A 57,671-nucleotide genomic window follows, 5' to 3' on the forward strand; every position below is an offset into this window, starting at 1 on the left:
CTCCGTTCGACTTGCATGTGTTAGGCACGCCGCCAGCGTTCATCCTGAGCCAGGATCGAACTCTCACGTTTAAATAAGTTAGTTCAATTCCAGCCAGAACTAAAACGTTAGCTTTCGTTCTGTCCGTTATTACTTTTGGTTTGTTTCTTCTGAATAATTCTCTTAGAATTTTTCAGGGTTGCATTACTGTTTATTTGTCAAGGTGCTTTGTTGTCACTGCCTCAGCGACAGCTTATTTAGAATAGCACAGGAGATATATCATGTCAACTACTTTTTTTAATTGTTTATAAAAGTTTTTTGAATGTAGCTGAAAAGCAGGCTGCATGCGGCTATTGCCGGTTGCAAAATCTTAAATCCGGTGACATATTCAACAATATAAATTATAAGTGCTGCTTCAATTCCACCAAGAACAGCTCCGAGCAATCTGTCCAGCCCTCCGAGGATCGGTATCTCTTTTACCTTGCGAAGCGCATTTGCCAGGGCTGTCATCAGGCTGTAAACCGCAAACGCTACAACCAGATATCCGATCTTGGGTATAACTTCACCAAACCGGTTCCCCAAAACGCTTCCTGTAATACTCATCAGGTAATAAACCGCAAAATAAGAAGCGATTACAGCAATAAGGCCCGCTGCTTCCGCAAACAGGCCATTATTTGTTCCATATGATATTCTCCACAGAAAAAGACATCCAACCACTACCAGGATAACAATCTGGGATATTTCCAAATTCATCTGATTCACCTATTTAAGATTCATTGTCACTACACTGTCTGCTGTTACCAGTGTAAATTTGCTTCTGACATTTGTAGGGATCATTGTCCTTACAGGCACTTCAAACTTGTCATGATACTTGATATGCCCGCTCATATCCATAATAACGCACTCGTCTTCATTGTAGATAATGATCTGCTTGTTATTAAAGATGATCTCAGAACACTCCATGTTGAAATAGGTTGTAAGCACCTCAGTTCCCTTGTCGTTGTATACCTGAAGTCTGTAAGCTCCGTCATTGGTGCTGTTCGGAAAAACCAGTCCCATATAGGAGTCGCTGTAGTATACAGACTTGATCTCTTCCTCTCCGGTAAAGAAATCCGCCTGGCTGACAGGCTTCTGATCACCCGAATAAAACATTACTCTGTCATCTGAAACAGCAAAACACGAAGCAGTGTTCATGAATTGCACAAAAGGTACAACAATTCCGGGATACTCATATCCGCTGGCATAGTTATCTATAGAGTTCTGCCCTACAGATCCGAAGTTAAAAAACGCCACGCTGGTCTTGAGCGCTCCTTCATCAGGATAAAGATATGAAACACATACCAGTTCCGCATTCGGAGATATACTGATATCAATCGGATATCCGCTGTTCTTCATTGTGGTCTTAAAATTGGCAATGGTGTTGCCCTCGGCATCATATAAGTAGATCCAGGTAACATCTGTTCCATCAAGAACCACAGCCACTACGCCCTGGGACGATACACAAAAGTCTCTTATAGGAAGATTTGTATCAATCATTCCCATTGCTCCGGAAATATTGCTGACATAAATATTGTGGCCGTTGTAGTCGCCAACCGCCACCACCGTACCACAGGTCCTTGCTATGGGAGTCTGCATCTCATAGGTCTGGTTCCACAGAACCTGTCCGGCCGGATTGAGGCAGCTCACACCATCTTTACTGTACTGGATAACATGTCCGCCAAGCCCCAGAACCTTTGAATCAAGTCCGTTGGTTATAGGGGTCTCATTCTCCAGAAGAGCTTCAGAATACTCTTTGTCTCTCCAGCTGAGATAGATAAGCGCTACAAGCATTACTACAACAAAGGTAATGCCGACGGTCCTGAAAAGGACCGCCAGCTTATGATTTCTTATCTTTTCCTTATAAGAAGGTTCGTCGCCTGCTGACCTCTGACCATAATTCCCGTTATTAACTTTTTCTGCATATGAGGCAAAATCACGTACTTCAGCCAAATGCCAACCTCCAAACAATACCCTTTATTTCATTAAATAAACTGGTAAACAGTCTTTGTGTCATACTCTCTGTCCGGACCAAATACACAGTCAGGGAATCCGGCTTCATTAATTGAGTTAGGATAGAACTGTGTCTCAAGGCAGAAACCGTCTCTAGGCTTGTAAACAATGCCTCCCTTGCCATGAGGGTGGTTGAGGAAGTTACCTGCATAGAGCTGGAATCCGGGAAGATCTGTTGAGCACTTCATCGTGATTCCTGTTGCAGGAGCTGTCACTTCGCAGAATACCTTCATTGAGCCGTCAGCGCCGTCAATTGCGTAGTTGTGGTCGTATCCGCCTACAAACTTGAGCTGCTCATTGTCTGCATCTATATCCTTGCCAATTGTCTTAGCTACTCTGAAGTCGAAAGGTGTTCCCTCGACTGTTGCAATCTCACCTGTAGGGATTGCTGCAGAATCAATAACAGGTGTGTAATGAGCTGTATACATCTTCATGACATGATCAAGGCAGCTTCCGGATGCCTGTCCTGCAAGATTGAAATATGCATGATTTGTCATGTTGATAAGAGTCTTGGCATCACTGGTAGCATGATAGTGAAGCTCAAGAGCATTGTCGTCTGTAAGTGTATAAGTAAGTTCAAACACTCTGTTTCCGGAGAAACCAAGATCCCCGTCCTCAGCTTCAAGTGTGAACTTAACAAAGTTTGCACCTTCCTCTGCGTCCCATACACGCTTATGGAATCCGTTGTTCATATCGGTGTGAAGGTTGTTGGGACCATCGTTGATAGGAAGGATAAACTCTTTTCCATCGATAGAATACTTGGCATTTGCTATTCTGTTAGCTGTAGGGCCAACTGTTGCGCCAAGGAAGCAGTCGTTTACAAAGTACTCCTTGTAATCATCGTAGCCGAGAACCACATCTACTTTCTCGCCGTTCTTGTCCGGTACAAAAATATTTCTGATAGTACAACCATAGTTAAGAACGCATACTTCTACTCCGGACTGATTGGTCAAATGATACACATAGATAGGTGCACCACTTGGAGCCTCTCCCCAAAACTCTCTTTTTACTGCCATTTCTAACCTCCTTAATCGTACAATACGCCACGCCTCACAGCTCCGTTCTGCCTTCAAGAGCACGCAGAAGCGTAACTTCATCAATGTATTCCAAGTCGCCCCCGACAGGTACTCCGCTGGCTATTCTTGTAACCTTGATACCTGTGGGTTTGACAAGTTTACTGATATACATAGCTGTTGTCTCACCTTCAAGTGAGGAATTGGTGGCGATGATCACCTCATCAATATCCTCATTCTGAAGCCTTTTCATAAGCTCTGTCAGCCTTATATCTCCGGGGCCGATTCCAAGCATCGGCGAAATTGCTCCATGAAGTACATGATACACGCCTTCGTACTTGCCTGTCTTCTCATAAGCTGCGAGATCCCTCGCATTTTCCACAACCATGATGGTGTGATGGTCGCGATTCTGATTACTGCAGATAGGGCATATATCCTCATCGGTGAGAGTACAGCACACCTCACAATAGTGCACATTTTCTCTGGCATCCACAATAGAATCCGCCAGTCTCTTGACTCTGTCCTTGGGCAGATTTATCAGATAAAATGCCAGTCTCTGAGCGGACTTGCCTCCGATTCCCGGTAGGGCAGAAAGTTCTTCAATTAAACGGTTAATATGTCCGCTGTATAACTCCATTAAAATCCAAGGCCTCCGCCTAATCCACCTGTCATCTTGTTCATCATTGCGCCGCTTGCTTCATCAGCCTGCTTCATTGCTTCATTGACAGCAGCAACGATCATGTCCTGAAGCATCTCCACGTCATCGGGATCAACTGCATCAGGTGAAATTGTGATACTCTTTAAAGTCTTATTGCCCATAACTGTAGCTTCTACAGCTCCGCCGCCTGCCTTGGCAGTAAACTCCTTGGTCTCAAGCTCTTTCTGGCTCTCCTCCATCTGGCGCTGCATTCTCTGCGCCTGCTTCATAAGATTCTGCATGTTACCGGGCATTCCGCCACCGGGAAATCCGCCTCTTTTTGCCATTGTTAATTCTCCTCTTCTTCATCATCTTCTGTTACAACATCAAAATTAATATTTTGTAAGTTGACGTAATTCTCCTCGAAATTCTGGGTCGGCTCGAGGAATCTGGCTTCATACTCCACGTGCTTGCCAAGGATGCCATCCAGTGTGTCCTGGAATTCCTGTACAAACTCTCCGCTTGAATACTTGTCCGCCAGCTGTTTATTATCAAAAACCACCTGAAGTCTGTCGTCATTGCCAAGACTGAGCTTGGCTCTCTGCATATAAGTCTTCATGGGGTTACCCATTCTTGCCACGGCCTGAGGCCAATTCTTAACAAGTCTTTGTATATCTTCGGGAACAGCCCTGTCCAAAGTCTTCTTCTCTTTTACCAGAGGCGAAGCCATTGCTCCGGCGCCACCTGCAGCTGCCACCGCGATCTGCCCGGTCTGGATACCGCTCAGAACCTTGCTGTTCTTCTCGTCGTGTTCCTCTAATATTCTGATCCTCTCCTCGAAGGAATCCTGCTCATCCTTGTCCATCTGCGGCTTGCAGAGCTTGATAAGCGTAATCTCTATCAGGATCCTCTTCTGTGTCGCATACCTGATATTCGAACTCAGTTCGGAAAAGACCCTTATGAATCTTAAAATTGCGTCGCTGCTGACACCTGCTGCCTGCTCCTTAAGAGTCTTGAGGTTGTCAGTGGAAATATCAACCACATCCTCCATCTGATCGGAGGCCTGTACAAGCATAAGGTTTCGGAGATACCACACGAAGTCGTTAACAAACTGCGTGAGTTCCCTTCCCTGTATAACCACATCTGAGAGAATGGTAAGTGCTCTGTTGACGTCCTGTTCATACAGGGCGGAAAAGAGATTGCTGAACACCTCGGTGTCTACTGCTCCAAGGACGCCCAAAACCTTGTCATATGTGAGCTCTTCTCCGTAGTTAAAAGCTATGCACTGGTCAAGAAGGCTTAAGGAATCTCTCATGGATCCGTCAGCAGTCTTGGCGATGTATCTAAGAGCTCTTTCTTCAACTTTGATGCCTTCTGCATCAACAACCTGTTTAAGTCTTCCCTCGATGTCATCGATGGTAATCCTGTGGAAATCATATCTCTGGCACCTTGAAAGGATTGTGATGGGAATCTTGTGAACCTCAGTGGTCGCAAGGATAAACATCACATATTCCGGCGGCTCCTCTAGGGTTTTAAGAAGCGCATTAAAAGCACCGGCGGATAACATATGTACCTCGTCGATGATGTATACTTTCTTTTTGCCTCTGGTCGGGGAGTATGAGACTTCGTCGATGATCTCTCTGACATTATCAACGCCGTTATTGGAAGCAGCATCGATCTCGATTACGTTCATACTGTTGCCGGCCGCGATCTCTTTGCACATCTCGCACTCGCCACAGGGACTTCCGTCCACTGGGTGCTCACAGTTAACCGCCTTGGCCAAAATCTTTGCAACAGAAGTCTTACCTGTTCCACGAGTTCCGCAGAACAGGTAAGCATGTCCGACTCTGTCCGATCTGATCTGATTCTTGAGCGTTGTAATTATATGATCCTGGCCTTTGACATCTTCAAAGACCGGGGGTCTGAATTTCCTGTATAGTGCTACATAACCCATTGTAAAAAACTACTCCAACAAAACTTTATATCGCTCAATCCCCGAAGCATACTCCAAGCATCTTGGCTTCCTTGATGATGCTGGCGTCAGGTGAAACATATTTGAGCTTACCTGCGATCTCAGAAAGAGGAACCTTAACAATCTCTCTGTTCTTGTAAGCCACCATGAAGCCGTATTCCTTGTTGAGGATGAGCTGTCCTGCCTCCGCACCAAGCCTTGATGCAAATACACGATCATATGGATCCGGAGCTCCACCTCTCTGCATGTGTCCGGGAACCGTTACTCTTACTTCATGTCCTGTCTTTTTCTGAATTGCTTCTGCAATTTCATAGGATACTGACGGATACTTGTAATTGGCCATCTTCTCTTTGTATTCCTTCTTGGAGAGTTTGGCATCCTTCTTGGAAATAGCACCCTCAGCAACTGCTATGATAGTGAATCTGCTGCCTCTTGCATCTCTGGCCTCAATAGCCTCGCAGATCTTGCCGATGTCATAAGGAATCTCCGGAATAAGGATTACATCCGCACCGCCGGCCAGGCCTGCGTTCAGTGTAAGCCATCCAACCTTATGTCCCATTACTTCTATAATAAATACACGGCCATGGGAATCAGCTGTTGTATGAATATTATCAATAACATTGGTAGCAACATCAACTGCACTCTGGAAACCAAAGGTCATATCCGTGCCCCAAAGGTCATTATCAATTGTCTTGGGAAGAGATACCACATTTAGTCCCTCTTCCGAAAGGAGGTTTGCAGTCTTCTGTGAACCGTTGCCTCCGAGAACTACAAGGCAGTCAAGCTGAAGCTTGTAATAGTTCTGCTTCATAGCCTCTACCTTATCAAGTCCGTTTTCGTCAGGTTCCCTGATGGTCTTAAAAGGTGTTCTGGAGCTACCGAGAATAGTTCCGCCTTTAGTCAGGATACCTGAAAAATCCTTCGAGGTCAGCATTCTGAAATCGCTGTAGATGAGTCCTCTATAGCCGTTCTTGAAGCCATAGAACTCAACTTCCTCTCCGCTGTGCGCAATACACTTAACAACGCCGCGCATTGCTGCATTCAAAGCCTGACAGTCACCACCACTAGTCAACATACCAATTCTCATCATGTGAAAAAGGCCTCCTTTGAATATTCAAATTTGTAAATGCACACTACTAGTAATTATACATTAATACTATCACTACTGCCAAGTAATCCGGTTGACTACGGACTATTAAAAAAGTATAATAAAAAACGCTTCGGTGCATCATCCGAAGCGTTTGGAGACGTATCAAAGTGGTCGTAATGAGGCGCACTCGAAATGCGTTTGTCCTCCGGGGCACGCGGGTTCGAATCCCGCCGTCTCCGCTTATCAAAATAAAATCTCCCACAGCACGTGGGAGATTTTCATTTTCAGAATGAATATTTCAGCACCAGTTCGCTCAGTACTCTGTAAGTTCCTCTTGGAACCGAGAACTCTTTTCCGTTCTCCATCACAACCGAATCCTTGGTAATCTTGAGCACTCTCTTTAAATTGATCACGCTCTTGACGCCCATGGAGTAAAAATGCGGATAATCCAGATTCTCCTGAATAGTCTGCATTGTACTCCTTATAAGGAAATTGTCATCATGGGTAACGATTCTCTTATAATGATCCTCAGACTCTACATAAAGGATGTCATCAACCTTGATCTTGTGTACCTCTCCGCTTTCTCTGAAGGTAATGTAGTGGTCCTCCTCTTCCTGAGTACACACCCTGTCCATGGCTTCAAAGAAATCCTCCTGCAGGATCGGTTTCTCCAAATAGTGAACTGCATGGATCCTGAAGGCATCCTTGTAAAAGGCATTTGACGATGTCATGAAGATAATGTGAGCATTCTCATTGTTCTTCATTATCGTCTCAGCAAGCTCTATGCCATTGATCTTGTCGATATATATGTCCAGTAAAAAGATGTCGTAGACATTCTTTTCCATTGCTCCCAAAAGATCCAGAGACGTGTAGAAAATGTCCACGCTAAATTCAAGGCCGCCATGAGCCGCCCTGTACTTTTCCAAAAGCTCTGCCGCCTCAGCAGCAGAGCTTTTCTCATCATCGCATATCGCAAGTTTGTACATATAACCCCCGGATAGTTATCCTTTAAAATCTATGCTCTGCCCAATACTCTTTTCATATGGCGTCTGAACGGAATCCGCTCTCAGACTAAAGTTGTAATTCTCAATCTTCTTGACCAGTTCCTCAACGGAATCAGCCTGAAGGATGACATAATCATCGTCATCATCAGGTACCTTCTCCGATTTATCCGTGTGCCCGGCCCGGAGCTTTTCCATCTGCTCCTTTTTGGCTTCTTTCTTGGCCTCAGCCTTTTCAGCAGCCTTCTTCTCAGCTCTTTTGGCTGCAATCTTCTCAGTCATGTCCTGATTGGACTTGCTCATTACCGCAAAGAATGAAGCCGTTCCGTTGTCGTTGACTGTCATGCCGATTGTCTTAACACCAGGCTGATTGGCCATTACCGACTGAAGCTGCGGCATCTGTGACTGAGCCTTGGAAATAAGCCCTTCGTACTTGGCACGATAGTTCTCATCCGTTGCCATTCTCTCGATCTTCTCTTCATCGATCAAGACTACCATCCTGTTGGCGTTGCCATAGGAGCCGGCATTCTGCTTGGCAAATTCTTTCATGTCCTTGCTGACAAGAACAAAGTCCATGCCTGAATATTTCTTTTTCAGTTCTTCGTAGTACTTGGCACCGGCTTCACTGAGCTGGGGCTTTCCAACAGTCTTGCCGTAATGACCGGTCTTACCTGTCTCCTGAGTTTTCCCGGCTTCTTGCAGCGCTCCGCTGTTAGCAGCAGTGATTTCAGAAATGTTGCTCATGGTTCCCTCCTTTTCCCGAGTTTAAGTCTCGTTAGCATCCTTGCTATGATTTCACTTAGTCTACTTTATCTCCTGTAGTGGCATCGTATGTTGAAGTCTCCAGTACTTCTCCGGTCTCATACAAAACCTTTGAGAATATTATCTGCTTATTCTTCTGGTCATACTCTGTCTTATATGTATATCGGACATTTTCCTCAAGAACTTCACGTTCTCCGATCCACATTGGACAGAAAAATTCAAATCCGTCTCCCGACTGAACATCCAGCATCTTGTTGGACACATCAACGGATACACCTTCATCGGTTAAAAGAGTGTGCTCAAAGTCGCCATAATCACCGACCTCAACATCTTCTCTTCCTATGGTTGCAAGATACTCTTCTGCGTAGGATTTCTTCTGCTTCTCAAGCTCATTTCTGTCATCATCTTCTATGGTGATGCATCTGCTCCAGAGTGCTTCCGGGAAATTTTCTTTGATGGAATCAACAAAGCCGCTTCCATCCTCAGCTTCGACCATGGATACAAACTCGTATGTACCGTCTTCGCTTTTCTTAACAGTAACAACAGCCGGAATCACACCGGATCCTGCACACTCCACAAAGTTTCCGTCCTGAAACTCATATGCTCCGAAAGTCTCCAAGACGTAGCATTTGATCTCGCCGTTCTCATCAGGCTCTTCCTTGTCCATAAGAATATGTCCCTCGCCCTGAGTCTCGCCGGCCTTAAAAAGATTGTTACAACAGATGATTATTCCGTTCCCGATTGTCTCATCAAGGTCAGCAGTAATGAGCGGAAATGATGTTTCTTCTGCAGCTGCATCAGATGTTGCTTCTACAGACGCTTCTGCAGGCGCTTCCACAGTCGCCTCCTCAGTAGATGCCTCTATAGCTGCCGGAGGTTCTTCCTGCGGAACATCCTTTTTGCCGCAACCGGCCATCATGGTAGCTAGTAAAGTAGTCATTGTCAGTACTGCCAAAAGTCTGTTTTTCATAATATGTTACCTCCTCGTGGTACTTTAAATTATATAAAGAAATAACACTTATTTCCATAAATCTGATATAAAATACATCAGCGCAGCCCATGTATAGACGGAATAGAAATGCCCCTTGTCATCAACTCCGGCTTTTATAAGCTCTTTTGCCTTCTCCTTGGTCACAAATTCAAAGCCGTCAAAGAATTCCTGGCCCACAGCACCGGTCTGATCCAGCATATCGAGGTTATCAAGGCGCAGCTTGACACAGACAAGCCCATTGCTCTCATCAGTCATTCCCGGACTGCTAAAAAGAAGGTTGTTGATCACAAAGATCTCATCCCTCTTCTCATCAACAACAATTCCTGTCTCCTCAAAGATTTCTCTCTTTGCCGTCTCGATAAGAGGATTGTCTTTTTCCTGATCCTCAGGATCCATAAGGCCTGCAGGAACACTAAGAAGGAATCGTCCTGTCGGATATCTGTATTCATATGAGAAAAGAAGCATTGGCTCCTTGCCGGGAAGCTCGACGATAACCACACAGCTCACAGCATCCGGCGTCATCGCCTTAAACTCCTCCTCACCCATAGGCGCAACAAGTTTGTCTATAGGCCTTCTTGTAGCATCAAAATAGTGTTTCCCCTCCTCGTATTTGAGGTCAAAAACCCTGAGGAACTTTTTGTCCACTACGGTCTCAACACAATCCTTTGTAATCTTTGGCATTTTTCCTGTTTCCATAATTGTCCCCTTTTTGCACAAAAGCCCCATAGTTCAAAGAACCACGGGGCTTGTTTATACGTTTAATTACTTAACTGTAACCTTTGTGATATGAGGATTTGCTCCCTCGTACCAGTAGAGGAATCCCTCCATGTCTACAGTCTGTCCGACCTCGAGAGCCTGAACCGCCTTGTAAACCTCTGTGTCAGAACCGCAAAGGTATGATTCAACTGTAAATGTATAGGTCTGGCCACCAACAGAAGCATTGAAGTAAAGGTCATCACCCTCTGTTCCTGATCCGTCCCACTTGTAAAGGTAAGCAACTTCATTGCCGTCAGCATCCTTGGAAGGCTCGATTGTAAGGCCCTTGAAAGCTGCGAAAATGTTCTGCTTGTCAATGAGCTCGTCCTTGCCAAGAAGGCCTGTCACATCCTCAGCCTTAGCCACAAATGTGTCACCGCTCTCTACCTCATAAGTTGCATCAACGATCTCAACTTCTCCGGACCACTCTGACTTGTAACCTGTAACTTTGATCTTGGTTCCGGGAACAAGCTTGTTGTAGTCTTCCTCTGAGCAAGGAAGCTCATAGATGAAGTAACCGCCGTCGGCATCCTGTGTGTAGATGGTTGCCTTGTCTTCCCACCAGGACTGCTTAGCCTGAACATAAGTCTCAACAACTACCTCAGAATCAAGCTCAGCTGCTGCGTATTCAGCGTAGGTCATAACGCCCTCGCTCTTAGCTGACTTGCCGCTTCCTGAAGCCCCGCATGCTGCAGTCGACAGAGCGACTACCATAGTAAGTACTACTGCCAATGTCTTTTTCATAATTTTTCTCCTTTTGTGTGTGCTACTGTTTTAGCAAAATGATTATAGCACATTATTTTTTCTTCTTGTATTCCCTAAAGGCGACAAGTCCTATGAGGACCCATGCCAGTACAAGCACTGTTAAAAGAGCTTTCGATGCCCCGGGAAGCGGTCCGAGATCTCTTTTCTCTCCCGCCACATTCCCTGAACTCCTCTGATCAAGATGATACAGCGATCTGACTTCCTTGTACTGCGCTTCAATAAAGGCGTCATCCACTGTTTTTTTCCTGCGGACCGACTTGGTCACGTTTTCGATCAGCTGCCCCGCAGCATCTCTCACAGAAGCCGATCCGTTGAACACCGCTGTAACGAAGGTGTTCTTTGTGTTGTTCATAAGGAGCTTTACTGCTTCTATCTTCACATCATAGTGTTCCGAGTTGTCCGCTCCCTCTTTTGCCAGATAATCCTGATATTCCGGGCTGTTCTGCGCCTTGGTGGTTACCGGAATATATCCCTCTGTCTTGGAATAGGCAATCTGAACTTCATTTGTCAAAAGATACTGCGCAAAAATCCACGAAGCCAGAACCTGCTGAGGATCTCTTTTATTAAAAATACAGAGCGAAGGGCCCTGGGACATCATCTTTATGTCCGATGTGTCATACTGAGGAACCGCCATTACTTTTGTTTCAAATTCCACAACCTTATCGGGCGCTATATCAAGGAGAGGCGCCCTGCTGCCCATCCAGGTTGATCCGGCTGTCGAATCGATGGCAAATATGCACTGTCCGGCATTCAGGAAATTCGCCGGATACCCTGAAATTTTGAAGGTTGAAAAAGCCCCGGTGGTAGTGTGCTGCGCCACCGTTTCCAGGATTTCTTTTGTATCATCGTTAAAAAGCAGAATGTTGCCGTCACTGTCAGTATAATCCGCACCCTTTTGTCTGAGCATCGTGATCATCATATTGTCGGTGGATTTGTAGATCACGGGGATCATGACGTTCTGTCCGTTTACTTTATATGTGCCGTCAGGGTTCTTCTCCGTAGCAGCCTCAGCCACCTCCCACATAAAATCCCAGGTAAGGACTTCAGGAAGTTTGAACCCAAGCTCCTCCACATAAGTCTCGTTTACATAGCAGGCTTCAGTGGATCTCATATAAGGAAGTGCATAGCAGCTTTCGCCTATTCTTCCCTCGTTCAAAAATTCAGGAACGATCTCATCTTTTCTTGGCGAATCGAATTTGAGCTCACTTCCGCCAAGACCGTATTTCTCATCTTCAAAAAGATCATCAAGCGGCACCACAACATTGTTGCCCGTAAGATAAGTTGCGATATGATCCGGGTAAGTAATACAAACATCCGGGGTTGTTCCGGTGGAAATGTTGGTTATTACATCGTTGTAGATTTTGCCGTACTCTGTATAAAGCCTTAAGTTGACCGTGATGTTCGGGTAGAGCTTTTCAAAATCCTCGATAGCCTGGGAATATATCCTGCTCTGTACCACGTTTGTGTCGTTCTTGGCCCAGAATGTGATCTCTATATTTTTATTTTCATCAAAGCTCTCCGGAATGGCAAACGCCCCCTGAGCCTCAGCTCCATGGCATCCCGTCAGGAATGTCACGCTCATCAAAAGAGCCAGAGCCGCACATTTAATTCTTTTCATACTATTCCTCGCAATCAGGACTCAGCCTTTGGTTCCGCCGCGGGCCACGCCCTCCATTATCTTCTTTCTGAAGATCAAAAACAGCACTACCAGCGGCAGCGAGATCACAACTACAGCCGCCATCATGGCAGGTATATTCTCTCGTCCGAAGCCGTTTTCTCTAATCTCCTGGATACCGTTGGATACCAGGAAGAAATTCTTATCATCGGTGATGAGTCTTGGCCATACATAACTGTTCCAGCACTCAATGACTTTGAGTATAGTTATGGTCACAAGGGTCGGCTTTGAAATCGGGATCATGACCTTAAAGAGATACCTCATGTCCGAGGTCCCGTCAACCTTGGCTGCCTTGTAAAGCTCCTCAGGTATCAGTTCAAAATTCTCCTTGAGAAGATATATGTAGAAAACCGAAGTCACCGACGGCAGGATAAGACCAAGGTATGTATTTCTAAGGTCCAGGTTGGTTATTGTGACAAAGTTGGTTATGATGACCAGTTCGTTAGGTATCATCATGAGAGAGAGAAACATCGAAAAGACGATGTCTTTTCCTTTAAAGTCAAGTCTAGCAAAGGCAAAGGCCGCAAAAATGATGACTATCATCATAAGTCCTGTGGTAACAAGTGTGAATATCAATGTATTGAAGAAATACCTGGCAAGCGGCACGGCTGTGAAGGCCTGGATATAATTCTGAAGAGTCGGGCTGAGCGTGAAAAACTTTGGTACGTACTCTGAGTTATATGAGCTGTAGCTCTTTACCGAAGTCAGGATCATCCAGTAAAAAGGGAATAGCACCAGAATCCCCCAGATGGCAAGGAACAGATATCTGAGCACTTCTCTTACCGTTTTCTTTATTCTGCTTTCTCTTTCAATTGTCTGAATCTGAGTGTTATCCATTTATTCAAATCCTCAAAAAGCTCTTTTAACTATAGAATACAGTCTTGCGGCTGACCATGAGATTAATGGTGGTGATGGTAAATACTATGGCAAAGAGGATCAGCGCTGCTGCCGATGCATAAGACGGATAGCCTCCGCTGTTTCCGTACAGCATATCATACACATAACCCACTATCGTATTCATTCCCGCTGCGTTAAGATCCGTTCCGAAAAGAGCCACCTCATCGCTGTAGGCTTTGAACGCCCCGATGAATCCTGTGATCACAAGATAAAAAACCATAGGCGAGATCATAGGAAGTGTGATCTTATAAAAAACCCTGAAGGGTGGTGTGTCATCTACCTTGGCAGCTTTGTAGTACATGGGATTCACCGATGCCAGAGCACTTGTCAGGATCAGTATCTTGAAAGGCATTACGATCCAGATCGTGTAAAAGCACATAACAAACATCTTGGCCCAGTAGGGACCGTCAATGAAATCGACGCCCTTTCCGCCAAAGAGCTGTATCAGGATATTAACAAGGCCGTCGGAATACGGTGTCTTCTTGAAGAGAATCATGAAGACAAGGCCTACAGCCAGCGTATTGGTCACATAGGGAAGAAAATAGACGGTCTGAAAGAAATCTCTTAAAACCTTGATATTACTCAGTTCCAAAGAGATGAAAAGAGCGATTCCCGTAGAGAGCGGAACCGTGATGATAACAATGATAAAGGTATTCTTCAGGGCCTGGATAAAATACGGGTCATGAAGAACGTAGTCATAGTTGTAAAGCCCAACGCCAAAATAGCTCTGGGAAGCAAAATTATAGCCCTCTTCAAAAGAGTAGACGAAAACGTCCACAAGAGGATATACCATAAATACCAATAGAAAGGCCAGTGCAGGAAGCAGGCACAGCCACGCTGTCAGGTTCTTTTTCATGACTCTGTCCTGATCCTTTCCTCAATGATCTTATCAAACAACCTTACCTTTTGGGGCTTAAGCGAAAATCTCACGCAGCCTTCTACAGGAACAACTTCCTCCTCAGAAGGAATGATAGCCCTTATGTTTTCTCCAAGGAAATGCTCATTGGAAGCAATGACACTGGTGTCGCGTCCCATGACTTCCCTGTTGATAAATCTGCAGGCCAAGGGTCCGTTTTCATCCACAATAAATCCTTCCGGCCTTACAGCGACGTAAACATCCCCGTCTCCGGCACCTTTGGCATCCATAACGGCGACATCACCGATGTAGACTTTATCATCCCTGATGCAGCCTTCAAAAACATTTATCTGAGGTGTTCCAAGGAATTTGGCAACAAAAAGATTAATGGGCTCATCATAGATTTCCTGAGGCTTACCCATCTGCTGAAGAACACCGTCCTTCATAACAACAATGATATCGGATATGCTCATTGCCTCTTCCTGGTCATGAGTTACAAACACGGTTGTTATGCCGGTTTCAGTCTGAATGCGTTTGATCTCCTCCCTTGTCTGGAGACGCAGTCTCGCATCAAGGTTTGAGAGAGGCTCATCCAGAAGAAGCACCTTAGGCATCTTGACCAGAGCCCTGGCGATGGCTACTCTCTGCTGCTGTCCGCCGGACATCTCATTGGGCTTTCTGTCCAGAAGTTCATCAATCTGAACCAGCCTTGCAGCTTCCAGTACCTTTTCCTCCATTGCTTCCTTGGTGAGTTTATTCTCGCCGCGAAGGTTCTCAAGAGGGAATCTGATGTTCTCCCTCACTGTAAGATGAGGGTAGAGAGCATAGTTCTGGAACACCAGTCCTACACCTCTCTTCTCCGGTTCAAGCTCCGTAACATCAAGGTCCTCAAAATATATCTTGCCTTCTGTGGGCTTCTCAAGTCCGCAGATAAGATTGAGCGCTGTGCTCTTTCCGCAGCCGGATGGCCCCAGCAGCCCCACAAGCTTGCCATCCGGAATGGTAAAGTTAAAATCCGAGACAGCAATCACCTCATCCTTGATCTTCTTATTTCTGTTTGGAAACCTCTTGGTGAGGTGTTCTAAAACTATTTTCATACTTTCCCCTCAGATCTGGTGTCTTACCACCTTGTACTCATCGTTATCCTGATAGTACGGGCACTCCTTGGAATTGCCGGACATAAGTCTGTAATAATCATCCTCGTCCATGTTCACCATACAGGTGTAACACTCCCAGTCCTCATCATACACATAATTTGCGCAGGTATCGCAGATCATACAAAATCCTCTCTCATGGGATTAAAGATGTCCAGAAGCTTACCGGCCTCAAGGCATACGCATCCGTGAACCACATCATTCATCTTGAGCATTGTGTCGCCGGCTTCAACAATCTTTTTTACCCCGTCAATCTCAAACTCAAATTTGCCACTGACTATATATGTGATCTGAGTGTGCGGATGGTGGTGAAGCGCACCTACAGCGCCCTTCTCAAAAGTATTCTCAACACACATAAGATCCTTGCTGTATGCAAGAACACGTCTTACCACTCCATTACCCTGATCTTCTGCCTTAACATCCTTATAAAAAACCCATCTCTCATCTAACATTTTATTATCCTCCGTTTAAAAGTTCATAGCTGCGATGTAGTCCTCATCGAACCCATCCATTGTCGCCAGCTCGGTAAGCTGCGCCATATCTGTTATGAGATCCAGCTTGGCCGAAGCATCAGCTTCCGCCTCCCATCCCGAGAGCACGCAGGCTGTATACTCCGCAGCCCCCTTGAGTGCTGAATTTCCGATTGCTATTATCTTACCATCAAACTCCTTCGGAAACATATGTAATTCTTCTACATTTTCTTGTGATATTTTACTTCCAAATCCTCCGGAAATATACACTTTATCAGGAATTTTCCCATCCAGAAGAGTTTTCGCTCCGGTAAATATTGCCGCCTTTGCCAGCTGCACATTTCTGATGTCGCTCTGCGTAAGCCTTATCCTGCCGTCATCAGTTAGCGGAAATCCCTCATCGAAGTACTCCTCTGTCAAAAGACCTGTCTCATCTGCCAGGCCCGTTCTCACCAGTTCAGAAACAGTCTCCATGACACCTGTTCCACAGATGCCTATAGGTTCTGCTCCCCCGATGGTATCTATGATCACCCTGCGGTTTTGATCCGTGCCATTTATCCTGACGTGGCAGATAGCTCCCGGAACAGATGCTACTCCACAGCTTATCCCTCCTGCTTCAAATACAGGCCCCGCTGCGGTTGATGTCACCTTGAGGTTTTCTCCGTCGTAGAACGCCATCTCTCCGTTGGTTCCGAGATCCAGGAAAAAGAACTTTTCCTCCCTGTTAAGTTCAAGAGTAAATAGCCCGGCCACAATGTCAGCGCCCACAAATGCAGAGATTCCGGGAAGAAGCGTCAAGCCGATATCAGGAATATCATCAAGCATTATGTCAGATAACATCCACTCCTTATCAAGATATTCTGCAGTGTATGGATACCTGCCAAGACCTGCTGTATCTCTTTCTTCAAGAAGATACAACATGGTTGTGTTGCCGGTTACGGTTATGGCTTTGAGATCGGGTGACTTACCAAGGTAAGTTATGTTATGGGAAGTCGTCAGCTCTTTTATCAGATTCTCAATGTCTGTGACTACGGTATTGCGAAGAGCCTGCCTTATTCCTGCGTCTTCGGCTGCCGAAATTCTTGATATGACATCTGCCCCGTACTTTCTCTGTGAGTTGACGCAGCTCGATGTTCCGACTACTCGGTATCCGTCTGCAGTGTTTTGTATAAGGGCTGCTGCTATAGTGGTTGTGCCAAGGTCGATGGCGATGCCGTAGGCACCGGGCGTTCCGTCCGTGCCGGCCCCGTTTGTCTCTCTGTCTTCACCTTTTATTTCAGCTTCGACAATCATATCCTGTTCAGTGATATTGCCCCGAAGCTCGATTTCACAGTCCTCATACACCACGGTCCTGCAGAGTATCCTTATTCCTTCTTCTGTCTCTTCATCAGTAAGGAACATCTCCTCGTAGCTTCCGGGAATCGGAGCTCCCTTCAGGAACTTTATCCTGCACCTTCCGCACACGGCTCTGCCTCCGCAGGGAAGAGCATACTTCACCCCCGCCCTGTCCAGGACAGCTTTCAGCCTCTCTCCCTTGGCGGCAGCAATGGCCTGCACTTTTCCATATTCATTTATGGTAACCGTGATCTCTTTTGCCTTCATATACCATAAGTTTAGTGACTGAAGCCTTAGTTCGCAAGTTTTATGTGAGTCACCGGGGACGTTTCAGATCGACTCATTGCATACAACCCAGTCGCCGGCGGTGGATGAATTGTCACAAAACAATGGCATTTTCACCGCAAATGTGAGAAAATATAAGGTAACCGAGCACATTAATTCGGAATAAACAAAATGGTTTTCGAGTATGAAAGGAGATAGTTATGGGGCTTATTTCAGCAGCACTCTCAGCAGGTGGCAGCGTACTCTCTGATTCCTGGAGAGATTATTTCTATTGTGATTCACTCACTTCTGACGTGCTTCTAACAAAAGCAAGAAAGAAACAGGGAAAAGGCAATGAGAACATCATCTCTAACGGATCTATCGTTGCTGTTAATGAAGGACAGTGTATGATCCTGGTTGATCAGGGACAGATCACAGAAATCTGCGCTGAAGCAGGTGAGTTCGTTTACGATACTTCAACAGAGCCATCCCTTTTCTATGGCGATCTTGGAGAAAACATTGTAAATTCCTTCAAGCAGTTCTATAAGAGACTCAGCTTTGCAGGTGGCACAGCTAAGGATCAGCGTGTTTATTACATCAATACCAAGGACATCATCGGCAACAAGTACGGAACAGTTAATCCCGTTCCTTTCCGCGTAGTTGATACTAACGTAGGACTTGATATGGATATCGATATCCGTTGCCATGGCGAATACAGCTACAAGATTGTTGACCCTGTTCTTTTCTATAAGAACATAGTTGGCAATGTTTCAGACGAATTCAGAAGAGACAAGATCGAGTCTCAGTTAAAGAGTGAGCTCCTTACAGCTCTTCAGCCTACTTTTGCCAAGATTTCCGAGATGGGAATCCGTTACAGCGCACTTCCAGGACACACAACCGAGATTGCTGACGTTCTCAACGACGTTCTTTCCAAGAAGTGGACAGAGACTTACGGTATCAAGATTTCTTCCTTCGGTATCAGCTCAGTTAATGCTTCCGAAGAAGATGAGAAGACAATTAAAGAGCTCCAGAGAGCCGGTGCTCTTAAGAATCCCAATATGGCAGCTGCTACTCTTGCAAGCGCTCAGGCACAGGCAATGCAGGATGCAGCCAAGAATACTGCAACAGGTCCTATGATGGCTTTCGCAGGAATGAACATGGCACAGCAGGCAGGCGGAATGAACGCTCAGTCACTTTATGCAATGGGCGCTCAGCAGCAGGCTCAGGCAGCTCCTCAGATGGCAGCTCCTTCTGCAGGTTCATGGACATGCTCTTGCGGCAATGTTAACACAGGTAACTTCTGCCCTAACTGCGGCTCCAAGAAGCCCGATGCAGGCTGGACATGCTCCTGTGGCACTGTAAATACAGGCAACTTCTGCACACAGTGCGGTTCACCAAGACCTAACTAATAATATCAGAGGAAATCATGGCTTTACACGAATATGAATGCCCCGCCTGTGGCGGGGCAATGGAATTTAATCCGAAGACCCAGAAGATCAAGTGTCCCTTCTGTGATTCGGAATTTGATGTAAAGGACTATGTAGCCAATCACAACTCTGACTCAGCCGGAGAAGCAGCGGATGATTATATGACCAATCCCGCTGCCGGCGAAGAAGACAATTCTCAGCCCATGTACATCTACCGCTGCGGTTCCTGTAGTGGTGAGATTCTGGCCACAGAGTCTCTTGGCTCCATGAAATGTCCTTTCTGCAGTAACAACGTTGTTGTAAAAGAGAAATTTACAGGCAGGTTCACCCCCGATTACATCATTCCTTTTACCAAGACAAGAGAAGATGCCATCGAGGCTTATAAAGGTTATGTAAAATCCAAGAAACTCCTTCCGAAGGTGTTCTTTGATCAGAACCACATCGACGAGATCAAAGGAATCTATGTGCCCTTCTGGCTCTTTAATGCAACCCAGAACTACAGGGGATCTTTTGATGCTACCAAGGTAAGGACCTGGAGTGATTCAAATTATAACTATACCGAGACCAGCTACTTTGATGTCGTAAGAGTCGGATCGGAGCGCTTTGAGCGCGTTCCTGTCGACGGATCAAAAGAGATGCCCGACGACCTTATGGAATCACTTGAGCCATTTGATCAGTCCAAGATGGTTCCTTTTAACATGGGATATCTGGCCGGTTTTCTTGCCAACAAATACAATGTTGAAGCTTCAGAGAACAGAGACAGGGCTATAAACAGAATGCATAGTTCAACTGTTTCTGACTTCAGAAATACCATTACAGGTTACTCTTCGCTAAGAGCAAGGGAAGAACAGTGCACCACTTCAGATGAGTCCAACAAGTATGCCCTTTACCCGGTATACATCCTGAACACATCCTGGAACGGAAACAATTATCTCTTTGCCATGAACGGACAGAGCGGAAAATTTGTAGGAAATCTTCCTTTCTCCCTTTCCAGAGCGCTTGCATACTATTTCCCGATTGCCGGAGCAATTGCAGCCATAGCTTTTGTGCTGTTTAGCTTGTTTGCGTGAAGTAACCTTCAGGACAGCATATGAATAAAAAGAAACAATACAACATCATATTTTCAAGGATCATACTGGCAGTACTGCTTATCACTATGATCCTCCCCATAAGAGTTCTCGCATCCGACCGGCTCTGGGATAGCGACACCATGCCATCCACACGCCAGAAGCCAAGACTTTTGGACAACGCCGATCTCCTTACAGACTCAGAGGAGGAGCAGCTTCTTGCCAAGCTTGATGAGACCAGCCAGAAATGGCAATGCAACATTGTTCTTCTGACTGTTGACGATCACACTGGAGAAATTCAGGATTTTGCCGATAACTATTTTGACTACAATGGCTTTCAGGCAGATTATGGTGGAAGCGGTATTCTCTTCATGCTCAGCATGGCTGACAGAGAATGGGCGATCAGCACCAGTGGCAAAGCCATCGATGTTTTCACAGACTATGGTCAGGCCTATATGGTCAATGCCATGATGGATGACCTTGGATACGGTGATTACTTCGGTGCATTCAAAACTTATGTGAAGGAATGTGACAAGCTCTTAAATGAGGCTTCAAAGGGAACTCCTTATGATGTGAATTCCAAGCCGATTCGCACAGCTTCTGACTATATGAGCTACGCTCTGTACAGCGTCATCATCGGTCTTTTACTTGCACTTGCTCCAATCCTCAAAATGAAAGCGGATTTGAAGACAGTCAAGATGAACTCCGGTGCACGCAACTACTCAGCAGGCGGTCCCACAATCAGAGCCCGCGATGACAGATTCCTTCATAAGACGCTGCACAAAACACCAAGACCTAAGGATACTGATTCACACAGCTCCGGTCGCGGCGGTTCATTTGGCGGTGGAAGTTCAGTTCACGTTTCCGGTTCCGGAAGCTCACACGGAGGTAGTCACGGACACTTCTAAAAGCAGGAGGATTTAATCAGTGACATTAACTGTGAAGATCCGCACAGCTTTGTTGTCAGTTATAGCAGTTACTTTGGTCACCATATTTCTGCTAATACTGGGCACAAATAGGTTTGATACTCCACTACAGAGTACAATAGTTCAGCTGGATTCCGGCTGGACTATTTCTCGTGGAGATGAGATATGGCAACCCGAGGACATAACTCAGACCAGCATCGGTCATATGAACAGAGGCGATGTCCTGACAATCACAACAACTCTTCCCGACATCAATATCTATCCTGCTGCTATTGCTTTCAGGAGCATCCTTTCCACTGTAGAAGTATATCTTGATGGAAATCTTATCCATTCCTTCGGACAGGAATACGCTGCCAAAGGCAAAATGATCCCTAAGAATGAAAACTTTGTTCCTCTTCCCAGGGACTTTCAGGGAAAAGAGCTGACGATAAAGTTCACTTCCGGAGAAAAAGACGCCTTCTCCAGCCTTCCTCATATAACACTTGGTATTTACAATGATATAAAAATATCTATGGTACAACGTGATCGCCTTCCCACAGTGATCGGTGTATATCTCTGTCACATAGGCTTTATGCTTCTTGTTCTTTCACCATTTTTAGCTTTCTCTAAATATCGCGATTTCAGTATAATCTTCAGTGGTCTTACATCTCTGCTCATTGGTATCTATATCCTGAGTTTCAATAATATTTTCTGGTACCTTGCAGATAATCCGCCTTTTTATACTTTCGCCGAATATTTCACACTATATCTTATCCCCGCCGGAATCATGGGATTTATGGTAGTCACGAATCAGTCGGGTTCCAGACGTATCGGGATCGCACTGTTAACAATAGACCTTATCTTCGGGCTTGGTACATCGCTCCTTCACCTTGCAAACATCGTACACCTGTGCTACTTCGTTTCATGGCTGCATGTTATCGGTCTTGTGGAAGGTATCTTTGTTATAGCATCCCTCATTCTCACAGCCTGGAAAACATCCCGAAGTAATAATGACATTTCAAGAGCACGGATCATTTCAACCAGAATCCTTATCATCGGACTTGCTTTCTTTGTCTTATGTTCGATCATTGATATTGTTGCTTACAATGTCCTAAAGTTTGTCACCAGTGATGAGACCGATATCGAGATCACATTCACCACTTTGGGAGCTCTTGTGTTTGTCATGAGTCTACTCCTCAACTTCTTCTTCCACTGCATAGAGTTCATCAATGAATCCACTGTCAAGGTACAGCTGGAAGGTCTTGCTTACAGTGATGCACTTACAGGAATTGCAAACAGAGCACGCTGCGAACAGACCCTCGCAGAGCTTTCAGGCGATTACACCATAATCAGCATGGACCTTGATTACCTTAAATACACCAACGACAATTACGGCCACGACATGGGAGACAAGCTTCTTAGTGGTTTTTCAGAAGTACTTAAAAACAGCTTTACCGGTGCGCAGCTGATAGGTCGAATGGGCGGCGACGAGTTTATTGTCATTCTTCCTTTTGTTGATGATGAAAGAACTAAGAGAGATATTGCCTGCTTTAACGATCAGATGGAGCATAAAAATAACAATAGCACAAATCTTCGTTTCTCAGCTTCCTGGGGTTATGCTTCAAGCAGGGACAAAGAAATAAAAAGCGGATCATCAGCGCAGAAAGTTTACCTTCTGGCAGACCAGCATATGTATACCATGAAAAATCAGCACCACAGACAGACTCTTGGCAGGCTCTACGATGATCTCCTTGGAAAAATGATGGAAAAGGGAGGTACGAGTGATGTCTAAAAAATTCCTCCCTCCTGTAATCTGCTCACTGATAATACTCATCCTGATTTACCTGCTTATCAGCAACGGTATGGCTTTTACAGCAGAATATCCCATGGCTGAAATGGATGATGGCTGGACAATAACACTTAATGGCGGTGTTCATAAAGATGTAACTCTTACAAGATTCAGCGAAATAATAGACGGAACCCTTGAGCGCGGAGACAACATAGTAATGACTACAACTCTCCCCGATCTTGGTGATATTCCATTCCCGGTCATCCTGTTTAAGAGCAGATATACCACCCTGACAGTTTATGTCGATGACCAGTACTTTTTCGATTTTGGCTCCGAGATGTATGCCGAAAATAAATTCCTGGGTAAGTCCTATCATTTCATTACCCTTCCGCATGACTTTGCAGGAAGAAAGTTAAAGCTTGAAATGAGAGTAAGTGAAAATGACGCTTTCAGGAATCTTAACCCTCCTATAATCGGAAGTCAGCCTGATGTAGAGGGAGATTTTATCCACCGACACCTCCCGATAATTGCAACAGGTATGTTTCTGATGGTATTCGGACTATCATTCCTTTGCATCACAATGTTTTTTGTCAGTTCCGTACCTGACATAAGAGCGTTTCTTCTCGGCTCCCTGTTTTGCATAAATCTGGCGCTCTGGATCATGTCCTATTACAGCATCGTGTCGCCTTTTATTCGTTCAAAGAATGAGACGCAGCTGGAATACTTTACCATGTATCTCATAGTACCCTATTGTTATCTCTTCCTTTATCTTGTACAGAAGATAGAAAACAAGAGGCTTTATCTCACAGCTGCACTATTAACAACAGGCATAACAATTGCTCAATACACCCTTCACTATGTATTCGGTATCCACATGAAAGTCACACTGCCCATGTATCACATCGCAGGTGCCTTTGGATTCGGAGTTATCACCTATTACCTTATCAGGAACATTCGTAAAAAAGATATCTCTGAATCCGGTATGATCCAGATGCTTGGTATGTTTGTCTTCGGACTTGCACAATTTATACATCTCGGAATCTACTATTTAACCAAAAAACAATATATTCCAAATGCCAACTTTTTAAGCATGATGATCCTTGATGTCGGCTGCCTGTTCTTTGTTCTATGCCAGCTGGCCAATTATCTGGTGTTTATCACCAGTGCCTATGCCCAGAGGCAGGAATATGCATCCCTTACACACCTTGCCTATGCAGACGGACTTACGAATCTTCCCAACAGGGCACGGGCCGACAAGATACTGGAGGATCTGGAAAAAACAAATCTTGATTACTGTATTATTTCCATAGACATTAATGGATTAAAGACGGTAAACGATGAATTCGGACATCCTTCAGGAGATAAATACATAAAAGACTTTGCAAAGGTTCTTACCACTACTTTTGACGGAGTCGGATTCTGCGCCAGAATAGGCGGAGACGAATTCCTTGTTGTCCTGGAGGAATCAAGCGTAAAAGATGTTGATGCACTCCTTGGCAGGATGAACAGTGCTCTCAACGTAATGAATGCCCTGTATTCCGAATATCGCAGAAGTGTCGCCACCGGATATGCATTCAGACATGAATGCCCGGAAAACGCCACATCTCACGAGGTCTATCTGCTGGCTGACCAGCGGATGTATGAGCTGAAAAGGAAGATGCATGAAGAACTCGGAATACATAACAGGCTTTGATGGATCAAAAAAAGCTCCGTTGCAACGTGGCAACGGAGCTTTTAATATTTATATCTTCATAGCTATATCCCATGCTCCCCAGATAGCTGAGCGAATGTTTCCTACCTTCTGGCAATCGCCAAGGAGGTGTACATTCTTAGCTGCCTGAAGCAGCGGGATCGGATGATATCCAACCGACATGATTACATTGTCAGCGGGAAGTGTAACTGTTCTTCCATCCTTGAGGTTAACATCAACACTCTTTTCATTAATCTGCTTAACCCCTGCATTGAGATATACAGGAACCTTATTGGTCTTGAAGCAGTCACGGAGGTAACTTGTGTTGGCAAGACACATATTCTTAACTGCAATAAGGTCATCCTTCATCTCAACGATCTGAGGGTTCTTGCCCTTTCTGAACAGGTCAAGAGCAATCTCACAACCTGTAAGACCACCACCGATGATAACAACATCGTTGCCAACGGATTTCTTGCCAAGAAGGTAATCTGTGGCATCCATAGCATACTCTGCTGCTCCCGGAATCGGTATCTTGTTGGCTTCAGCTCCTGTTGCGATGATATATTCATCAGCTGACGGCAGTGAATCAGGTCTTACTTCATAGTTGAAGTGGATCTTTACACCGAGCTTTTTAAGCTGATGCTTCTGCCATGCGATGAGCTGTTTATCCTTCTCCTTGAACTCAGGCGCTGCAGCTGCGATAAATACGCCGCCAAGCTCCCCGGTCTTCTCATAGATCTCAGGCTCATGTCCGCGAAGAGCAAGGATTCTTGCAGCTTCCATACCGCCTACACCGCCGCCGATGATGGCAACCTTCTTGGGTGAAGCAGTAGGTTTAACTCTATACTTCTTGGACTGCATACTGCGTGGGTTAACCGCACACTTACACATTCCTGCAGACTCTGAAAGATCCTGGTCGTTGGCTGTTCCATTGTGCTTGGTCAGGTTAAAGCAAGCTGAATGACAGCAGATACATGGACGGATCTCTTCCTCCATGCCTCTCTTAAGCTTGGATACCCACTTGGGATCAGCAAGGAACTGCCTTCCGACAGCCATAGCATCAATTCCGCCATCCCTGATAGCAGCTGCTCCCACATCAGGCTCCATCTTACCTGCACATACAACAGGAATATCAACGAACTTCTTGATGTGCTCTACATCCGCAAGGTTACAGTTCTGTGGCATATACTGCGGCGGATGTGCCCAGTACCATGCGTCATAGGTTCCATTGTCACAGTTGAGCATGTCGTAGCCTGCATCCTGAAGGTACTTGGCAGCCTTCTCAGACTCTTCCATATCTCTTCCGATCTCTTCAAAGTCCTCACCCGGCATAGCTCCGTACTGGAACGCCTTGGTCATGGACCTTACAGAATACCTGAGAGAAACGGGGAAGTCATCCCCACATTTCTTCTTGATCTCTTTTACAATCTCTACTGCAAAACGATAACGGTTCTCAAAAGATCCGCCGTAGTCGTCAGTACGCTTGTTGGTGTACTTAAGTGTGAACTGGTCAAGGAGGTATCCCTCATGAACAGCGTGCACTTCAACACCATCAACTCCCGCTTCCTTACACAGCCTTGCTGTCTCTCCGAAAGCGTAGATGATGTCCTTGATTTCTTTTTCCGTGATGGCACGTGTTGTAACGTCGTCAGCCCAGCGGTTAGGAAGAACTGAAGGCGCAGCTGTAAGGTACTCAGCATCGATATAAGGCTTGGCAATTGTGTTAAGAGCCTTATTCTTGGCAAGCATTGCAAGCGGTGCTGTCAGGGCAAAAGACCTTCCGAATCCGGCAGTCATCTGCACGAACATCTTGGCTCCGGTAGCATGGAGTTCATCCATGAAATCAGCCAGTTCACTGAACTTGTGCTTGTTCTGATACAGCCACTTGCCGCCCAGCATGTCTTTTACCGGTGCGATTCCGGGAATGACAAGTCCGCAGTCGTGCTTGGCAATCTTCAAAAGAAGTCTTGCTGCCTCTTTGTCGAAATGGCTTCCGCCGGGTTCCATCCAGCCGAAGATACATGTGCCACCCATGGGCGCCAGCACAATCCTGTTCTTGATCTCAAGATTGCCAATCTTCCATGGGGTGAACAGTGATTCATATTCCTGTTTCATTTTGGCAATTCCTTTCACTTATTTTTTATTCTTTCCAAGATGCAGCTCGCGCATACCCTCGACCTCATCACAAACCGGCTTCATACTGCAGTGACCGCAGTCCGTTGGCAGTCCGTCCAGAATGTGAGTGAGTGTCTTGGTGATTGCATCGACTTTGTCCGCATTTGGTAAAAGAGCTTCAACCAGCTCCTTTTCTGTGATGAAAATAACCCTTACCTTCTTAACCTGTTCAAGCTCTTTGTACTTGGCAATATAAGCAGCTCCGACTCTTGCAAAGCTTATCCCCTGCTTAAGAGCACTTCTTGCAATCCTGACCTGTTCCTGATTGCTCTGGGAGGATACCCTTACCATGTACCCTTCCGGGAAAACATGGTATCTGACGAATTCAAGATTTCTTATGGCCTGAAAAGCCTTCTCCTGATCCTGATCCTCTCCCAGATCACCGGTCTCAAGGATAACTATCCTGGCAAAGGCTGTTCCACTGTTTATCTCAGAAATGTCTTTTCCGTAAACAACGACCTCGTCCTGAGATACCTTGCCTGAAGTCGTAACACAGGTATAGTTAACCGAGGGAAGCCCTGCTCCGCCAAGCTCAAGCGCAGCATCTCTCTGCATGATGAACTCGGTATTTTCAAGGCACTTCCAGGGAGATGTCTTTTCATAGGAAAAGACCTTTCCCTGCGCCTTACTCAGCTCCCCCAGGGTCACATCGATCAAATTGTCATATAACTTCATAAACCTGTCTCCAATCAGAACTTAATGTCCGCTTTCTTGCGGTCAAATATCTTGTTTACCTGTGTATAGGCCCAGGCCATGAGCTTCTGATCAAGGTTCCAGAAATATATAACAAAAAGTATTCCTGTGACAATGGTAAGAATCTTTATTATTTTGAAAATAATCTTTATAGTCTTACTCATCCTTAATAAGTCCTTTCACTTATTACTTGGCAAGGCCCTTCTGTCTTGCATACTCAGCAGCTCCAAGTGCTCCCATAAGCTGAGGATCGATTGAAAGATCAACAACCTTGAGTTTAAGTACCTGCTCAATAGCAGCCTTAAGTCCGGCATTCTTAGCGCATCCGCCTGTAAGAGTAATGGAATCTGTAGCGCCTGCCTTCTTGGACATTACAAAGCATCTCTTTGCAACAGCCATCTCGATACCTGCTGCGATCTCATCCATAGGCTTTCCTTCACCAACAAGTGTGATAACCTCAGACTCTGCGAAAACTGTACACTGAGCAGTGATAGGAATTACATTCTTGGCTGAGAGTGAGAGATTTGAGAACTGCTCAAGACTCATCTCAAATGAACGGGCCATAGCTTCGAAGAAACGTCCTGTTCCTGCAGCACACTTATCGTTCATGGCAAAGTTCTTAACTGTTCCGTCTGTGTCGATTGAAATACCCTTAACGTCCTGACCACCGATATCGATGATAGCCTTAACTGAAGGGTTTGTTACATGCACGCCCATAGCGTGGCATGAAATCTCAGAAATGTTCTCATCAGCAAAAGGAACCTTGTTACGTCCGTATCCTGTACCGATGAGGTACTCGAGGTCCTTGGAACTATTAAGTCCGTCAACCTGATCTATTACTTCCTTCATGGCAATCTCTGCAGACTCCTGAGCAATGATCTTGCTCTTTACAGTTGTTCCTGCAACCATCTTGCCTGTCTCATCAACAATTACAGCTTTTGTATATGTTGATCCTACGTCACATCCACCGAAATATTTCATTTTAAAAAATCCCTCCTAAAAAAATTAACTAATTTGTTGCAATCCACTTGGCTTTACCAGGTGGTGTCGTCTTCGAAATCCAGCAGTGACGGATCAACCGGTTCTGCTTTCATAACTGTTCTCATAAACTCATTAAACTCAGATCTCATATCCTTACGGGAAACGGTTCTTGGATCCATAAGATCGTGGCTGCACCAAAGAAGCTTAATGCCTCTCTCTCTTGCCTGATCCTCAAACAGTCCCTGAACAGTTGCCATGTTCTTGCAGGATACGTGCTGATACATAAGAACGAAGTCTACGTTCCATGCCTCGCACTGTCTCCAGAGCTCTGTAACAACGTGGTCGTAACCACCGTTGGTGTGCCTTCTCATTACCATTCTCTCATAGAGTCTTGAAAGATCCTTGAGAGCTTCTTCCTTGTCCTCTGTCTCAAGCGGCTTGGTGAAGTTCAGTGACTCCATCTCTACCAGGATATCTACACCCCAGCAGTTAGCTGCCCAGTTGGAGAAGTTTGCATAGTAGTGAGCAGGAATTGACCAAACGATTGCTCTGTACTTCATCTTGCCGCGCCAAGCTTCGTCTCTGTTCTCGTAAGCCTTGAGCATGAGCTTATCAACCTTCTTGAAGGTTGAGATGATCCTCGGGTCGAGTCCACCGTCCATCTCGTAGTTCCACTTACGGAACAGCTCGTAGCATGGTCCGATGAGCTGAGGATATGGAGTCTGGTTGATCTCCCATTTCTGAAGCTCATATTTGGTCTCTTCGTTAAATCTCTTCATGGCAGCAAAGTAAGCATCCCAGTTCCACTTTGCTCCTGTGTTATCCTCGATAAACTTGATGCAGCCCTTAATGTCTTTGACTGCAGCATCCATAATGGACTCGTCTTCATATCTGACCGGGAATGCCAGGTGATATGTAGGAAGATCCTTGAATCTGCGGCTTGTATAAGATGATGCCATAACCGATCCGTCACAAGGCATTGAGCTTGAAATAAAGCATGCTCCCATGTGAGGAAGCGCATCCACAACTACCGCTCCGCACTCTGATGAAGGAACCGGGCAGGTATCTGAAGGAAGTCCGTATGACTCAATGGCATCAATGTATGGCATACATGCCAGCTGGTCGATCTCAGAGAGAAGGAATACCGGCATCAGCTGATAAGGAATACCGATGAGGTCCGGGAATCCTGCCATGATCTGTGACATTGTCATCTCGTCGAAAAGAACTATCTTCTTGGAAAGGTCTGTGCTGTTACCAACCTTCTGATCTGCCTTCATAAGAAGAACCAGGTTCTCGGCTACATATCTGAATATTGCATAGATGAGCTCGTGATGCATCTTGAGAGCTCTTCCTCTAAGTCCCATGGTGTTCTTGTCCATAAAGGAGTGGCAACAGAAGTATGAGATCATCCATCTGTAATGTGTTGCTCCCATAAGAGCCGGTACCAGGTCTTTTGAGAAGGTTGCAAGAAGCATTCCCCACATTCTGGTCCACTCATAGAAGTCAACTCCGGTGTCCTTAACGCCTCTCCACTCACGCCTTACAGTGGCCATCTTGCCGTTGGCGTAGAGCTTACCCAGCTGTTTCTCTCCGTTAAGTACAAGGTCTTTTACCTCTTCGGGAGACATGTTCTTAAGGAGATTCACTTCATGGGTGATACGCTTTTTAAGTCCCTTGGCGTCCTTGCCTGCAGCTGCAGCAACGTCTTTCCAGTCGGTCTCTTTGACCAGCTCTCCGACAATACCGGCAATCTCCTTCATATTCTCAGCCTGGGCTTTCCAGTCGATGTGGTCTTTAAGTCTGAAATTCTTGGGGTCTATGTATTTCATACAACCACCTCCTGTTCCTGGGCATTCTTTCTGATGCGTTTGATCTCAAGCGCTTCAACAAACGCCTGGAAACGGGTTCGCAGCTGTCCCGAATTGTGTACATTGTAAGATCTGTCGATGGAGAGTGTCGGCCATCCGTACTCTTCTGTGAGGATATGGCTGGCAAGGGGTCTCTCAAATGCCCAGAAGTCACAGTACTTCATCTGTTCAAAGATGATTCCGTCAGCGCCGTATTCCCTGGCAAGTCTGTCAGCAGTATCTCTTCTCTGTCTGATCTTTTCCTCAGCCATGTATCTCGGGCACTCAGAAGTCATCATATAATGTCTTGCAATCTGCTTGACGATGTCTTCATCATCATTTAATTTGATCTCTTCTCTTCCGGGGAAGGATCCGTAGCAATATCTGTCGGCTACAACCATTGCTCCTGCCTCTTCCAGAAGCCTTGTAAGATCAAGGTCATCCACCTCTGATCCGACAATTGCAACTCTTGCTCTGAACCACGGCTTGGGATCAGGCTTTCTTGTCTTTATCTCCTCCAAAGTCTCCTTAAGGAGAGGAAGGATCTTGGCTGTCGGACAGCAGTAGCTCACAAGAGATATAACATGGAATTCATATCCTGTTATTGGTGGATTCTCCAGTTTTCTGAAGTTTCCTATCTCTGTAACAACTCTGCAGAGCTCATTGTGCTCCTCAACTGCTTTTCTGATTGCCTCGTCCGATACGTCGGTGCCGAGTTTTTCGTGCATAACATCGAGAACTCTCAGGCGCATCTGTGTTGCAACCTGATCTACGTTATAGCTCTCAACCTTGTAAGGAACGTCTGTATGAGTAACAAAGAAGTGTGGCTTCTTGTTACACTGAAGCACTTCCAGATGCTCATAACATCTGTTCATGGCTGAACATGCGTCAACACCGGCTACAGCATCCAGATACTCATAACCGCCTTCAATGCCTCTCTCCAAAAGAGCTCTGGCAAACTCGCAGGTATAGTTGGACATGTAATATGTAGATATGTCTATCGAACCTGTACGCGGCGCGCGCATACGTGTCGAGAAACAATTGTCTACATTCAGAAGCACTTCCGGCATGTGATAGCATGTATATCCGATCGCATACTGCCCTTCTGCCTGTGCCTGCTTGACCAGATCGTTGGCTGCATCATCCAATAAATTCTCGAATGTGATTAGATGTTTTAGGTCCTGCACGGCTACCTCCTTTCTATACCTTTAATAGATTTTAAAATTTTTAAGGGCCTCGTCGGCGCCCTTTAATATTCCGGTTTCCTGCGGAAGTTCAAATATGTTTTTGCCTTCCACATCATTCTCCGTCATGGCGTCATCCTGCGGAATGACGGATACAATTGGAACTCCTTCGATCTCATCTGTCTCAATCCTCTCAGGGAACAATGCCCTGTTTACTATGAGGCCGATCTCATCGTACATCACCAGCTCACCGGCAACATCCTTGATCGTTCCGATGATCTTAAGACCCTTCTGACTCTGATCCGATACGCATACAAGGTGTGTGACCTTCTCAAGGACTCTTCTGTTTATCTGCTCAATTCCTGCCTCGCCGTCAATCACCACATAATCAAAATCATCTACCAGCATCTCAATGACCTTCTTGAGATATGTGTTGATCGCGCAGTAGCATCCGGCCGCCTCCGGTCTTCCGATTGCCAGAAAAGCAAAGCCTCTTTGCTCTGCCATGGCATCATAGAGCCTGAACTTGGCCTCAGCCAGAATATCCTGAGTATCCTTAAGCTTACCGGTTACATCCTCTGCCACTCTCTTTCGTATCTGGTCAAGTGTCTCAGTGACTTCCACTCCAAGAGCGACAGAAAGACCCACCGCCGGATCTGCATCAATAGCCAGAATCTTGGCGTCGGGTCTTTTTTCAGTAAGGAGTCTAACAATAGCAGCAGAAAGAGACGTCTTGCCAACGCCGCCTTTGCCCGCTAATGCGATAACAACAGTATTATGTGCCATAAATCCCCCTCGTAGAGTAAATTACCCCTGCCTATATTATAAAGGATTGTCTAATTTCCACAAGTCTATTATGATAAACTTTCAACTTTTGGTGATATGTGATATTATAGCCTTATCATTATTAAAGTTTTTTTTAACAAAATGCCCAAGGGTATTTTGCTTTTTTATTCTACAAGAGGGGGAAACCAAATACATGAAAGATCTCGTGCATATCTTTGAGCTCGAAGACCTTTTGCAGGAAGCCAACAATCCGCTGGTTCGTCAGGGCAAAGCTGACGGTAAGCGCGCCCTTGGTTACACCTGCTACTTCATGCCGGAAGTTCTCTTAGATCTTCCGGGATGTTTTTCTGTGCGTCTTCGTGCACCTCGTAGTGGATCGCCTGACATGGCAACCTACTACATGACCAACCGTACCTGCATGTACGGGCGCTGCCTTTTAGAGAGGGCTTTAGAGGGCGGCTTCAACTTCCTTGATGCCGAAATGGCAACGGAAACCTGTACCGTTACCTGCAGATTCCAGGAGCATCTCCAGCTTATGGACATCATCAAGAATCCGGATTTCTTCTGTGAATTCACTGATGTTCCGTTCAAGAAAAACGAGAACTCCATTGATCACTACGAGAATCAGCTCAAATTCCATGTTCTTGATAAATTAAAAGAACACTTCGACATCGATACTTCTGATGAAGCTCTTTTAAAAGCAATCGAAGAGCACAATGAGGTATGCCGTCTCATTCAGGAGATCGGCAGCTACAGAAAGCTCGACGAGCCCACTATAACAGGCTGGGAGTTCTCTGTAATTCAGCTCGCAACTCTTGTATGTCCCAAGTACCTTATCATCGATAAGTTAAAAGACATCGCAGAGCAGCTTAAGACCAGAAAACCCGATGCCAAGAAGAACTACAGAGTTAAGGTTGTTCTTACAGGCTCAGAGGAGGACGATCCCGACTTCATCAAACTCATAGAGGAGTGCGGAGCTCTGGTGGTTGCTGACCGTTACTGCTACGGCTCACTCCCGGGAAGAGAAGAGATTGTGGTAAAAGAGGGCGAGACACCCCTTAGAGCAATCGCACGCCACTACCTTGAGACCAGTGAGTGCCCACGTTTCATGGACCAGCACGTTATGCGTGCGCGCAAACAATACCTGGCTGATATTGCCAAGGAGTACAAAGCAGACGGTATCATCATTTCACAGATGAAGTTCTGCGAGTACTGGAGTTATGAACGTACTATTGATACTCTTGTTATCCCAAGAGATTTCGGTTACCCGGTATGTTCTATCGAAAAAGAATATGTCAACAACGCTGTCGGTCAGTTAAGGACAAGATTCCAGGCGTTTGTTGAGAGCATAGAGCTCAAGAAAATACAGAAGGAGGGCTGAGATAAATGGCTATCGGATTTAAAGACATAAAAGCAAAATATCGTGAGCTCTTCGTCGTAGAAAAGAGCCCGGAAGAAAAGAATAAACCCAAAGACATAAAGAAAATGGCCAAGGATTTCTGGTATGGCAAGCCCCATGAAGAGAGGCGTCTTGGTGATCTCTATGTCGGCAACACAGGACTTTACAAGCACCGCGAGTGGCGTGGAGTAAAAGACACCATGTACTACTTCAACATGATCTGGCTTTACAACTACGCTCACATGGTAACAGATATCATGAAGTACGGTGGCGGCCCTCAGGGCGTTGTTACCTTCGCCAAGGGAACCATGAGATACCGCTGGATGGGCCAGACATATCTCACTGTTATGCACTGGTTCGACAGAGGTCTTGAGGGTGCAAGGGGCGAAGCCATGAAAGCTTCAGCCTGGCACTATCGTGGAATGGTAAGTGAGACCATCAGACAGTTTATGAGAATGTTTGAGGCTGACAAAAAGCTCAACGGCGGAGAAGAAAACGAAACCTGGAAAAACACCATTGCCCACAACGAAACACTTAGCGGAAATATCTTTTACGGATGGAGAGATCAGCTTGACGATGTAGCTCTTGAGATGATCCCCTACTTCGTTTCCGTACACGTAAACAACCATACTGTTCTTAACTATATCGATGCAGCGCAGTCAATTGGACTTCCTGCAGATCCATGTCCTATGTGTCAGGCAGAATACGGACTCTTCGTCCAGGATGATTATCCGGACTACAGCCCTGTAATGCTTACAACCAACGAGGCCTGCGACGGATCTGTCGCAACTTCCGTTCTTCAGGACTGGTTCTTAAATCGTCCTCTTTATGCGATGCCACAGCCTATGCGCTATGACGATCCTCTTGTTCAGAAGAACTGTCAGAAAGAGATCGAAGGTGCATGGAAGTTCGTAGAAGAGAACTTCGGCATCAAGATGGATTGGGATCAGTACGTTAAGCACGCACAGAGCTTCAACAAACTCACCGAGTTTGAGTGGGAGAAATGGGATGTTGCAGCCAACACTCCTTACTATCCTATCACCGGTGTTGCTCAGGCTCTTTACAGAATCTACTACTCACAGGATGGCGACAGACCGATCTGGCACGAGATGGATGCACATGTAAAACGCATCATGGACAAGTGTGTAAAGAACAAGATCGAGACATTCCCAAAGACCAGACATCGTGCAATCGCATGGAGCTGCGCACCTCTTTACTACTCACACTGGTGCACATGGGCTTACAACTGCTGGGGTATCAACTGCGTGATCAACATGGATTCACTTATGTTTGACCAGTACTTAAGAACCGATACATATGAACACGCTCTTGAGGATCTGTCATGGTTCAACGAGAAGGCACCTATGCGTGCCATGGCCGTTGGCGGACACGAGCACATCCTTTCCCTGTTTGATTACATGGAAAGATTCAACTGCGACATGGTCATCATGTACGACCAGCTTCAGTGTAAGGGAATGCAGGGAATCCACGGAGTATTCGAGGATGAGTTCCGCAAGCGTAACATCCACGCAATCTGGGTTCCACATGCTCTTCCGGATAAGAGAACCGTATCCCGCGCAGAGATCCGCGATATCATAAACGACTACATGACAACAGTTATGCGCGAGGAGCCACTGGATCCTTCACTTCTTGATTTCGATGACGGTGGCAGCTGGTAATTTAAAGGGAGAGTAATTATGAGTAAAATATTAAAATTTTTCTTCAAACTTCTCAGGATAGCAGTACTTATTTATGGCATCCTATTTGCTGTTTTCTACTATGACCTTGACGGCAAGTTCCTGTACTATATCTGGGAGCCTCTTATGATCAAACGTTATGACAACATGAAGCGTCCCGATGCTACAGCAATGCCTTACTCAATGAAAGAAAGTGTAGAAGACACAAGCATTTAAGCAAGTTAAAAGAGGCCGTCGCATTATAGCGACGACCTCTTATTTTTTAGTCTTATTCGCAATCGATCCTAATGACTCCTCCTGTCAGATCAACAAAGGTAAGCTTACCCTTAAAGCTCTTTTTCTCACCCATAAGATCCGTGCAGACGACGTTGTCGCCATCAAAGGTTATTGTACTTACATACTCCATGATTGCCTCATCCGGTTTGGAGTTCCTGTAAACTGTAGAAAGACACATATAAAACCTCCTGTTTCCGTTCCTTAATCGATAAGCTCAAGAGCTTCCTTAAGATTTTTATTTCCTTCGGAAAAGAGCTCTTTGGCTGCGGAAACTTTGGCTGCTGCCTCAGCATAGCCAAGACTTTCAAGCTTATCTGAGAGCTTTTTCAGCTCATCTGCATGGCTCGTGTTGTGCTTGTAGTTGTAGTCCAAAAGAGCTTTTACCTGCTCTTTGTTCTCCATGGGATGATCATGGTGGTGATGTTCATGATGCTCGTGATCGTGCTCTGCTGCGCCACCCTCATGGTCGTGAGAATATGTATGTGTATGCTGACTTCCGTCATGCTCATGTGTATATGTATGTGTATGTTCGCTCATTGATACTTCCCCTTACTCAACAGAATTGATCAGATCCAGAGTAGCCTTCTTGATATCGGCATTAACCTTAAGCGCATTCTCTCTTGAATCCTGATTTGAATAGAAATAGAACTTGATCTTGGGCTCTGTTCCGCTTGGTCTTATAGCAAACCACGAGCCGTTATCAAGGAACATTCTGATCGCATTCTGAGGCGGAATATCTTCATAGCCGTTGATGTAATCGATAACCTTGTCTACCTTGGCACCCGCAACCTCTGTAGGAATGTTCTCCCTGTAGTACTTCATCATACGCTGAATGCGCTGTGCTCCCGGAATTCCCTCAAGCACAATATTGGGCTCATCCTCCGCAAAGAATCCATACTTGGCATAAATCTCATTAAGAACATCCCAGAGAGTCTTGCCCTGTTTGCGGTAGTAAGCTGCTGCCTCGGCAACAAGCATTCCTGCTGAGATTCCGTCCTTGTCTCTGATGTCCTCACATACTGCGTATCCAACAGATTCCTCATATCCAAAGAGATACTGGTAGCCGTTCTCATGAAGGTAAGGGATCTTACCACAGATATTCTTAAAGCCTGTCAGAGTCTCAAACATCTCAACTCCATAAGCCTTAGCCATTATAGTTGAAAGAGTTGATGTAACAATGGACTTGACCATTGCTCCCTTAGCAGGCAGTGTTCCTGCACTCTTATGGCCCTCAAGGACATAGTTTACAAGAAGATAACCTGTCTGGTTTCCATTAAGTGGCACGTAATTGCCGTTGTCGTCTCTGATCTCTATGGCAAATCTGTCTGAATCGGGGTCAGTAGCCATGAGGAGCTCAGCGCCAAACTCTTTTCCATACTTCTCAGAAAGTGCAAAGGCCTTGGGATCCTCGGGATTGGGATAACCGACTGTTGTGAAATCAGGATCGGGATTCTCCTGCTCAGGAACGATCTTCCAGTTTGTGAAGCCCCTGTCTGTAAGCATCTGTCTGAACGGAATTGATCCGCATCCGTTAAGTGGTGTGTAAACAAGCGGAATTGAAAGATCCAGGTCATCACCTTCGTGAATAGCAAGGCTCTCAATCTTGTCCAGATACTCCCTGTCATATTCCTCTCCGAGAACTATGATCTTACCTGCCTTAACGCCCTCGTTGTAATCGGACTTCTTAATTCCTGTCCAGATATCAACAGCATTGATGCACTCTGTCATTCCGTCTGCAACCTCAGCAGAAACCTGGCATCCGTCATCCCAGTATGCCTTGTATCCGTTATAATCCTTGGGGTTGTGGGACGCAGTGATATTGATACCCGAAACTGTGTGAAGTCGTCTTATCATGAACGCCAGCTCAGGTGTAGGACGAAGGCTTGGGAAGGTATAAACCTTGATGCCGTTAGCCGCAAAGATACCTGCTGCCAGCTCAGAAAACTCCCTTGAAAAATGTCTTGGATCATGCGCGATGATAACACCGGCATCCATAGCCGCTTGTCCCTTAGATACGATATAGTCGGCTACACCCTGTGATGCCTTACCTACCGTAAAGAAATTCATGCGATTGGTTCCTGCACCAACCTTACCCCTAAGGCCCGCAGTACCGAATGAAAGATCCTGGTAAAATCTCTCTTCCTTTTCTTTTTCATCATTAGCGATGGCTACAAGCTCAGCTTTTAAGGGATCGCTGTCTGAAAGCTTATTCATCCACTCTTCATATCTTGACTGATAATCCATGCATTAACCCTCCATAAAATTACACTTATATTTAATATTTTCGCCCATTGTAAGGGGTTTTGCAACCCCCTGCCGGGGAGTCACACCCCTTCACAGTCAAACTCCGGAATGAAGCTCTCCAAAGCCGTCTCACCCTCCTGAACATAGCCGTTTACTATGCCGAGATTTGAAGCGTAGTCAACAAGGCTCCGATACTCAGCTTCCGTGATCTTCCTGTTGATCTCAGGAAATTTCTCCAGCCCCTCTCCCGGCGTGAACTGATTCATAAGGCTTATATAAATGCTGTCGCCATAGGTCTCATAAAGATACTTCGTGATCATCTTGGCCTGGATCAGCATTCCCGGCATAAGAAGATGCCTGACAATAACGCCATTTTTGATCAGCTTCTGCCCTTTATCATCCGTTTCAAATTCGCACTTTGGCTTCTGCCTTATCATCTCGGCAATCGCGGCCTTTGCAGCATCCGGATATCCCGGAGCATTGCTGTACTTAACCGCATCTTCTTCCCTGATATATTTAAAATCCGGAAGGTAAATATCTATGAGTCCGTCAAGCCGCTTCACACTATCAACGTTCAGATATGAAGATGTATTAAACAGAAACGGAATCTTTATCCCCTGATTTCTTGCTCTCTCAATCGCATCTGCAATCGTAGGAATAAACATATCCCCCGTCACAAGGTTTATATTGTTGGCCCCCCGTTCCTGCTGCTCAAAGAATATCTCTACAAGTCGCTCAGTGGTTATGTATTTACCGACTTCTCCACGGCTGATCTTCCTGTTCTGGCAAAAGACACATCCCATATTGCAACCGGAAAAGAAAACCGTACCTGACCCGGAAGTGCCGGAAATACAGGGCTCCTCCCACATATGGAGAGCAGCCCTTGATACGTGCAAAGTATTTAATTCCCTGCAATAGCCCCTTGTTGTGGTCCGATCCACCTTGCAGTTTCTGGGACATAACCTGCAGGATAAGTAGTCTTTATCAATGTCTTTCATAATGTAAATTATACAACATTACGACGCGCTGACAAACTGCGCAGAATAGAGCTCGTAGTACGCTCCCCTTCTAGCCATCAGGCTCTCGTGGTCGCCCCACTCAAGGATTCCGCCGTCATCAATAACGAATATCTTATCCGCATTTTTGATGGTGGAGAGTCTGTGTGCAACAACGAAGGATGTTCTCTTTTTAAGAAGCTCCTCGATACCCTGCTGAACCAGGATCTCCGTCCTTGTATCGATACTCGCCGTAGCTTCATCCAGTATGAGAATCTTGGGATCTGTCAAAAGAGTTCTCGCAAAAGCAACGAGCTGTCTCTGTCCGTTTGAAAGTCCGCCTCCGCGCTCGGTTATCACAGTGTCATACCCCTTCTCCATCTGTGAGATGAAGTCGTGAGCATGTACAGCCTTTGAAACCTCCAGCATCTCCTCATCTGTCGCATCGGGTCTTCCGTATTTAATGTTATCTCTTATGGTTCCGGAAAAGAGATAGTTGTCCTGAGTCATGATTCCGAGCTGATTTCTAAGTGATTGTATTGTCACTTTGCTGATATCATATCCGTCCACCAGAACCCTTCCGCTCTTGGTGTTGTAGAATCTGCTGATAAGACTGACAATTGTTGTCTTGCCGGCACCTGTAGGTCCAACAAGTGCAATGGTCTCTCCCTTTTTAGCCTTAAAGCTTACATCGTGGAGAATGTCCACATCTGGCTCATCGGGATAAGCAAAGGTCACATGATCAAACTCAACATTTCCCTCAATCTCAGGAAGGTCAATCGCCTTCTCACCATCCTTAACGAGAGGATCCATGTCCATGATCTCATATACTCTTTCAGCTGATGACAGATTAGTTATCAGCTTGTTGTAGTAATTGGCAAGATTCCTTATAGGACTAAAGAACATGCCAAGATAGAGAACAAATGCTGAAAGCGTACCTATTGACTCAGGCTGGACATTAAGCTTTGTCACTGCCAGGTAATACAACGTAGCGGTTCCCAGTCCTCCCGCAATCTCAATCGTAGGGCTGTAGATATCCGTGATCACAACTGCATTCCTGAATGCCTTTATAACCTCATTGACAAGTCCGTCGAATTCCTTAGATGACTCCTCCTGAGCATTGAAGCTCTGGATAATGGACACACCCTCAATGCCCTCGTGGATGTACGCTGTCATGTTGGAGTCTTTCTTTTTCCAAATCTGCCACCTCTTGTGAGCCAGTATCTCGCAAAAGTACAGTCCGAGCATGATTATCGGAACCGCAACTGCCGCAGACAACGACAGAACCGGGCTCTTTACGATCATTATAGCCAGTATCGCAACAAGCATAACCGCCTCAGGTGCCAGGGTCGTAATAGTGCTTGAGAGAACCTCTTTTAACGCATTGACGTCACCCGTGATCCTTGCCAGGATCTTACCTGATGGTCTCTGGTCAAAAAAGTCTACCCCGAGCTCCTGGATATGAACATAGAGTCTTCTTCTGATGTTCATGATCATGTCGTTGGAAATGACTGCCATGATGCGCCTCCAGATCCTGGTAGCAGCGTAATTTACAAAGGCCAGCACTATCATAAGGCCTGCCATTATAAACAGTCCCTTTGTATTCTTATCTATGATCTCATCATCAATTACTTTTTCAATCAGAAGAGGATAAGTGGTCTGAATGGCAACAGTGACCAGGATCAGTCCCGTTACCAGCACAATTTTCCCTTTATATTCCAGGAGATTCTTAAGAAGTCTTTTAAGGACGTCAAGCTTAAGACTCTCCTTTAAATCTTCATCCTCTCTGGTGCTGTTAATAGCCATATATGCACCTCCTTACTCATTTACGGCAAGAGCGTTCCGATAGTCTCCGTACTGGGCTTCATAGGTGCTGTAGTACAGCCCCCTCTTTCCGATAAGCTCAGTGTGGGTTCCTCTCTCTTTTACTCTTCCGTTCTCTAATACAATGATCTCATCTGCATCCTTAACCGAAGATATACGGTGACCGATGATGATCTTACTCATGTCTTTTTTCTTTAAAAGTTCCTGCTGGATTGCAGCTTCCGTTTCCATATCAAGCGCAGATGTAGAGTCATCAAGCACCAGAAGATCCGCCTTCTTGGCAAGAGCTCTCGCAATTGAAAGCCTCTGCTTCTGACCGCCGGAAAGGCCGATGCCCCTCTCTCCGATAACCGCCTCGTAGCTGTCGGTTATCTTCTCAACAAATTCCTTGGCGTGAGCGCTCTTTATGGCATTTCTAACCGTCACCTCATCCATGCTCTCCTTGAATCCAAGTCTGACATTCTCTGTTATAGTGTCGGAGAAAAGAAATACATCCTGGGTAACCACTGATGAGAAGGCCCTTACGTCAGACAGAGGCATCTTCTTAATGTCTTTTCCCTCGATGCGAATGCATCCGGCAGTAACGTCATAGAATCGCTCAAGGAGGTTGACTATGGTGCTCTTTCCCGCACCCGTTGCTCCCATGATGCCCAGTGTCTTTCCTTTTTCTATGGTAAAAGACACATCCTCCAAGATGGGTTTATCGTCGATTGCAAAGCTCACGTTCTCAAAGCTGATCTGTCCGGGAGCACTGACTGTATCCGACAGTTCTTTTCCCGAAGGATCGGTTATATCAGGCTTTGTGCCAAGAACCTTGGAAATCTTCTTGTATCCTGCAAGGCCTTGAGAAACCAGAGACAGCATCCATCCAAGATTCTCAATAGGCCATACGATGTTGATTGAATATGACACAAATGCCACAAGTGTTCCGTAGGTTATGCTTCCCTTAATCGCCGCATATCCGCCAATTGCAACCACTGCCACCTGCATTACCTTTGGGATAAGGCCGATGAGCGGATCGCTGTCAGCAAGGTCTGTTGCGAATTTCTTGTTGGCCTCGGCATAGTCATGGTTCTTTTCATCGAACTTCTTCATCTCTGTTCCTTCTGCCGAAAAAGCCTTAACTGTTCTTACACCTGAGATGTTCTCTTCAACCACCTTGGTAAGAGCTGCGTTTCTCTCGCTTATATCGTCGTAGTCCTTGCTAAGGGTCTTTTCAAGATGAAGTGCCACATATGCAAGAAGCGGCATAAATACAAGCGGTACAATGCTGAGCTTCCAGTTAAGCCTTACCATACATACAACAACACCGATGAAGTAAACCGTCGCCTCTGTCAGCAGCATTCCGACAAACCCTGTCAGATCCCAGACTGCTCCGGCATCATCCTTGACCCTTGCCATGAGCTCTCCGGTATTGGTCTTGTCAAAATATCCCTTGTGAAGCGTGAAGATATGCTTCATCATATCCTTCCTGAGGCCCGATGCCACTCGGCATCCCGACATGTCGCAGAGGAACTCTTTTACAAACTGAAAGAATGCCCTTCCCAGACCTGCTGCCACAAACAGAAGTATGTCTCTTCTGAATATGTCCATGTTTCTCCCCACGATGACATCGTCAACCATGGAAAGCGTTACGAATGGAAGCAGCACATCGATAGCTGTGCTGCATATAAGCGATATTCCGCCGATGGTGTATCTCCACCAGTTCCTGATCAAATACTTTTTCATAATTATCACATCCTTAATATAAAAATAGCGGTAGAGCCCGGAGACTCTACCGCTGAAAATTGCCATAAAAATAGCGTGGTCTCCATGCGGATACCACGCCCTAAAGTTCACAGGTAAATTCAATTACTGAGCAAACTCCTGCGAGGTAACCACAATTTTCTTATTCACTGCCTTATAATTTCTAGTCTTTAACATTGTTCTTACCTCCTTTCTTAGTTTGCTTTGTTACAAGTAATTATTACATTATGCTAAATGATAGCCTTTGTCAACACAATTATTCAAATTAACTGTCTTTTTTACTTGATAACCTTATTTTTACTAACATAGCCATCGGCTGATGCAGCCTTCTGAAACGCCTCAAAATTCTTATTGTTGTTCAGGTACATAGTATAAGCTCTTGGTCCTTCAAGGTTTACCCTGATCTTGTCTTCATCAATCTTATCAACAGTCATGGTCCAGTCTTCATCATGACATTCAAAATCAAACACAACGGTATCCTGCGCCGCAGGCTCTCCAAAGACTATTCTGCCTTTGGATTTTAAGATTATCGAATAAATTGCCGGAAGATTGTCAGCACTCATCTTTACAGTTCCGTCAGGGCCTTCAGCAATGCATATGTCTGACTCATTGCTGAGCACAAAGACATCTACCTTGAACTCTCTGATCTTCTTTGTTTCCATAAACAGAGCAGCTATTACAAAGATTGCAAATCCCAGTGCCAGCGCCACCAGCAAGGCTACTATCCATATTCTGTCCTTTGATACTTTGCTTTTCATACACTTTGCTCCCCTTTTCATCCTTGTTTGGAGCCACTTGGTCGGCTATTTCATAGTCTTCATCTCCAATTGAAAAACCCGATCCGGGTCCATCGTCATGCCGGATGTAAATTACTTCTGTATTGTTAAGTCTGGCTGTACCAATCAATTTAGTAATGTTATTGAGCACTATTATAACAAGATGAGTTTTCTTTCTACAAGTTGCAATTTGTTGTAGTTGTCTGACAATATGGATTTGCCGCGGGATTGCGCATGAATACTGCAATCCCACGATTCGTAGGATGACATTTCAGGGGCAGTATTGTTCAATTATGATGTCCGGTCACGGATATAAATTATTATGTTGAAAGGGAGAAATCATGAAACAGAAAATTCAAAAATTTTATCTTTTTTTACCCGCAATACTATTTATCGCAGCACGCTCTTCCAATTTCTATCTGAATGGTACAGTTGGTGTTATAATAGGTGTTGCTTTGGCGTTGGCAAACATTTTTGGCATTTTTATGTTCAGAAAAAAAATAGTATGCCCGACCATATCTTTGATATTATTTATACTCTTTTTCCTGATGGCCAAAAGCCAGAGCGAATTGTCATTTGCCGTGACAATGGTCCTGGGAATAACCATTGTTTTCTTTAAGAAGGCACAGGTAGTGGTCACAGCAGTTGCGTCGTTTTTATTCTTATTCTTCAGTCCACTGTTGTTTTTTACGCTCATGATCATAGGACCTGTACTGGACGGAAGCGACGAGATATATCCAGAGACTCACTATTACACCGATGACGGCCGTGAACTCTTTGTGTACTCAGCCGGCGCAATGGATGACTTCCACTACTGTGTCGGAAGAGGATTTGAAATAATAGATTTGGGGCAGACACTTAAGTTTTACTATCGGGATGTTCAAAGTGTCTACGAACATGAATACGAACAAGTGAAAGGTACTGCCAACTGCACTCTGGCAGATTGATGATATGGAAAAAGAAAAAATAGCCGACTTAATACGTAAGAAGAGAAAAGAAAAAGGAATGACCCAGGAAGCTCTGGCACAGAAGCTATTTGTCACTGAAAAAGCAATATCCAGATGGGAGACCGCTAAGGGTACTCCCGACATATCACTTCTGCTCCCCCTTGCAAACGAGCTTGGGCTTGATGTGTCGGAACTGCTTAGCGGAAAAGAAGCGCCTGTTATAGAGGTCATCCACTACGAAGAAGAAAAGAGAAAGCAGCCCAAAGGACTGCTTAGACTTATCTTTGGCATGTATGCACTATCTATTCTGATATTCCTGATTTATCTTAGGATAGAGTATGACCCTTCCGTTGCATCAAATTATTTCCTGAATCTGGGACTTATGGTATTCTCCTCTGTCCTGATAATCGCCGGGAATCGCATCTATGCCGATCACCTCGTTGAAAAGCTGGAGGACAAGGCCCGTGTCAAAAGACTCTCCGAGATTATAGTCTTTGTTTACTATGTCATCATGATGTTTAATATGACCGGATTTGCAAGATTCGGCGCTTTCAGCGGAGTCAACCTCATTCCCTTCAGGTCAATTATGAACACCTTCGCCACAAGGCAGCCTTACAGCATCATTGTCTTTGCACTCGGGAATTTTGTAATCTTCATGCCTCTGCAGTTCTTTATCATGGACCTTATGAAAATTGACAAAATGCCCCTGAATTTCATAGTCTGCCTTATTGTGATCATCCTGATCGAGGCTTCTCAGCTGATCTTTAAGGTGGGAGTATTTGACGTGGATGACATTATCCTGAATGTAGCGGGCATGATGGTGTTCTTTTTGCTAGCAAAAAAGATTTTGCCTACTCGTCCGGCTAAAGTGTGCCACATTAGGAGATGTTAGCATGTTTGAGATTACTTATTTGATGATGTTTATTCATTACAGTTCTTTGGATCGTGACAAGATGCATAGTGATTTTTAAATCCGGAAATTTTGATATAAAAAGAGAAGCAAAGCTTTTACTTGTATATACCTGTCTTGTTGTTATAGCCAGTTTTGTCTATTTTCCTCTCCATCGTATTGATGGACATATTGGTGTGCTTGAGTTTGATGGATCGCGGATCTTCCCTTTTAAACGAACTTGATTCCATTTACATTTGTAGTTGACAGATACGATGGATGGCAGATTAACATTATCGGAAATATTGCTATGTTTATACCTGTTGGAATTGTTTGGCCTGTTTGCTTCGATGAATTAAAAAAATAAACAAAGCAATTCCGGCAGGTGCCGGATTTACTTTGCTTATTGAGCTTTCGCAGTTATTATTTTATGACAGATGTTCTGACATCGATGATATCATTTTAAATACTGCAGGCATCTGTATTGGTGCTTTAATTTACTTCAAAGCAACGTCACCAAGAATAAAGAAACCCGCAAAGTCTTGAAAATACTAGGTTTGCGGGTTTTGATTTTATACCATGTCTTAGCTTATTCATTCCTCGCCTTGATCATCGCGTTTGTCATTTACAGTTTCAATGAGACCTGTAACTAAATCTTGCAATTGGGCTGCATTTTTATTCGTGATTACAGATTTTCCGATTCTCTTTTCCACTGCCAATCGTGCTTCTCCTGCAGCTTCTCCGCCTGCAACTGCAACCATTCGATTTTCCTCAAAAGATTCCGGTTGTTTTTGCTTAGAAATTTCTGTAGTGGTAGCCTCAGCCAACATATTAAGTACCAGCTCCAACGTTGACATGTTATCACGAAGATTTTCTTTCTTCAAACCTTTATAATTCTTATATTCTCTTGTTGTCATGCCGGACCAGGCTTTTGATATTTCATCTGTGAGGATAGCAAACTCTACCCCCTTTTTTACTCCACGGTTTTCCCATTCATCTGTTAGTTCTTTTCTTACCTGAATTGCCTGCAGACGCTGATTGATCCATTCTCGAGAATATCCTTTTTTAGCGTATGTCTCTAAAGCTCGTTCTATGCTCAACTCCGGGTCTATTACTTCTTCTATTCGTTCACGTCCTACCTGAGCAAGCCACATTTTAAAAGGTTCGGCTTTTTTTGACGGAATTGACTGGATAATACGAAGTAATTGCTCTGTATTGGCAACATCCGTATTATATTTTTTTCCATCTTTGGGTGACCTCATTTTCAGTTGGTTACAATTTGTAACCAACTGACTTCCCTCTTCTTTTAGCCTACTTTTCAATACTTTCCAATAATTCCTTGCACCATCTATACCAGGTTGTTCAGTCAGTGCGCCAACCACATCCACAATTGAAAAATACCATTCTTCTTCGTCCTCTACCCATGCAGTTCTGATAGGCTGATTCTCAAATAATTGAACCTTATCGTTTATTTCACTGCTCATTTACTTCTCCCTTCTCTTCAAGCAACATAATATACGCCATCATTCTGACCAAATACTCCGGTGGCGCACTAATCCCCTGTTCCCATTGTTGAAGAGTTCTTACAGGAATCCCGAATTTGGCGGAAAACTTACTTTGTGATAATCCTGTTTTCTTTCGTAATTCCTTTATTTTTTCTGAAATATCCATACTATCGTCTCCAAAAACATCTTTATACTTTAATAAAGTATAAATCAACTTATATACGTTGTCAACGTATATATTCTCTCATTGGGTACAACAATTTTTTCCCAAAATAAAACTGCAGGCAACCACAAGGATTACCTGCAATCTATTAACATTATCTGTACCAGATGAACAATATAACACAGCTGGCAGCAAGTTCCTACCTCATATTTTATAGCCGTAAGAAATCACATGGCATCGCGCAGCCAAGTATCCATTTGAATCCGCATATTTTTCATCTACTCCATGGTCAACTATGAATCTTCTTTGCTCTAATTCAAAAGCCTCAGTTCCTGAACTAACGAAATCAACGTAATCATTGATTCTTACCCCGACATTCTTTAGTCCAAGTTTCTCCATAAAGACTGGCGCTCTCATCCCAACTTGATAATCTCTCCCACCGGATTGTTCTTCTGATAGCCACCTTTGCTTTAGGAAATCATCGTTCTCAAATGGATCATAGCTGCTATTGTCTACAAAAAGACCTGCATTTTCCATGCGCCTGCTTGGTTCAATACATATTACCAGTCCGTTCTCTTTTACAGCCCCAATCATCTTCTTTACTATATCTTCCGGTTTTGTAAGATGTCGAAGCACAGCCTGGCATATAGCTATATCATATTTAGCATCAGGTTCATACTCATGTAAATCTGCAACTTCGAAGCAGACCTCATTACTGCCTGAAAAAATTTCACGTGCTTCGCCAATAAGATCTTCAGAGATATCAACTCCCTTATAAATGCTTCCCTTAGGAACTAAAGGCAACAACATCTGTGCCAAGTATCCATATCCGCAACCGAAATCAATTATTCTCACTGGCTTATTTATCTTCCATACGCATTTCACAAGGAACTCAAAATAATCATTATTCCATAGATTTTGCCTTGTTCTATGCAAGTATTTCTTTTTTAATCCCCAGTCTGTATTATTATCAGGCACTTTCCTTCAATCTCCTCTTTGAAAGCCTATCTATATAGTGCAATACCTCTATAGATTCATCATTCATGTATGTATTCAACCTCATCTAGTTTACCTGTAATATGGTTCCTATTTCCTGAAGGCACAAATCCATTCCTTAGATACAAACGTTCCGCTCCAAGATTGTTTTCCAAAATCCATAATGATGGCTTTAAGCCATGTCCTTGAATCTTAGCAACAGCATACCCAAGCAGTTGTGTTCCATATCCTTTATTCTGATATTCCGGTAAGACATACAAGTCTTCAATAACTTTTCCATTGATTGATACTACTGCCACCGGATCTTGATCATAGAAGATAAAGAACTCACTGCCTTTTTCTACCTTACCCACGATATAATTAAGTTGATTCTCTACAGAATGCCTCTCAATAAAATCAGTATTGCAAAATGAGCGGTGTGATTCCTTCCAAGATATAGAATGGATTGAAGCAGCAACCTTGATATTCTTATCACTCACTTGAACAATCATAGTTCTTATGGCCTCAACAACAGAATAGTCGTCCATTTCATAGACTTTTCCTGTTTCCCTAAAGCCATTTTTGTGCCAAAAATGCTCTGCTTGAGGATTCCCTTTCACCCAACCCAAACAAATATTTGCAAATCCCTCTATACATGAAGAAGCACAAAAATCTTTTATAATTATGCTTCCGAGACCTTTGCCTTGTTCAGCTACATCCGTCATGAAGAATCCTATATATTTTGTATCACTGTCAGGATAGCCCAGAATCATATCCATAACAGCTATAAGCTTACCGTTTTCATAATAACCAACATAACATTTGTCTTCGTGTGTCTTGCCCGGCGGCAAAGCCTCCATATCTGATCTTATGCTGCTATAAGATACAAATGGTGGGCAATACTGGTAGTACAAGCTGTTTTTACTGCACAAATTGTATACTTCTGGAATATCTTCTTCCGATATCTTTCTAATATTAAAATTATTTGTCAGTTTAGCCATTTCTTATCACTTCAGTTCTTCAATGAAATTCAGCATCCTCTGTGTTGCCAACTCATCGCGTGTCATTGAGCGTAATTCCTCTGCTGTTACCCATTTAAATGCAGATGTTTCTCCTTCTTGCAATACCACGCTATTTTTATCATCATCCGTCTCGAATAAGTAATCCACATATATTGATCTATGAAGATGATGCAGAACACGCCCTACCTCAATAAGCTTATCTGCCTTAATTCCTGTTTCTTCTGAAAGTTCTCGCCGTGCACAAGTAAGTGGATTTTCTCCTTGAAGTGCAGATCCTCCAGCAGTGGCTTCCCACATTCCACCTAAATGTTTTCTTGAATCTCTTTGCATAAGCAAATAGGTACCATCAGCATGTCTTACAATAATTTCACACACAAGATGAAAAACTCCTACCGGAACCTCTTCCCCACGAATCAATGTCATTCCATCGATTTTATTTAGTTTTGCATCATAAGCATCCCATAGTTCCATTTTTGTTTTCCTCAAGAAGCATTATCTGTTCAAGCATAAATCCTGCATATTCTTTTGCGAGAATAGAATCATATACTACAACCGCGTCTTCAGCATAGTCCTTCATAGCATTCTGTATCAGGCTGTGATACCTTTCAGGAATATTACTCAGCGCCCATTCGCCACCCTCTTTCTTTGATAGGACAACGCCGTCTTTCAAGTACGCAAGTACCCTTGCCAGATTCAATATCAGATACATCGGATTCTCTGCTATTTCTTCTTTTGCATTTGCAATATCTTCCCAAATGGAATCTATATAATCTTGTGCTGGCACATCTGCAAATGTATCTTTGATCGAAACTCCGTACAGACACTTCCCCCTATGATTTATGATCGTAAAGTGCGCTGCAAGGTCTTTATCCTCACCTTTCATTTTCGAAACATAATCATCCGAATTATTCCTGTACCAGTCAAGATGAGCAACAGAAAAATGCAGTTCAAAGGGAGTCGGGTAAACAAAAGGTCTGCAAACACTTTGTTTAGCAACACTCATCTCCATCCCTTTGGCAGGCCCTTTGCCGTTTAGATCCACCACCATGTCCATATAGGCTCTTTTATCAGCATTTGATATAGATTCCTTCACTACCACAATCAAATCAAGATCACTCTTGGCAGGATTAAAACACCCCATGACTGCCGAGCCGTGGAGGTATACACCTACAAGATTGTCCTGCAGGATTTCTTTTGACTTTTCAACAAAACTTGCTGTGATAATATTAGTATCCATACAATTATGCATTATAGCAGATTCTTCGTGTTTTTTATGTTTTTTATAGCAGCTATAGATCCTTAGTCCTTCGAAATCTGCCACTATTTGAATTTGGCGAATTTAGGCAGTGGAATTAATAGAGGCACTTCTGCCTATATCAAGATTTTCGAATATTAGCAGTGGAATTGCATCATAACTTGCAGCAAGTTCCTACCTTCATGTTTCAATCATACCGTTTTCAGCCGGTTCACCAGATCCGAAATAACACCCGGATCCTCAATCAGGGAAATCCCAAAGCATTTCTTTCCTACATCCTTTATAGAAGCTCCAACATGATAGGCTGTCTTTTCATCCAAAATAATGAACCTGTCGTGAAACACCTGTGTCTTCTTTACTGTTAATGTCGGATACTGAGCATTAAAGTTGGTCGCATCTTTATTTGTAAGCTGCGCGCTGGCATACGTATAAATCCTCACATCAACACCGATATTCTTCTTTGCCAGAATATTTAAGGTATCCACATCAACATAGCCGTCAATCAGAATGATTTCTTTCTTGGCTTTTTTGATGATAGTCGTAATAAGACTGAACGCATCATATATTTGTCCGTCAAAGAAGATCTTTTGCTCTGCCTCAGCATGATCCTCGATATATCGGAACACCTTACCAAAGCGTTCATCGGTATTTTTCTCATACTCCAGCTGCCTCAGCTCTATATGGCTGACCTTTTCAAACAGCAGGGCATTGTTTGCTATAAAATGACGCATCTCTCGAAAAGCACGCATAATGAAAATGCTTTGTTGGTCAGCTATTTCGCCCTTCAACACTGTAGCCAGCATATATATACCCTGTTCTGTAAAGGCATATGGCAGCTTCCTACGACCTCCTTCCTGCCCTGAAAAAAGATTTGAACCCAGTGTAGTCACAATTTGTGATTTCACAATCTCAACCTCATCTTTTGTCAGCTGAAACATAAAGTCATCCGGGAAACGCCCGATATTACGCTTTACTTGTTGATTCAATGCACGTACTTCATATCCATATAATGCGGCCAGGTCGTGATCCAACATAACCTGCTTTCCTCTGATCGTATAAATCAGTTGACCTATATCGTTCGCGCGAATAATTACAGGAACGATTTCATTTTTATCCTTGCTCTTTGTCATCTGTAAATCCTTTCTGTGAAATCACAAATTGTGATTTCACGGAATGCTGCTAAATCTGCACTAAAAAAAGTCTTTAAATATACCGCCAAAAGCATTGCTCATATCCATCTGCACTCTATGCTTTCCTTTAGGATTTCGATAGACTTTAAACCCCATTCCTTTTATCACATCCAATAATTCCATGTACTTTTCAGAATCAGTCCAATACAATGTGTTCAGTCTGTTCTCCATATCTCTTATATTCGGTGCCATCGGTTTGATTCCTCCTCATCCGCTCCAGCAAAGCCTTCACACCCTCCAATATCAGAGGATTTGCTTTGGTATTAAAATTCATTCTTTAGTATACCATTGGTATGTGTTGATGGTATCATATTCCGATGGTATAATCAACAGATAACACCGAAATCAAATACTGTTTTCGAAGGAGTTTTCAGAAAGTATGAGTATTTCACTGAATATAAACAGATTAAAAGAGTGCAGAGAAAAACTTGGAATCAGCAAGATGGAAGCTGCCAAAAGAATGCAGCTCTCTCAACCTGCTTATCTGAGGTACGAATCAGGCGCCAGAACACCTTCTATACAGACTTTAGAAGTGATTGCTCAGGTTTTGGATACTTCCAAAGAATACCTGATGAACCTTACGGATGATTCCAGCCCCATTTCCTATACCATATCAAGAGCATCAGATCCGGAACTATTCGAAATCATCAGATTATGCCAAAATTCGGAAACCGAAACGAGAAAACGGTTAATAGCATACGCAAACAAAATAGCAGGCATAAGCTAAAAGAACAGACCTTGGAAAGGAACCTCGTTAGTCCTTTTCAAGGTCTGTTACTTTTTGTTTATATATTCTTACAGGATACGACAGTTTACCTTTCAAGGGTAATCCGTTTTACAACATGACACACATATCACTCCAGTTCCACCGTTCCCGGGGGCTTACTTGTCAGATCAAACATTACGCGGTTAACACCCTTGACCTCGTTGATGATACGGCTCATGACCTTCTGTAGAACTGCAAAAGGAATCTCGGATGCCTCTGCTGTCATGAAGTCTACGGTCTCAACAGCGCGGAGTACAACTGCGTAGTCGTAGGTACGCTCATCACCCATAACGCCTACGGAGCGCATGTTTGAGAGCGCTGCAAAGTACTGGTCAGGGAGCTTTTCAAGTCCTGCCTCAGCAAGTTCGGTTCTGTAAATATAGTCTGCATCCTGGACGATGCGAACCTTCTCTGCGGTAACTTCGCCTATGATACGAATACCAAGTCCGGGGCCGGGGAATGGCTGACGGAACACAAGGTACTCCGGTAGTCCGAGCTCAAGACCAACCTTGCGGACTTCGTCCTTGAACAAAAGACGAAGAGGCTCAATGATCTCTTTGAAATCTACATAGTCGGGAAGTCCGCCAACATTGTGGTGAGATTTGATGACAACTGACTCTCCGCCAAGGCCTGACTCTACAACGTCAGGATAAATTGTACCCTGGGCAAGGAAATCAACCGCTCCGATCTTCTTGGCTTCTTCCTCAAATACACGGATAAACTCTTCTCCGATTATCTTACGCTTTCTCTCTGGCTCTTCGACGCCCTTGAGCTTAGCATAATATCTCTCAGCCGCGTTGACACGGACAAAATTTATATCGAAATTACCTGAAGGTCCAAATACACCCTCTACTTCATCGCCTTCATTCTTACGAAGAAGACCGTGATCAACAAACACGCAGGTAAGCTGTCTACCGATGGCCTTGGCAAGAAGTGCTGCAAGGACAGATGAATCAACACCGCCGGAGAGTGCAAGTAATACCTTGCCATCGCCGACCTTCTCTTTGATCTCCTTAACAGTATTCTCAACGAAGGAATCCATTCTCCAGGTTCCTTGAGTATTGCAGATATTCCTTACAAAGTTATGGAGGATCTCTTTTCCCTGAACAGTGTGAAGAACCTCAGGATGGAACTGGATTGCATAGAGCTTCTTGTCCTCGCAGGCAGCTGCTGCAACAGGGCAGTCTGCTGTGTGCGCGATGATATCAAATCCCGGAGCAACCTTGCTGATGTAGTCGAAGTGACTCATCCATACAATGGTTTCCTTATCGATGTCCTTAAACAGGGTATCTGTTGAACCATCAATAAATGTATTGGTCTTACCATACTCTCTTACAGGAGCCTTCTCAACCTTGCCACCAAGCAGGTGCATCATAAGCTGAGCTCCGTAGCATAGTCCCAGAACCGGAATCCCAAGTTCAAAGAGCTCTTTGGTGTAGGAAGGTGCACCTTCCTCATAGCAGGAATTGGGTCCGCCTGTCAGAATAATTCCCTTGGGCGCCATCTCCTTGATCTGCTCGATCGGTGTACGATATGAATAAATCTCACAGTACACATTGCATTCTCTGACTCTTCGGGCAACAAGCTGGTTGTACTGCCCACCAAAGTCAATGACTATGACCTTTTCTTCTGAAGCCATTCTTCCTCCTCAAAAACTGAAATCTCAACTGCTATCACATCAAATACTACCTTACAAAAATCTTCTTACAGTAATTATAGATCTGTAAGTTGCAGGGCTGTATTTAATACCCGTTTTCTGAGTGCTGGCGTGGACTATCTGTCCACCACCGATATATATTCCAACATGTCCGCCGTAGTAGATAACATCTCCCGGCTGGGCATCCGCATAGGACACTTCTCTGCCGTAGGCTCCCTGTCCCCAGCTTGTTCTGGGTACGGATATTCCAAAGGCTTTGTAAACTGACTGCACAAATCCGGAGCAGTCTGCACCGTCTGTAAGACTGGTCCCACCCGGGACATATGGATTACCAACAAACTGACATGCATACTTGGCTATATTGCTTCCTGTTGCACTTCCTGCAGCGGCGTAAGTTCTACTGCTGCCTGATGAGCTTGATGATCCTGATGAGCCGCCCGATGATGATCCGCCGCTGTCTGAACCACTGCTATTTTCAGCTTCAGCTGCAGCTCTTTCGGCCTCCAGAGCATTTTGTGCTGCCTGTTTGGCAGCATCAACTTCCTTCTGCTTGGCCTCGATCTTTTTCTGTAGTCCTGCAATGCTGGCCTGCTGACTCTTAACCTGAGCTGTGTAAACAGCCGCATCCTGCTTGGCTTTGGCAAGCTTGACCTCATAATCAGCGTAAGTCGCCTTGTACTGAGCAAGAAGCTCTTCCATATAGGCTTCTTCCTCTTCAAGCTCAAACTGTGAAGCCTCAAGCTCTGCCTTCTCCTCTTCAAGCTTCTGTGCCAACGCTGCAGCCGCTTCCTTGGCAGCTACATATTCTGAGAGCTTCTGCCTGTCGTACTCATAAAGCTCCTCAATATATTGTGCCTTGTTTAGGGCATCAGCATAGCTTGTTGCGGTAAGAAGCAGCTGAACGTATGACAGGTTTCCCTTCTCATACATGAATTTAACCCTTTGAACCATAGAGCCATAGAGCGTCTCCTCGTGGTTCTTGGCATCTTCATACTCAGCATTGGTCTGATCTATTTGTGTTTCCTTCTCTGTTATATCCTCTTTGATAAGCTCGATATCAGTCATGAGACCGACTATCTCCGCATTTGTAGAATCAATAGCCTCCTGGGTCTCACCAAGAGCCTCGGTAGATTCTGAAATCTGACTGTTGGCCTCATTGAGCTTATTCTGGCTGGCAGCCTTCTCATTCTCGGCGGCCTTTTTTTGCTGTTTTAGTGCCTTTTCTTCCTCCTCCAGTTTCTTTTGCTGTTCCTGAAGTTCCTCACTGGTAGTGGCAAAAGACTGAATCGGGGTAAGTACAAAAAAAGCAAGGGAAAGTATTACGGCAACGATAGAATAAAATCTTTTCATCCCAATACCCCCTTGCTTTAAAGTCTACAACTAGTATCAAAAAAGAATAACAACTACTACATGTAGTATAACATTACAGAACTCAGTTTCCAACTGTGCTCATCTGCATTATTCTGAAATATTTGCATTCTCAACCAGGAAATCAGCAACCTTCTCAGCCATGATCTGCTCTCTGTAATCCTCAGCATCGAATGTAGCCTTGTACTCATCAATTGTACTATAGGTTGAGCTGAAATAATTGTCGTAGTCTTCCTGAATATATTTATCTATTGTAGCCTGATCGATCTCAATGTTCTCTTTGTTGGCAATTGCCTGAAGAACCATGATCCTCTTTGTCTGCTGCTCAGCAAGATCTTTGAGGTAATCCTCAGGAGTTCCTGTAAGTCCGTTGTTCTGCATTATTGTCTGAACATACTCAGTCTCTGAAACCTGCATTCCATATGTGTAATAAATCTGCTGAACATAGCTCTTAAGAGACTCAACGATCTGTTTGTAATATCTGTTGTTAAGCTTCTCAGGAATCTCGTCTACTGTGGCATTGTCTGCTACTATCTCAACGACCCTGTTCTTAAGGTCCTCACTGTATTTAGCATCTGCGTCAGCCTCAAGTTCCTCACGAAGATGAGCCCTGAACTGATCCATGTTCTCTACATCTTCAAGTCCAAGTCCCTTAACCCACTCATCTGAAGGTTCTGCATCTGCAACAGTGATACTGTTTACTGTAACAGTAAAGATGACATCCTTACCTGCAAGATCTGCAGCACCGTAATTCTCAGGGAATGTAAGGTTAAGATCTACAGTCTCACCCTTCTTGACACCGATAAGTCCGTCTTCAAATCCATCAATGAAAGATCCTGAACCGATCACAAGGTCATAGCCCTGTGCTGTTCCTCCCTGGAACTCTTCCTTGGTATCAGCATATTTACCGACAAAATCGATATTGACTGTATCGCCGTTTTCTACTGCTCTGTCAGTAACCTCTGTCATCTTGGGATTCTGTGAAAATGCTCCCTTAAGGCTGTTCTCAACGTCTTCGTCTGTAACAGCTGTCTTCTCGACATCAATTGTAACAGCCTTGTAATCACCAAGCTTAACAAGAGAATCCACATCAAAATCTGCAAGAGTTCCTGTCTCGAGCCCTGAAACATCAATAGAGCCTGATGCCGCCTCAGCTGCAGCATCCTGAGCACCCTCTTCTGCAGCCTGCGCTGTCTCTTCTGTAGTTGCCTCTGTACTTGTTTCTGTTGTTGCTTCTGTTGTTGCTTCCGGAGCTGCCTCTTTTCCACAGGCGGAAAGCATAATCATTGATGCTGCCAATGCAGTTATTATCCTATAGTTTTTCTTCATAATATGTTACTCCTTTAAACAATATTTCTTATACTACCACACTCTTCTTTCTTATTAAAGATTTAATTGCGTAAAAGATAAAAGAATGCTAGAATAGTTAATGCACTTTTTATAGAGTTGGAGGATTACATTTTGAGTACAGGATTGATAGTTTTAATTGTTGTCACAGTTGTTCTTATCGCAGCTATCGTTGCGCTTATAATACTTGGTAAAAAAGCCCAGAAGAAGCAGGAAGAACAGCAGGTTCAGCTGGATGCCATGAAGCAGACAGTTACAATGCTTATCATTGACAAGAAGAGGATGAAACTCAAAGAGGCCGGACTTCCACAGTCGGTTATCGAGCAGACTCCCAAGCTTCTTCGTAGTTCAAGACTTCCAATATTGAAGGTAAGAATCGGCAACAGAGTAATGAGTCTTATCTGTGATGAGAAGATATTCGACTCAGTACCTACCAAGAAAGAGGTTAAGGCTTCAGTAAGCGGTATCTACGTAACAGAGGTTAAAGGTCTTCACGGTAAGGTACAGGCTCCCGAGCAGAAGAAAGGCTTCTTCAAAAATCTTGTGGCTAAGGCCCAGGAAAAAGCCGGAGCAAAAATGGTTAAATAATCCAAACAATAATGCGGTGACAACTTAGCTTGCCACCGCATTTTTTATATCTATAACTATCATGGATTTCGAAACCACCTGACCGTCAATTTCCAGGTCATAATCAGCAACCACCTTTATTTCCTCATTGCCGCCCACTCTCGTAAAATCAAAACTGTTGGTCTTGACCTTCATAAGCATGGTCCCGTAGGGCGTCACATACTCAGTATCGTATTCCAGCTTCTCTGCGAAGGTGAGTTTTGAAGTGGTTGCACCTCCGCGGATAATCTCCATCTTCTGTCCATCAGCTCCAATGATCACCCTGTTGTGAATCTTCATGCTTCCGGATCCGGTATCCTGCTCTTCATCGTATTCAATGGTGCAGCTCCCGTCCTCTAAAAGCTCATAGATACCCGCTGCCAGCGATTCCACCTTCTCAGTTGGCTCACCGTCTCTTGAATGTATGCCTGTAACGTTTACCTCTACATTTCTATTCATACAATTCACCTGTTTATACGCCCGGGTTGATAGGTTTTGTTAAAAAGAGCTCCGGCGCAAGTCCACTTTTTTGAACTGCCTCATAGCCTTTTTCAGCTTCTTCTTTACTCTCATAAACTGCGAAAACAGTTGGTCCGCTGCCCGTCATAAATGCCCTGACAGCTCCGTTCTCTTCAAGGAGTTTCTCAATATCTTTGATAACACTGTATTTACCGGTAGTAACCGGCTCAAGTACATTGTGGATCTTATCGCACATTCCTCTGACATCTCCGGCTTCAATTGCTGCTCTGATTCCATCGATATCAGGATGCTTCTCAATTTCATGGCTGTCCAGCTCTGTGTATACCCATCCTGT

59 protein-coding genes, 1 tRNA gene and 1 rRNA gene (1 of these 61 running past the window's edge) are annotated in these 57,671 nt (G+C 44.5%); 14 read left to right on the top strand and 47 right to left on the bottom strand.

The window, feature by feature from the left end:
* From G590_RS0105670 to G590_RS0105705, 8 genes are all read right to left on the bottom strand, one after another.
* Positions 1–71, bottom strand: a 16S ribosomal RNA gene (locus G590_RS0105670); the annotation flags it as partial.
* A gap of 205 nt (positions 72–276) precedes the next feature.
* Positions 277–732: a CvpA family protein gene (locus G590_RS0105675; RefSeq protein WP_022764708.1), complete on the bottom strand. Its 456-nt coding sequence runs from the start codon at positions 730–732 to the stop codon at positions 277–279.
* A 9-nt stretch (positions 733–741) separates the two neighbouring features.
* On the bottom strand, positions 742–1,968 hold the full coding sequence (locus G590_RS0105680; RefSeq protein WP_022764709.1) for a DUF5711 family protein: 1,227 nt from the start codon (positions 1,966–1,968) through the stop codon (positions 742–744).
* A 32-nt stretch (positions 1,969–2,000) separates the two neighbouring features.
* Positions 2,001–3,044, bottom strand: a complete 1,044-nt coding sequence (locus G590_RS0105685; protein ID WP_022764710.1) for an aldose epimerase family protein — start codon at positions 3,042–3,044, stop codon at positions 2,001–2,003.
* Between the two features lie 34 nt (positions 3,045–3,078).
* Positions 3,079–3,678 (bottom strand): recombination mediator RecR, encoded by a 600-nt coding sequence (gene recR, locus G590_RS0105690; RefSeq protein ID WP_022764711.1) that lies wholly within the window; start codon positions 3,676–3,678, stop codon positions 3,079–3,081.
* Positions 3,678–4,025, bottom strand: coding sequence for a YbaB/EbfC family nucleoid-associated protein (locus G590_RS0105695; RefSeq protein WP_022764712.1), 348 nt, complete (start codon positions 4,023–4,025; stop codon positions 3,678–3,680). The genes recR and G590_RS0105695 overlap by 1 nt, the downstream gene beginning before the upstream one ends.
* 2 nt (positions 4,026–4,027) lie before the next feature.
* Entirely contained in the window at positions 4,028–5,632 is a 1,605-nt protein-coding gene (gene dnaX / locus G590_RS0105700; protein WP_022764713.1) for a DNA polymerase III subunit gamma/tau, read from the bottom strand.
* Between the two features lie 34 nt (positions 5,633–5,666).
* Complete coding sequence (locus G590_RS0105705; RefSeq protein WP_022764714.1) at positions 5,667–6,740, bottom strand: 6-phosphofructokinase; 1,074 nt, start codon at positions 6,738–6,740, stop codon at positions 5,667–5,669.
* A gap of 153 nt (positions 6,741–6,893) precedes the next feature.
* On the opposite strand from G590_RS0105705, the gene G590_RS0105710 reads away from it, so the two are divergent.
* Positions 6,894–6,979 (top strand) — tRNA-Ser (locus G590_RS0105710).
* A 45-nt stretch (positions 6,980–7,024) separates the two neighbouring features.
* On the opposite strand, the gene G590_RS0105715 is transcribed toward G590_RS0105710, so the two are convergent.
* The 12 genes from G590_RS0105715 to G590_RS18560 all read right to left on the bottom strand — a co-directional run bounded on the left by G590_RS0105715 (position 7,025) and on the right by G590_RS18560 (position 17,669).
* Positions 7,025–7,726: a LytR/AlgR family response regulator transcription factor gene (locus tag G590_RS0105715; RefSeq protein WP_022764715.1), complete on the bottom strand. Its 702-nt coding sequence runs from the start codon at positions 7,724–7,726 to the stop codon at positions 7,025–7,027.
* A gap of 15 nt (positions 7,727–7,741) precedes the next feature.
* The gene (locus G590_RS0105720) at positions 7,742–8,485 is read right to left on the bottom strand and encodes a DUF6033 family protein (protein ID WP_022764716.1); all 744 of its coding nucleotides are present in this window, start codon (positions 8,483–8,485) and stop codon (positions 7,742–7,744) included.
* Positions 8,486–8,540: 55 nt separating this feature from the next.
* Positions 8,541–9,473: a hypothetical protein gene (locus G590_RS0105725; protein ID WP_022764717.1), complete on the bottom strand. Its 933-nt coding sequence runs from the start codon at positions 9,471–9,473 to the stop codon at positions 8,541–8,543.
* A 48-nt stretch (positions 9,474–9,521) separates the two neighbouring features.
* Positions 9,522–10,190 (bottom strand): NUDIX hydrolase, encoded by a 669-nt coding sequence (locus G590_RS0105730; RefSeq protein WP_022764718.1) that lies wholly within the window; start codon positions 10,188–10,190, stop codon positions 9,522–9,524.
* A 66-nt stretch (positions 10,191–10,256) separates the two neighbouring features.
* Entirely contained in the window at positions 10,257–10,994 is a 738-nt protein-coding gene (locus tag G590_RS0105735) for a hypothetical protein (protein WP_022764719.1), read from the bottom strand.
* 52 nt (positions 10,995–11,046) lie between these two features.
* Positions 11,047–12,633, bottom strand: coding sequence for an ABC transporter substrate-binding protein (locus G590_RS0105740; protein ID WP_022764720.1), 1,587 nt, complete (start codon positions 12,631–12,633; stop codon positions 11,047–11,049).
* Between the two features lie 21 nt (positions 12,634–12,654).
* Entirely contained in the window at positions 12,655–13,527 is an 873-nt protein-coding gene (locus tag G590_RS0105745) for a carbohydrate ABC transporter permease (protein ID WP_022764721.1), read from the bottom strand.
* A 25-nt stretch (positions 13,528–13,552) separates the two neighbouring features.
* Positions 13,553–14,443 carry a carbohydrate ABC transporter permease gene (locus G590_RS0105750; RefSeq protein WP_022764722.1) on the bottom strand — a complete coding sequence of 297 codons (891 nt, stop codon included), beginning with the start codon at positions 14,441–14,443 and terminating at the stop codon, positions 13,553–13,555.
* Positions 14,440–15,540: an ABC transporter ATP-binding protein gene (locus tag G590_RS0105755; RefSeq protein ID WP_022764723.1), complete on the bottom strand. Its 1,101-nt coding sequence runs from the start codon at positions 15,538–15,540 to the stop codon at positions 14,440–14,442. The genes G590_RS0105750 and G590_RS0105755 overlap by 4 nt, the downstream gene beginning before the upstream one ends.
* 9 nt (positions 15,541–15,549) lie before the next feature.
* A complete protein-coding gene (locus G590_RS21510) occupies positions 15,550–15,720 on the bottom strand; it encodes a DUF6472 family protein (protein ID WP_022764724.1) in 171 nt (56 codons plus the stop codon).
* The gene (locus tag G590_RS0105765) at positions 15,717–16,049 is read right to left on the bottom strand and encodes a cupin domain-containing protein (protein WP_022764725.1); all 333 of its coding nucleotides are present in this window, start codon (positions 16,047–16,049) and stop codon (positions 15,717–15,719) included. The genes G590_RS21510 and G590_RS0105765 overlap by 4 nt, the downstream gene beginning before the upstream one ends.
* A 15-nt stretch (positions 16,050–16,064) precedes the next feature.
* Positions 16,065–17,669, bottom strand: a complete 1,605-nt coding sequence (locus G590_RS18560; protein WP_022764726.1) for an ASKHA domain-containing protein — start codon at positions 17,667–17,669, stop codon at positions 16,065–16,067.
* A 218-nt stretch (positions 17,670–17,887) separates the two neighbouring features.
* On the opposite strand from G590_RS18560, the gene G590_RS0105775 reads away from it, so the two are divergent.
* The 5 genes from G590_RS0105775 to G590_RS0105795 are packed head-to-tail and all read left to right on the top strand — an operon-like array spanning position 17,888 to position 24,547.
* A complete protein-coding gene (locus tag G590_RS0105775) occupies positions 17,888–19,075 on the top strand; it encodes an SPFH domain-containing protein (protein WP_022764727.1) in 1,188 nt (395 codons plus the stop codon).
* Between the two features lie 17 nt (positions 19,076–19,092).
* Positions 19,093–20,163 carry a hypothetical protein gene (locus G590_RS0105780; RefSeq protein ID WP_022764728.1) on the top strand — a complete coding sequence of 357 codons (1,071 nt, stop codon included), beginning with the start codon at positions 19,093–19,095 and terminating at the stop codon, positions 20,161–20,163.
* 20 nt (positions 20,164–20,183) lie between these two features.
* Positions 20,184–21,068, top strand: coding sequence for a TPM domain-containing protein (locus G590_RS0105785; RefSeq protein ID WP_022764729.1), 885 nt, complete (start codon positions 20,184–20,186; stop codon positions 21,066–21,068).
* Positions 21,069–21,087: 19 nt separating this feature from the next.
* A complete protein-coding gene (locus G590_RS0105790) occupies positions 21,088–22,857 on the top strand; it encodes a GGDEF domain-containing protein (RefSeq protein ID WP_022764730.1) in 1,770 nt (589 codons plus the stop codon).
* Entirely contained in the window at positions 22,850–24,547 is a 1,698-nt protein-coding gene (locus tag G590_RS0105795) for a GGDEF domain-containing protein (protein WP_022764731.1), read from the top strand. The genes G590_RS0105790 and G590_RS0105795 overlap by 8 nt, the downstream gene beginning before the upstream one ends.
* A 48-nt stretch (positions 24,548–24,595) precedes the next feature.
* Here G590_RS0105795 and G590_RS0105800 read toward each other — a convergent pair whose 3' ends face one another.
* From G590_RS0105800 to G590_RS0105830, 7 genes are read right to left on the bottom strand one after another with little or no spacing between them, the layout of a single operon-like run.
* Entirely contained in the window at positions 24,596–26,659 is a 2,064-nt protein-coding gene (locus tag G590_RS0105800; protein ID WP_022764732.1) for an oxidoreductase, read from the bottom strand.
* An 18-nt stretch (positions 26,660–26,677) separates the two neighbouring features.
* Positions 26,678–27,394: a hypothetical protein gene (locus G590_RS18565; RefSeq protein ID WP_022764733.1), complete on the bottom strand. Its 717-nt coding sequence runs from the start codon at positions 27,392–27,394 to the stop codon at positions 26,678–26,680.
* A gap of 14 nt (positions 27,395–27,408) precedes the next feature.
* Complete coding sequence (locus tag G590_RS21290) at positions 27,409–27,576, bottom strand: hypothetical protein (RefSeq protein ID WP_022764734.1); 168 nt, start codon at positions 27,574–27,576, stop codon at positions 27,409–27,411.
* A gap of 22 nt (positions 27,577–27,598) precedes the next feature.
* A complete protein-coding gene (locus G590_RS0105815; protein ID WP_022764735.1) occupies positions 27,599–28,393 on the bottom strand; it encodes an acyl-CoA dehydratase activase in 795 nt (264 codons plus the stop codon).
* 53 nt (positions 28,394–28,446) lie between these two features.
* Positions 28,447–30,222: a 2-hydroxyacyl-CoA dehydratase family protein gene (locus G590_RS0105820; protein WP_022764736.1), complete on the bottom strand. Its 1,776-nt coding sequence runs from the start codon at positions 30,220–30,222 to the stop codon at positions 28,447–28,449.
* A complete protein-coding gene (locus G590_RS0105825; RefSeq protein ID WP_022764737.1) occupies positions 30,219–31,427 on the bottom strand; it encodes a 2-hydroxyacyl-CoA dehydratase family protein in 1,209 nt (402 codons plus the stop codon). The genes G590_RS0105820 and G590_RS0105825 overlap by 4 nt, the downstream gene beginning before the upstream one ends.
* A 21-nt stretch (positions 31,428–31,448) precedes the next feature.
* Positions 31,449–32,210, bottom strand: coding sequence for a nucleotide-binding protein (locus tag G590_RS0105830; RefSeq protein ID WP_022764738.1), 762 nt, complete (start codon positions 32,208–32,210; stop codon positions 31,449–31,451).
* Between the two features lie 193 nt (positions 32,211–32,403).
* Between G590_RS0105830 and G590_RS0105835 the strand changes: the two genes are divergently transcribed.
* Genes G590_RS0105835 through G590_RS0105845 form a run of 3 tightly spaced genes read left to right on the top strand, consistent with a single transcriptional unit; the run spans position 32,404 to position 35,522 of the window.
* Positions 32,404–33,591: a 2-hydroxyacyl-CoA dehydratase family protein gene (locus G590_RS0105835; RefSeq protein WP_022764739.1), complete on the top strand. Its 1,188-nt coding sequence runs from the start codon at positions 32,404–32,406 to the stop codon at positions 33,589–33,591.
* A gap of 5 nt (positions 33,592–33,596) precedes the next feature.
* Positions 33,597–35,288, top strand: coding sequence for a 2-hydroxyacyl-CoA dehydratase family protein (locus tag G590_RS0105840; protein ID WP_022764740.1), 1,692 nt, complete (start codon positions 33,597–33,599; stop codon positions 35,286–35,288).
* 18 nt (positions 35,289–35,306) lie between these two features.
* Positions 35,307–35,522 (top strand): hypothetical protein, encoded by a 216-nt coding sequence (locus G590_RS0105845; RefSeq protein WP_022764741.1) that lies wholly within the window; start codon positions 35,307–35,309, stop codon positions 35,520–35,522.
* A 52-nt stretch (positions 35,523–35,574) separates the two neighbouring features.
* On the opposite strand, the gene G590_RS0105850 is transcribed toward G590_RS0105845, so the two are convergent.
* The 7 genes from G590_RS0105850 to G590_RS0105880 form a co-directional block, all read right to left on the bottom strand.
* Positions 35,575–35,760 carry a CooT family nickel-binding protein gene (locus tag G590_RS0105850; protein WP_022764742.1) on the bottom strand — a complete coding sequence of 62 codons (186 nt, stop codon included), beginning with the start codon at positions 35,758–35,760 and terminating at the stop codon, positions 35,575–35,577.
* A gap of 23 nt (positions 35,761–35,783) precedes the next feature.
* Complete coding sequence (locus G590_RS18570; RefSeq protein WP_022764743.1) at positions 35,784–36,119, bottom strand: zinc transporter; 336 nt, start codon at positions 36,117–36,119, stop codon at positions 35,784–35,786.
* 12 nt (positions 36,120–36,131) lie between these two features.
* Positions 36,132–37,826: a phospho-sugar mutase gene (locus G590_RS0105860; RefSeq protein ID WP_022764744.1), complete on the bottom strand. Its 1,695-nt coding sequence runs from the start codon at positions 37,824–37,826 to the stop codon at positions 36,132–36,134.
* Between the two features lie 80 nt (positions 37,827–37,906).
* Positions 37,907–38,824, bottom strand: coding sequence for a radical SAM protein (locus G590_RS0105865; RefSeq protein ID WP_022764745.1), 918 nt, complete (start codon positions 38,822–38,824; stop codon positions 37,907–37,909).
* An 18-nt stretch (positions 38,825–38,842) separates the two neighbouring features.
* Positions 38,843–40,627: an ABC transporter ATP-binding protein gene (locus G590_RS0105870; protein ID WP_022764746.1), complete on the bottom strand. Its 1,785-nt coding sequence runs from the start codon at positions 40,625–40,627 to the stop codon at positions 38,843–38,845.
* Positions 40,628–40,639: 12 nt separating this feature from the next.
* Positions 40,640–42,373, bottom strand: a complete 1,734-nt coding sequence (locus G590_RS0105875; RefSeq protein ID WP_026493963.1) for an ABC transporter ATP-binding protein — start codon at positions 42,371–42,373, stop codon at positions 40,640–40,642.
* Between the two features lie 296 nt (positions 42,374–42,669).
* Positions 42,670–43,149: a hypothetical protein gene (locus tag G590_RS0105880; protein WP_022764748.1), complete on the bottom strand. Its 480-nt coding sequence runs from the start codon at positions 43,147–43,149 to the stop codon at positions 42,670–42,672.
* A 359-nt stretch (positions 43,150–43,508) separates the two neighbouring features.
* Between G590_RS0105880 and G590_RS0105885 the strand changes: the two genes are divergently transcribed.
* From G590_RS0105885 to G590_RS21975, 3 genes are all read left to right on the top strand, one after another.
* A complete protein-coding gene (locus G590_RS0105885; protein ID WP_022764749.1) occupies positions 43,509–44,114 on the top strand; it encodes a hypothetical protein in 606 nt (201 codons plus the stop codon).
* A gap of 4 nt (positions 44,115–44,118) precedes the next feature.
* Complete coding sequence (locus tag G590_RS20995) at positions 44,119–45,006, top strand: VanZ family protein (protein WP_022764750.1); 888 nt, start codon at positions 44,119–44,121, stop codon at positions 45,004–45,006.
* A gap of 396 nt (positions 45,007–45,402) precedes the next feature.
* Entirely contained in the window at positions 45,403–45,549 is a 147-nt protein-coding gene (locus G590_RS21975) for a VanZ family protein (protein WP_242829764.1), read from the top strand.
* A gap of 47 nt (positions 45,550–45,596) precedes the next feature.
* Here G590_RS21975 and G590_RS0105895 read toward each other — a convergent pair whose 3' ends face one another.
* The 8 genes from G590_RS0105895 to G590_RS0105935 form a co-directional block, all read right to left on the bottom strand.
* The gene (locus G590_RS0105895; protein ID WP_022764751.1) at positions 45,597–46,487 is read right to left on the bottom strand and encodes a BRO family protein; all 891 of its coding nucleotides are present in this window, start codon (positions 46,485–46,487) and stop codon (positions 45,597–45,599) included.
* A complete protein-coding gene (locus tag G590_RS0105900; protein WP_022764752.1) occupies positions 46,477–46,674 on the bottom strand; it encodes a helix-turn-helix domain-containing protein in 198 nt (65 codons plus the stop codon). The genes G590_RS0105895 and G590_RS0105900 overlap by 11 nt, the downstream gene beginning before the upstream one ends.
* A gap of 201 nt (positions 46,675–46,875) precedes the next feature.
* Positions 46,876–47,649 carry a class I SAM-dependent methyltransferase gene (locus G590_RS18580; protein WP_022764753.1) on the bottom strand — a complete coding sequence of 258 codons (774 nt, stop codon included), beginning with the start codon at positions 47,647–47,649 and terminating at the stop codon, positions 46,876–46,878.
* A gap of 59 nt (positions 47,650–47,708) precedes the next feature.
* Positions 47,709–48,647: a GNAT family N-acetyltransferase gene (locus tag G590_RS21630; RefSeq protein ID WP_022764754.1), complete on the bottom strand. Its 939-nt coding sequence runs from the start codon at positions 48,645–48,647 to the stop codon at positions 47,709–47,711.
* Between the two features lie 6 nt (positions 48,648–48,653).
* A complete protein-coding gene (locus G590_RS0105920; RefSeq protein WP_022764755.1) occupies positions 48,654–49,139 on the bottom strand; it encodes an NUDIX hydrolase in 486 nt (161 codons plus the stop codon).
* Positions 49,117–49,905, bottom strand: coding sequence for an aminoglycoside adenylyltransferase domain-containing protein (locus G590_RS0105925; RefSeq protein WP_026493966.1), 789 nt, complete (start codon positions 49,903–49,905; stop codon positions 49,117–49,119). The genes G590_RS0105920 and G590_RS0105925 overlap by 23 nt, the downstream gene beginning before the upstream one ends.
* Positions 49,906–50,114: 209 nt before the next feature.
* Entirely contained in the window at positions 50,115–51,053 is a 939-nt protein-coding gene (locus G590_RS0105930; protein ID WP_022764757.1) for an ORF6N domain-containing protein, read from the bottom strand.
* 60 nt (positions 51,054–51,113) lie between these two features.
* Entirely contained in the window at positions 51,114–51,305 is a 192-nt protein-coding gene (locus G590_RS0105935) for a hypothetical protein (RefSeq protein ID WP_022764758.1), read from the bottom strand.
* A gap of 187 nt (positions 51,306–51,492) precedes the next feature.
* On the opposite strand from G590_RS0105935, the gene G590_RS0105940 reads away from it, so the two are divergent.
* Positions 51,493–51,840 (top strand): helix-turn-helix domain-containing protein, encoded by a 348-nt coding sequence (locus tag G590_RS0105940; protein ID WP_022764759.1) that lies wholly within the window; start codon positions 51,493–51,495, stop codon positions 51,838–51,840.
* 127 nt (positions 51,841–51,967) lie between these two features.
* Here the strand turns inward: G590_RS0105940 and guaA are convergent, their stop codons facing one another.
* From guaA to tig, 3 genes are all read right to left on the bottom strand, one after another.
* The gene (guaA, locus tag G590_RS0105945; protein ID WP_022764760.1) at positions 51,968–53,518 is read right to left on the bottom strand and encodes a glutamine-hydrolyzing GMP synthase; all 1,551 of its coding nucleotides are present in this window, start codon (positions 53,516–53,518) and stop codon (positions 51,968–51,970) included.
* A gap of 51 nt (positions 53,519–53,569) precedes the next feature.
* Positions 53,570–54,886, bottom strand: coding sequence for a C40 family peptidase (locus G590_RS0105950; protein ID WP_022764761.1), 1,317 nt, complete (start codon positions 54,884–54,886; stop codon positions 53,570–53,572).
* A gap of 108 nt (positions 54,887–54,994) precedes the next feature.
* Positions 54,995–56,233 (bottom strand): trigger factor, encoded by a 1,239-nt coding sequence (gene tig, locus G590_RS0105955; RefSeq protein WP_022764762.1) that lies wholly within the window; start codon positions 56,231–56,233, stop codon positions 54,995–54,997.
* 132 nt (positions 56,234–56,365) lie between these two features.
* Between tig and G590_RS0105960 the strand changes: the two genes are divergently transcribed.
* Complete coding sequence (locus G590_RS0105960) at positions 56,366–56,839, top strand: hypothetical protein (RefSeq protein ID WP_022764763.1); 474 nt, start codon at positions 56,366–56,368, stop codon at positions 56,837–56,839.
* 24 nt (positions 56,840–56,863) lie between these two features.
* Here the strand turns inward: G590_RS0105960 and G590_RS0105965 are convergent, their stop codons facing one another.
* Together G590_RS0105965 and ispE are read right to left on the bottom strand one after the other, a co-directional pair.
* Entirely contained in the window at positions 56,864–57,316 is a 453-nt protein-coding gene (locus G590_RS0105965; protein ID WP_022764764.1) for a DUF1934 domain-containing protein, read from the bottom strand.
* A 13-nt stretch (positions 57,317–57,329) separates the two neighbouring features.
* Positions 57,330–57,671 carry the end of a 4-(cytidine 5'-diphospho)-2-C-methyl-D-erythritol kinase gene (gene ispE / locus G590_RS0105970; protein ID WP_022764765.1) on the bottom strand. Its footprint extends 528 nt past the window's final position, so only the last 342 of its 870 coding nucleotides appear in the window; its start codon lies off the right edge, out of view; it ends in the stop codon at positions 57,330–57,332.

The organism is Butyrivibrio sp. XPD2006 (genome assembly GCF_000420865.1).
Classification (GTDB): Bacteria; Bacillota; Clostridia; order Lachnospirales; family Lachnospiraceae; genus Butyrivibrio.

What these genes read in the sequence shown, in the direction of transcription:
- G590_RS0105675 (WP_022764708.1), bottom strand. Translation starts at nt 732, where the DNA reads ATGAATTTGGAAATATCCCAGATTGTTATCCTGGTAGTGGTTGGATGT.
- G590_RS0105685 (WP_022764710.1), bottom strand. Translation starts at nt 3,044, where the DNA reads ATGGCAGTAAAAAGAGAGTTTTGGGGAGAGGCTCCAAGTGGTGCACCT.
- recR (WP_022764711.1), bottom strand. Translation starts at nt 3,678, where the DNA reads ATGGAGTTATACAGCGGACATATTAACCGTTTAATTGAAGAACTTTCT.
- G590_RS0105695 (WP_022764712.1), bottom strand. Translation starts at nt 4,025, where the DNA reads ATGGCAAAAAGAGGCGGATTTCCCGGTGGCGGAATGCCCGGTAACATG.
- dnaX (WP_022764713.1), bottom strand. Translation starts at nt 5,632, where the DNA reads ATGGGTTATGTAGCACTATACAGGAAATTCAGACCCCCGGTCTTTGAA.
- G590_RS0105705 (WP_022764714.1), bottom strand. Translation starts at nt 6,740, where the DNA reads ATGATGAGAATTGGTATGTTGACTAGTGGTGGTGACTGTCAGGCTTTG.
- G590_RS0105715 (WP_022764715.1), bottom strand. Translation starts at nt 7,726, where the DNA reads ATGTACAAACTTGCGATATGCGATGATGAGAAAAGCTCTGCTGCTGAG.
- G590_RS0105720 (WP_022764716.1), bottom strand. Translation starts at nt 8,485, where the DNA reads ATGAGCAACATTTCTGAAATCACTGCTGCTAACAGCGGAGCGCTGCAA.
- G590_RS0105725 (WP_022764717.1), bottom strand. Translation starts at nt 9,473, where the DNA reads ATGAAAAACAGACTTTTGGCAGTACTGACAATGACTACTTTACTAGCT.
- G590_RS0105730 (WP_022764718.1), bottom strand. Translation starts at nt 10,190, where the DNA reads ATGGAAACAGGAAAAATGCCAAAGATTACAAAGGATTGTGTTGAGACC.
- G590_RS0105735 (WP_022764719.1), bottom strand. Translation starts at nt 10,994, where the DNA reads ATGAAAAAGACATTGGCAGTAGTACTTACTATGGTAGTCGCTCTGTCG.
- G590_RS0105740 (WP_022764720.1), bottom strand. Translation starts at nt 12,633, where the DNA reads ATGAAAAGAATTAAATGTGCGGCTCTGGCTCTTTTGATGAGCGTGACA.
- G590_RS0105745 (WP_022764721.1), bottom strand. Translation starts at nt 13,527, where the DNA reads ATGGATAACACTCAGATTCAGACAATTGAAAGAGAAAGCAGAATAAAG.
- G590_RS0105750 (WP_022764722.1), bottom strand. Translation starts at nt 14,443, where the DNA reads ATGAAAAAGAACCTGACAGCGTGGCTGTGCCTGCTTCCTGCACTGGCC.
- G590_RS0105755 (WP_022764723.1), bottom strand. Translation starts at nt 15,540, where the DNA reads ATGAAAATAGTTTTAGAACACCTCACCAAGAGGTTTCCAAACAGAAAT.
- G590_RS21510 (WP_022764724.1), bottom strand. Translation starts at nt 15,720, where the DNA reads ATGATCTGCGATACCTGCGCAAATTATGTGTATGATGAGGACTGGGAG.
- G590_RS0105765 (WP_022764725.1), bottom strand. Translation starts at nt 16,049, where the DNA reads ATGTTAGATGAGAGATGGGTTTTTTATAAGGATGTTAAGGCAGAAGAT.
- G590_RS18560 (WP_022764726.1), bottom strand. Translation starts at nt 17,669, where the DNA reads ATGAAGGCAAAAGAGATCACGGTTACCATAAATGAATATGGAAAAGTG.
- G590_RS0105775 (WP_022764727.1), top strand. Translation starts at nt 17,888, where the DNA reads ATGGGGCTTATTTCAGCAGCACTCTCAGCAGGTGGCAGCGTACTCTCT.
- G590_RS0105780 (WP_022764728.1), top strand. Translation starts at nt 19,093, where the DNA reads ATGGCTTTACACGAATATGAATGCCCCGCCTGTGGCGGGGCAATGGAA.
- G590_RS0105785 (WP_022764729.1), top strand. Translation starts at nt 20,184, where the DNA reads ATGAATAAAAAGAAACAATACAACATCATATTTTCAAGGATCATACTG.
- G590_RS0105795 (WP_022764731.1), top strand. Translation starts at nt 22,850, where the DNA reads ATGTCTAAAAAATTCCTCCCTCCTGTAATCTGCTCACTGATAATACTC.
- G590_RS0105800 (WP_022764732.1), bottom strand. Translation starts at nt 26,659, where the DNA reads ATGAAACAGGAATATGAATCACTGTTCACCCCATGGAAGATTGGCAAT.
- G590_RS18565 (WP_022764733.1), bottom strand. Translation starts at nt 27,394, where the DNA reads ATGAAGTTATATGACAATTTGATCGATGTGACCCTGGGGGAGCTGAGT.
- G590_RS21290 (WP_022764734.1), bottom strand. Translation starts at nt 27,576, where the DNA reads ATGAGTAAGACTATAAAGATTATTTTCAAAATAATAAAGATTCTTACC.
- G590_RS0105815 (WP_022764735.1), bottom strand. Translation starts at nt 28,393, where the DNA reads ATGAAATATTTCGGTGGATGTGACGTAGGATCAACATATACAAAAGCT.
- G590_RS0105820 (WP_022764736.1), bottom strand. Translation starts at nt 30,222, where the DNA reads ATGAAATACATAGACCCCAAGAATTTCAGACTTAAAGACCACATCGAC.
- G590_RS0105830 (WP_022764738.1), bottom strand. Translation starts at nt 32,210, where the DNA reads ATGGCACATAATACTGTTGTTATCGCATTAGCGGGCAAAGGCGGCGTT.
- G590_RS0105835 (WP_022764739.1), top strand. Translation starts at nt 32,404, where the DNA reads ATGAAAGATCTCGTGCATATCTTTGAGCTCGAAGACCTTTTGCAGGAA.
- G590_RS0105840 (WP_022764740.1), top strand. Translation starts at nt 33,597, where the DNA reads ATGGCTATCGGATTTAAAGACATAAAAGCAAAATATCGTGAGCTCTTC.
- G590_RS0105845 (WP_022764741.1), top strand. Translation starts at nt 35,307, where the DNA reads ATGAGTAAAATATTAAAATTTTTCTTCAAACTTCTCAGGATAGCAGTA.
- G590_RS0105850 (WP_022764742.1), bottom strand. Translation starts at nt 35,760, where the DNA reads ATGTGTCTTTCTACAGTTTACAGGAACTCCAAACCGGATGAGGCAATC.
- G590_RS18570 (WP_022764743.1), bottom strand. Translation starts at nt 36,119, where the DNA reads ATGAGCGAACATACACATACATATACACATGAGCATGACGGAAGTCAG.
- G590_RS0105860 (WP_022764744.1), bottom strand. Translation starts at nt 37,826, where the DNA reads ATGGATTATCAGTCAAGATATGAAGAGTGGATGAATAAGCTTTCAGAC.
- G590_RS0105865 (WP_022764745.1), bottom strand. Translation starts at nt 38,824, where the DNA reads ATGAAAGACATTGATAAAGACTACTTATCCTGCAGGTTATGTCCCAGA.
- G590_RS0105870 (WP_022764746.1), bottom strand. Translation starts at nt 40,627, where the DNA reads ATGGCTATTAACAGCACCAGAGAGGATGAAGATTTAAAGGAGAGTCTT.
- G590_RS0105875 (WP_026493963.1), bottom strand. Translation starts at nt 42,373, where the DNA reads ATGAAAAAGTATTTGATCAGGAACTGGTGGAGATACACCATCGGCGGA.
- G590_RS0105880 (WP_022764748.1), bottom strand. Translation starts at nt 43,149, where the DNA reads ATGAAAAGCAAAGTATCAAAGGACAGAATATGGATAGTAGCCTTGCTG.
- G590_RS0105885 (WP_022764749.1), top strand. Translation starts at nt 43,509, where the DNA reads ATGAAACAGAAAATTCAAAAATTTTATCTTTTTTTACCCGCAATACTA.
- G590_RS20995 (WP_022764750.1), top strand. Translation starts at nt 44,119, where the DNA reads ATGGAAAAAGAAAAAATAGCCGACTTAATACGTAAGAAGAGAAAAGAA.
- G590_RS0105895 (WP_022764751.1), bottom strand. Translation starts at nt 46,487, where the DNA reads ATGAGCAGTGAAATAAACGATAAGGTTCAATTATTTGAGAATCAGCCT.
- G590_RS0105900 (WP_022764752.1), bottom strand. Translation starts at nt 46,674, where the DNA reads ATGGATATTTCAGAAAAAATAAAGGAATTACGAAAGAAAACAGGATTA.
- G590_RS21630 (WP_022764754.1), bottom strand. Translation starts at nt 48,647, where the DNA reads ATGGCTAAACTGACAAATAATTTTAATATTAGAAAGATATCGGAAGAA.
- G590_RS0105920 (WP_022764755.1), bottom strand. Translation starts at nt 49,139, where the DNA reads ATGGAACTATGGGATGCTTATGATGCAAAACTAAATAAAATCGATGGA.
- G590_RS0105925 (WP_026493966.1), bottom strand. Translation starts at nt 49,905, where the DNA reads ATGGATACTAATATTATCACAGCAAGTTTTGTTGAAAAGTCAAAAGAA.
- G590_RS0105930 (WP_022764757.1), bottom strand. Translation starts at nt 51,053, where the DNA reads ATGACAAAGAGCAAGGATAAAAATGAAATCGTTCCTGTAATTATTCGC.
- G590_RS0105935 (WP_022764758.1), bottom strand. Translation starts at nt 51,305, where the DNA reads ATGGCACCGAATATAAGAGATATGGAGAACAGACTGAACACATTGTAT.
- G590_RS0105940 (WP_022764759.1), top strand. Translation starts at nt 51,493, where the DNA reads ATGAGTATTTCACTGAATATAAACAGATTAAAAGAGTGCAGAGAAAAA.
- guaA (WP_022764760.1), bottom strand. Translation starts at nt 53,518, where the DNA reads ATGGCTTCAGAAGAAAAGGTCATAGTCATTGACTTTGGTGGGCAGTAC.
- G590_RS0105950 (WP_022764761.1), bottom strand. Translation starts at nt 54,886, where the DNA reads ATGAAAAGATTTTATTCTATCGTTGCCGTAATACTTTCCCTTGCTTTT.
- tig (WP_022764762.1), bottom strand. Translation starts at nt 56,233, where the DNA reads ATGAAGAAAAACTATAGGATAATAACTGCATTGGCAGCATCAATGATT.
- G590_RS0105965 (WP_022764764.1), bottom strand. Translation starts at nt 57,316, where the DNA reads ATGAATAGAAATGTAGAGGTAAACGTTACAGGCATACATTCAAGAGAC.